The sequence below is a fragment of the Photobacterium marinum genome (assembly GCF_000331515.1).
GTDB lineage: Bacteria > Pseudomonadota > Gammaproteobacteria > Enterobacterales > Vibrionaceae > Photobacterium > Photobacterium marinum.
In genome coordinates, this window is record NZ_AMZO01000029.1 from 1 (window position 1) to 57,372 (window position 57,372).

Annotated in this window: 55 protein-coding genes and 1 pseudogene; 19 read left to right on the plus strand and 37 right to left on the minus strand. The window is 48.8% G+C overall.

Going from position 1 to position 57,372, the window contains the following annotated elements:
* Positions 1-177: 177 nt before the first annotated feature.
* Complete coding sequence (locus C942_RS17805; protein WP_036800983.1) at positions 178-513, minus strand: hypothetical protein; 336 nt, start codon at positions 511-513, stop codon at positions 178-180.
* Positions 514-849: 336 nt separating this feature from the next.
* Between C942_RS17805 and C942_RS17810 the strand changes: the two genes are divergently transcribed.
* Both C942_RS17810 and C942_RS17815 read left to right on the plus strand, forming a co-directional pair.
* Complete coding sequence (locus C942_RS17810) at positions 850-1,185, plus strand: DUF1904 domain-containing protein (RefSeq protein ID WP_007468315.1); 336 nt, start codon at positions 850-852, stop codon at positions 1,183-1,185.
* 77 nt (positions 1,186-1,262) lie between these two features.
* Complete coding sequence (locus C942_RS17815) at positions 1,263-2,108, plus strand: endonuclease/exonuclease/phosphatase family protein (RefSeq protein WP_007468317.1); 846 nt, start codon at positions 1,263-1,265, stop codon at positions 2,106-2,108.
* Here the strand turns inward: C942_RS17815 and C942_RS17820 are convergent.
* From C942_RS17820 to gloB, 3 genes are all read right to left on the minus strand, one after another.
* Entirely contained in the window at positions 2,095-2,784 is a 690-nt protein-coding gene (locus C942_RS17820) for a YIP1 family protein (RefSeq protein ID WP_007468319.1), read from the minus strand. The two genes, C942_RS17815 and C942_RS17820, sit on opposite strands and share 14 nt — an antisense overlap.
* Positions 2,781-4,361 (minus strand): lytic transglycosylase, encoded by a 1,581-nt coding sequence (locus tag C942_RS17825; protein WP_007468321.1) that lies wholly within the window; start codon positions 4,359-4,361, stop codon positions 2,781-2,783. The genes C942_RS17820 and C942_RS17825 overlap by 4 nt, the downstream gene beginning before the upstream one ends.
* A 70-nt stretch (positions 4,362-4,431) precedes the next feature.
* A complete protein-coding gene (gene gloB, locus C942_RS17830; RefSeq protein ID WP_007468323.1) occupies positions 4,432-5,190 on the minus strand; it encodes a hydroxyacylglutathione hydrolase in 759 nt (252 codons plus the stop codon).
* Positions 5,191-5,230: 40 nt separating this feature from the next.
* Here gloB and C942_RS17835 point away from each other — a divergent pair, with 40 nt between their 5' ends.
* Positions 5,231-5,974 (plus strand): methyltransferase domain-containing protein, encoded by a 744-nt coding sequence (locus tag C942_RS17835; RefSeq protein WP_007468326.1) that lies wholly within the window; start codon positions 5,231-5,233, stop codon positions 5,972-5,974.
* 39 nt (positions 5,975-6,013) lie between these two features.
* Here the strand turns inward: C942_RS17835 and rnhA are convergent, their stop codons facing one another.
* Positions 6,014-6,475 (minus strand): ribonuclease HI, encoded by a 462-nt coding sequence (rnhA, locus tag C942_RS17840; protein ID WP_036800987.1) that lies wholly within the window; start codon positions 6,473-6,475, stop codon positions 6,014-6,016.
* A gap of 51 nt (positions 6,476-6,526) precedes the next feature.
* Here rnhA and dnaQ point away from each other — a divergent pair, with 51 nt between their 5' ends.
* The 3 genes and pseudogenes from dnaQ (at position 6,527) to C942_RS24800 (ending at position 9,591) form a co-directional block, all read left to right on the plus strand.
* A complete protein-coding gene (gene dnaQ / locus C942_RS17845; RefSeq protein ID WP_007468330.1) occupies positions 6,527-7,258 on the plus strand; it encodes a DNA polymerase III subunit epsilon in 732 nt (243 codons plus the stop codon).
* 7 nt (positions 7,259-7,265) lie between these two features.
* The gene (locus C942_RS17850) at positions 7,266-8,507 is read left to right on the plus strand and encodes a TIGR03503 family protein (RefSeq protein WP_007468333.1); all 1,242 of its coding nucleotides are present in this window, start codon (positions 7,266-7,268) and stop codon (positions 8,505-8,507) included.
* 158 nt (positions 8,508-8,665) lie between these two features.
* Positions 8,666-9,591 (plus strand): annotated as a pseudogene (locus C942_RS24800) (IS4 family transposase).
* A gap of 45 nt (positions 9,592-9,636) precedes the next feature.
* Here C942_RS24800 and fadE read toward each other — a convergent pair.
* Positions 9,637-12,093, minus strand: a complete 2,457-nt coding sequence (gene fadE, locus C942_RS17865) for an acyl-CoA dehydrogenase FadE (protein ID WP_007468337.1) — start codon at positions 12,091-12,093, stop codon at positions 9,637-9,639.
* A gap of 430 nt (positions 12,094-12,523) precedes the next feature.
* Here fadE and dauA point away from each other — a divergent pair, with 430 nt between their 5' ends.
* From dauA to C942_RS17880, 3 genes are all read left to right on the plus strand, one after another.
* Positions 12,524-14,251, plus strand: coding sequence for a C4-dicarboxylic acid transporter DauA (gene dauA / locus C942_RS17870; protein ID WP_007468339.1), 1,728 nt, complete (start codon positions 12,524-12,526; stop codon positions 14,249-14,251).
* A 62-nt stretch (positions 14,252-14,313) separates the two neighbouring features.
* A complete protein-coding gene (gene lpcA, locus C942_RS17875; protein WP_007468341.1) occupies positions 14,314-14,895 on the plus strand; it encodes a D-sedoheptulose 7-phosphate isomerase in 582 nt (193 codons plus the stop codon).
* A gap of 23 nt (positions 14,896-14,918) precedes the next feature.
* A complete protein-coding gene (locus C942_RS17880) occupies positions 14,919-15,698 on the plus strand; it encodes a class II glutamine amidotransferase (protein WP_007468342.1) in 780 nt (259 codons plus the stop codon).
* Positions 15,699-15,771: 73 nt separating this feature from the next.
* Here C942_RS17880 and purN read toward each other — a convergent pair whose 3' ends face one another.
* Both purN and purM read right to left on the minus strand, forming a co-directional pair.
* Positions 15,772-16,416, minus strand: coding sequence for a phosphoribosylglycinamide formyltransferase (gene purN, locus C942_RS17885; protein ID WP_007468343.1), 645 nt, complete (start codon positions 16,414-16,416; stop codon positions 15,772-15,774).
* Positions 16,417-16,420: 4 nt separating this feature from the next.
* Complete coding sequence (gene purM / locus C942_RS17890; RefSeq protein WP_007468345.1) at positions 16,421-17,461, minus strand: phosphoribosylformylglycinamidine cyclo-ligase; 1,041 nt, start codon at positions 17,459-17,461, stop codon at positions 16,421-16,423.
* A 198-nt stretch (positions 17,462-17,659) separates the two neighbouring features.
* Here purM and upp point away from each other — a divergent pair, with 198 nt between their 5' ends.
* On the plus strand, positions 17,660-18,286 hold the full coding sequence (upp, locus tag C942_RS17895) for a uracil phosphoribosyltransferase (RefSeq protein ID WP_007468347.1): 627 nt from the start codon (positions 17,660-17,662) through the stop codon (positions 18,284-18,286).
* A gap of 238 nt (positions 18,287-18,524) precedes the next feature.
* Here the strand turns inward: upp and C942_RS17900 are convergent, their stop codons facing one another.
* Positions 18,525-19,775, minus strand: a complete 1,251-nt coding sequence (locus tag C942_RS17900; RefSeq protein WP_007468349.1) for a uracil-xanthine permease family protein — start codon at positions 19,773-19,775, stop codon at positions 18,525-18,527.
* A gap of 360 nt (positions 19,776-20,135) precedes the next feature.
* Here C942_RS17900 and C942_RS17905 point away from each other — a divergent pair, with 360 nt between their 5' ends.
* Positions 20,136-21,329, plus strand: a complete 1,194-nt coding sequence (locus tag C942_RS17905; RefSeq protein WP_036800990.1) for a DUF2066 domain-containing protein — start codon at positions 20,136-20,138, stop codon at positions 21,327-21,329.
* Between the two features lie 60 nt (positions 21,330-21,389).
* On the opposite strand, the gene C942_RS17910 is transcribed toward C942_RS17905, so the two are convergent.
* From C942_RS17910 to bepA, 4 genes are all read right to left on the minus strand, one after another.
* Positions 21,390-21,845 (minus strand): DUF2069 domain-containing protein, encoded by a 456-nt coding sequence (locus C942_RS17910; RefSeq protein ID WP_007468353.1) that lies wholly within the window; start codon positions 21,843-21,845, stop codon positions 21,390-21,392.
* Between the two features lie 10 nt (positions 21,846-21,855).
* Entirely contained in the window at positions 21,856-22,446 is a 591-nt protein-coding gene (wrbA, locus tag C942_RS17915; RefSeq protein ID WP_007468355.1) for an NAD(P)H:quinone oxidoreductase, read from the minus strand.
* Positions 22,446-22,796 carry an arsenate reductase (glutaredoxin) gene (arsC, locus tag C942_RS17920; protein WP_007468357.1) on the minus strand — a complete coding sequence of 117 codons (351 nt, stop codon included), beginning with the start codon at positions 22,794-22,796 and terminating at the stop codon, positions 22,446-22,448. Before arsC ends, wrbA begins: the two co-directional genes overlap by 1 nt.
* A gap of 132 nt (positions 22,797-22,928) precedes the next feature.
* Entirely contained in the window at positions 22,929-24,383 is a 1,455-nt protein-coding gene (bepA, locus tag C942_RS17925; protein ID WP_036800993.1) for a beta-barrel assembly-enhancing protease, read from the minus strand.
* Between the two features lie 193 nt (positions 24,384-24,576).
* On the opposite strand from bepA, the gene C942_RS17930 reads away from it, so the two are divergent.
* Both C942_RS17930 and C942_RS17935 read left to right on the plus strand, forming a co-directional pair.
* The gene (locus tag C942_RS17930; protein ID WP_036801012.1) at positions 24,577-24,804 is read left to right on the plus strand and encodes a sulfurtransferase TusA family protein; all 228 of its coding nucleotides are present in this window, start codon (positions 24,577-24,579) and stop codon (positions 24,802-24,804) included.
* Between the two features lie 7 nt (positions 24,805-24,811).
* Positions 24,812-25,891, plus strand: a complete 1,080-nt coding sequence (locus C942_RS17935) for an AI-2E family transporter (RefSeq protein ID WP_007468362.1) — start codon at positions 24,812-24,814, stop codon at positions 25,889-25,891.
* A 102-nt stretch (positions 25,892-25,993) separates the two neighbouring features.
* Here C942_RS17935 and C942_RS17940 read toward each other — a convergent pair whose 3' ends face one another.
* From C942_RS17940 to C942_RS17950, 3 genes are read right to left on the minus strand one after another with little or no spacing between them, the layout of a single operon-like run.
* Entirely contained in the window at positions 25,994-26,263 is a 270-nt protein-coding gene (locus C942_RS17940) for a FeoB-associated Cys-rich membrane protein (protein WP_007468363.1), read from the minus strand.
* Between the two features lie 2 nt (positions 26,264-26,265).
* Positions 26,266-28,800: a ferrous iron transport protein B gene (feoB, locus tag C942_RS17945; RefSeq protein WP_007468366.1), complete on the minus strand. Its 2,535-nt coding sequence runs from the start codon at positions 28,798-28,800 to the stop codon at positions 26,266-26,268.
* 22 nt (positions 28,801-28,822) lie between these two features.
* On the minus strand, positions 28,823-29,068 hold the full coding sequence (locus tag C942_RS17950; RefSeq protein ID WP_007468369.1) for a FeoA family protein: 246 nt from the start codon (positions 29,066-29,068) through the stop codon (positions 28,823-28,825).
* A 257-nt stretch (positions 29,069-29,325) separates the two neighbouring features.
* On the opposite strand from C942_RS17950, the gene C942_RS17955 reads away from it, so the two are divergent.
* Positions 29,326-29,640, plus strand: coding sequence for a hypothetical protein (locus C942_RS17955; protein ID WP_007468371.1), 315 nt, complete (start codon positions 29,326-29,328; stop codon positions 29,638-29,640).
* A gap of 47 nt (positions 29,641-29,687) precedes the next feature.
* Complete coding sequence (locus C942_RS17960; RefSeq protein WP_007468374.1) at positions 29,688-30,476, plus strand: DUF4198 domain-containing protein; 789 nt, start codon at positions 29,688-29,690, stop codon at positions 30,474-30,476.
* Between the two features lie 115 nt (positions 30,477-30,591).
* Here C942_RS17960 and bcp read toward each other — a convergent pair whose 3' ends face one another.
* Both bcp and C942_RS17970 read right to left on the minus strand, forming a co-directional pair.
* Positions 30,592-31,062: a thioredoxin-dependent thiol peroxidase gene (gene bcp / locus C942_RS17965; RefSeq protein ID WP_007468376.1), complete on the minus strand. Its 471-nt coding sequence runs from the start codon at positions 31,060-31,062 to the stop codon at positions 30,592-30,594.
* Between the two features lie 10 nt (positions 31,063-31,072).
* The gene (locus C942_RS17970) at positions 31,073-31,612 is read right to left on the minus strand and encodes an ACT domain-containing protein (RefSeq protein ID WP_036800996.1); all 540 of its coding nucleotides are present in this window, start codon (positions 31,610-31,612) and stop codon (positions 31,073-31,075) included.
* A gap of 257 nt (positions 31,613-31,869) precedes the next feature.
* Between C942_RS17970 and dapA the strand changes: the two genes are divergently transcribed.
* Together dapA and bamC are read left to right on the plus strand one after the other, a co-directional pair.
* On the plus strand, positions 31,870-32,751 hold the full coding sequence (gene dapA / locus C942_RS17975; RefSeq protein WP_007468380.1) for a 4-hydroxy-tetrahydrodipicolinate synthase: 882 nt from the start codon (positions 31,870-31,872) through the stop codon (positions 32,749-32,751).
* A 30-nt stretch (positions 32,752-32,781) separates the two neighbouring features.
* Positions 32,782-33,810: an outer membrane protein assembly factor BamC gene (gene bamC, locus C942_RS17980; protein WP_007468382.1), complete on the plus strand. Its 1,029-nt coding sequence runs from the start codon at positions 32,782-32,784 to the stop codon at positions 33,808-33,810.
* 112 nt (positions 33,811-33,922) lie between these two features.
* On the opposite strand, the gene lipA is transcribed toward bamC, so the two are convergent.
* The 12 genes from lipA to leuS form a co-directional block, all read right to left on the minus strand.
* The gene (lipA, locus tag C942_RS17985) at positions 33,923-34,891 is read right to left on the minus strand and encodes a lipoyl synthase (protein WP_007468385.1); all 969 of its coding nucleotides are present in this window, start codon (positions 34,889-34,891) and stop codon (positions 33,923-33,925) included.
* Positions 34,891-35,550, minus strand: a complete 660-nt coding sequence (gene lipB, locus C942_RS17990; RefSeq protein ID WP_007468387.1) for a lipoyl(octanoyl) transferase LipB — start codon at positions 35,548-35,550, stop codon at positions 34,891-34,893. The genes lipA and lipB overlap by 1 nt, the downstream gene beginning before the upstream one ends.
* A 106-nt stretch (positions 35,551-35,656) precedes the next feature.
* On the minus strand, positions 35,657-35,932 hold the full coding sequence (gene ybeD, locus C942_RS17995; RefSeq protein ID WP_007468389.1) for a DUF493 family protein YbeD: 276 nt from the start codon (positions 35,930-35,932) through the stop codon (positions 35,657-35,659).
* 161 nt (positions 35,933-36,093) lie between these two features.
* Complete coding sequence (locus C942_RS18000) at positions 36,094-37,269, minus strand: serine hydrolase (protein ID WP_007468391.1); 1,176 nt, start codon at positions 37,267-37,269, stop codon at positions 36,094-36,096.
* 192 nt (positions 37,270-37,461) lie between these two features.
* On the minus strand, positions 37,462-38,268 hold the full coding sequence (locus C942_RS18005; RefSeq protein ID WP_007468393.1) for a septal ring lytic transglycosylase RlpA family protein: 807 nt from the start codon (positions 38,266-38,268) through the stop codon (positions 37,462-37,464).
* Positions 38,269-38,271: 3 nt separating this feature from the next.
* On the minus strand, positions 38,272-39,393 hold the full coding sequence (gene mrdB / locus C942_RS18010) for a peptidoglycan glycosyltransferase MrdB (protein WP_007468395.1): 1,122 nt from the start codon (positions 39,391-39,393) through the stop codon (positions 38,272-38,274).
* A complete protein-coding gene (gene mrdA / locus C942_RS18015) occupies positions 39,390-41,345 on the minus strand; it encodes a penicillin-binding protein 2 (RefSeq protein ID WP_007468398.1) in 1,956 nt (651 codons plus the stop codon). Before mrdA ends, mrdB begins: the two co-directional genes overlap by 4 nt.
* A 6-nt stretch (positions 41,346-41,351) precedes the next feature.
* Entirely contained in the window at positions 41,352-41,822 is a 471-nt protein-coding gene (gene rlmH / locus C942_RS18020) for a 23S rRNA (pseudouridine(1915)-N(3))-methyltransferase RlmH (protein ID WP_007468400.1), read from the minus strand.
* Positions 41,823-41,828: 6 nt separating this feature from the next.
* Positions 41,829-42,146, minus strand: a complete 318-nt coding sequence (gene rsfS, locus C942_RS18025) for a ribosome silencing factor (protein WP_007468402.1) — start codon at positions 42,144-42,146, stop codon at positions 41,829-41,831.
* 118 nt (positions 42,147-42,264) lie between these two features.
* Positions 42,265-43,293 carry a DNA polymerase III subunit delta gene (gene holA / locus C942_RS18030; protein WP_007468404.1) on the minus strand — a complete coding sequence of 343 codons (1,029 nt, stop codon included), beginning with the start codon at positions 43,291-43,293 and terminating at the stop codon, positions 42,265-42,267.
* Complete coding sequence (locus tag C942_RS18035; RefSeq protein ID WP_036801000.1) at positions 43,290-43,946, minus strand: LPS-assembly lipoprotein LptE; 657 nt, start codon at positions 43,944-43,946, stop codon at positions 43,290-43,292. Before C942_RS18035 ends, holA begins: the two co-directional genes overlap by 4 nt.
* 153 nt (positions 43,947-44,099) lie before the next feature.
* Positions 44,100-46,673, minus strand: a complete 2,574-nt coding sequence (gene leuS, locus C942_RS18040) for a leucine--tRNA ligase (RefSeq protein WP_007468408.1) — start codon at positions 46,671-46,673, stop codon at positions 44,100-44,102.
* Positions 46,674-46,860: 187 nt separating this feature from the next.
* On the opposite strand from leuS, the gene C942_RS18045 reads away from it, so the two are divergent.
* Positions 46,861-47,343: a zinc ribbon-containing protein gene (locus C942_RS18045; RefSeq protein ID WP_036801004.1), complete on the plus strand. Its 483-nt coding sequence runs from the start codon at positions 46,861-46,863 to the stop codon at positions 47,341-47,343.
* A 91-nt stretch (positions 47,344-47,434) separates the two neighbouring features.
* Here C942_RS18045 and C942_RS18050 read toward each other — a convergent pair whose 3' ends face one another.
* The 7 genes from C942_RS18050 to miaB form a co-directional block, all read right to left on the minus strand.
* Positions 47,435-49,003 carry a S8 family serine peptidase gene (locus tag C942_RS18050; RefSeq protein ID WP_007468411.1) on the minus strand — a complete coding sequence of 523 codons (1,569 nt, stop codon included), beginning with the start codon at positions 49,001-49,003 and terminating at the stop codon, positions 47,435-47,437.
* A gap of 348 nt (positions 49,004-49,351) precedes the next feature.
* The gene (locus C942_RS18055; protein ID WP_007468413.1) at positions 49,352-49,933 is read right to left on the minus strand and encodes a lipid-binding SYLF domain-containing protein; all 582 of its coding nucleotides are present in this window, start codon (positions 49,931-49,933) and stop codon (positions 49,352-49,354) included.
* A gap of 114 nt (positions 49,934-50,047) precedes the next feature.
* Positions 50,048-51,601 (minus strand): apolipoprotein N-acyltransferase, encoded by a 1,554-nt coding sequence (gene lnt, locus C942_RS18060; RefSeq protein WP_007468415.1) that lies wholly within the window; start codon positions 51,599-51,601, stop codon positions 50,048-50,050.
* A 3-nt stretch (positions 51,602-51,604) separates the two neighbouring features.
* Positions 51,605-52,477: a CNNM family magnesium/cobalt transport protein CorC gene (corC, locus tag C942_RS18065; RefSeq protein ID WP_007468417.1), complete on the minus strand. Its 873-nt coding sequence runs from the start codon at positions 52,475-52,477 to the stop codon at positions 51,605-51,607.
* An 85-nt stretch (positions 52,478-52,562) separates the two neighbouring features.
* Positions 52,563-53,027 carry an rRNA maturation RNase YbeY gene (gene ybeY, locus C942_RS18070; protein ID WP_007468419.1) on the minus strand — a complete coding sequence of 155 codons (465 nt, stop codon included), beginning with the start codon at positions 53,025-53,027 and terminating at the stop codon, positions 52,563-52,565.
* Positions 53,027-54,097: a PhoH family protein gene (locus tag C942_RS18075; protein WP_007468422.1), complete on the minus strand. Its 1,071-nt coding sequence runs from the start codon at positions 54,095-54,097 to the stop codon at positions 53,027-53,029. Before C942_RS18075 ends, ybeY begins: the two co-directional genes overlap by 1 nt.
* A 91-nt stretch (positions 54,098-54,188) precedes the next feature.
* On the minus strand, positions 54,189-55,613 hold the full coding sequence (miaB, locus tag C942_RS18080) for a tRNA (N6-isopentenyl adenosine(37)-C2)-methylthiotransferase MiaB (protein WP_007468425.1): 1,425 nt from the start codon (positions 55,611-55,613) through the stop codon (positions 54,189-54,191).
* A 389-nt stretch (positions 55,614-56,002) separates the two neighbouring features.
* Here miaB and C942_RS18085 point away from each other — a divergent pair, with 389 nt between their 5' ends.
* On the plus strand, positions 56,003-57,163 hold the full coding sequence (locus C942_RS18085; RefSeq protein ID WP_007468427.1) for a 2-octaprenyl-3-methyl-6-methoxy-1,4-benzoquinol hydroxylase: 1,161 nt from the start codon (positions 56,003-56,005) through the stop codon (positions 57,161-57,163).
* The last annotated feature ends 209 nt before the right edge of the window (positions 57,164-57,372 follow it).

A 57,372-nucleotide genomic window follows, 5' to 3' on the forward strand; every position in this document is an offset into this window, starting at 1 on the left:
TTATAGCTCTAATTGACAGAGCAGCGGCTCCACCTGATACCAGAAATAGCCGTATTGGAGGATAGCTTCACCCTTACCGCCCTCGACGCCGCCTATAAAAACGCAGAGGTTTTTGTATTTGAAGTAATGCAGGGTAGCAGGACTGCCTACTGCTTGAAGGCTGTCCTGTCATAGTCATCAGTACTTAACGCATTTCACGCTATCCGGGCGGCAGAAAATATCGTCTTGAGCATCATTACAACCCTCAACTGCTTCGGTGACAGCTCGTCCTCGGCTTGATGACCTTCCGATATATTTGTTACCAAATGCACTTATATGGCATTGATACATATGATCACCACCTGTTTGAAATTCATCACTTTCGTCGATTTGTTGCTGTAAGTGATGTACTTGTTTTGTCAGTATACGAACTCGGTGTTCAAGTCTGGCTATTCTGTTTTCATATTGCTCTTGATTGGCGGCAAGGCTCTGTGTTGTAAACAAAAGCATGGATACTAGGACTATTTTCTTCATAATACTCAAATAAACACTGTTTTATTTGGGTGTAGGTTATCAAATCTATATCTGATAACCAATAACCAGCTTAATACGGGAAGCTTTTTCTCTCTGGTTTATTGCTGGTTAGGTTTGTTGAGTGTACTAGCGCTATTTGGCATTAAATACTGAAAGTGTGATCTTTCTCCAGAGGTCGCATTTTATATTCCCATCAAATGAATAGGGACCTAAATTGCAAATTTTGACTAAATTATTAGCCACTAGAGTCTATAAATCAGACAAAAATGGGTGGGTAATAGATAGTAACAGTGGTATCTTGTGGGCCTTGAAAATAAGTCACAATGTGGAGTAAACATGCCTCATCTTCGTTTTCGTGCTGTAGAGTTTGATACAGTAAAATCACTGTCAACAGCATTAGTGGATGATCTTCAGCCTTTAATGGCTTGTCCTCGCGAAGATTTTACTGTCGAACATATTTCTACAACCTTCATTTTTGATGGTGACGTTTCCGATGCTTACCCGTTTGTTGAAGTACTTTGGTTTGATCGCGGTCAGGAAGTTCAGGATCAGGTGGCAAGGAAGATCACAGAAGCCGTGCGTGGTGCGCTGGAAGAGCCAGAGCAGGACGTTGCTGTTATTTTCACTGCTCTAAAGCCGCACGCCTATTACGATAACGGCGAGCACTATTAATCGATCGCTTATTTAACTGTTTATTGTTTATGGCAGCTCTTGCTAGGGGCTGCCTTGTTCCAAGAAAGGTAATTAAGATGTCGCGTTATGCAAAAGTTGTTGCTGGATTGGGAGTTGTCGCAGGAGCGCTGGGAGCAGGAGCATTCAATTGGTCATTTGATGTCGCTGATGCTCCTGAAGTTAGTGCCAATGTGCTGGCACCACAATTTTCATATCGCTGTATAGACAGTGATATCGCAATGCCTTTGGATAATGAGGGGGAGTTTACTGTTTCGGTATGGAACATCTATAAGCAGCAAAAGGAAAACTGGCGCAATGCACTGGATCGGTTTACAAAAGGCAGTGAACTGGTTTTGCTTCAGGAAGCGAGCCTTAATCCGGACCTTCAGGATTATCTTGATGATTCTGAATGGAAAGTGCGAATGGCTAATGCGTTTAAGTTTATGAATACTCCGGCCGGAGTGATGAACTTATCCAGTGTGAATGCCAAAAAGACATGCGCTTATCTGGCCATGGAGCCTTGGATTCGCTTGCCGAAATCAGCGCTGATATCAGAGTTTGCTCTTTCTGATGGCAGCACTTTAGCTGTTGTAAATCTTCACGGTGTGAATTTTGTTTTTGGCCTGGAAGAGTATGAAGAACAGCTAAAAAGCCTTAAATTAGTATTGGATCGCCATAATGGCCCGATCATTTTGGCTGGTGACTTTAATACCTGGCGACAGGCTAGGATGGATGTCGTTAATCGCTTTGCGGAAAGTCTGGGATTGCGTGATGTGCAGTTGCGTGAAGATCAGCGCGTGAAGATTCTAGGTAAGCCACTGGATCATATTTATTACCGCGGGTTGGATTTAGTGATTGCCGAGGCACCGAAAACCGATGCCTCAGATCATAACCCGATTATTGCTAGCTTTAGGCTGCAATAATCATCAGCGGCCAGACAACCAAAACCAACAGCCATGGCAAGGTGGCAATAATGATCGCTTTAGCGCGGTTAAAGTCGGTCCATGCGCCAACAACGGCATATGTCAAAGCAATATACCAAGGTGCTAGTAGCGGAATTGTGCTACTAAAAGCAGCCCAAGGATTGTTTAGCGGAAGCTTAAGCAGGCCATTAAGGCTGTTCAGATCCGCTGCATTTGGCATGATGTTGCTGTCATTGAACATAACATTGATGTAGCTGGCAAAGTCACCAATCAGAGCTGGCAGCATGATAAAGCAAGCTGCGGCCAGCCATTTACCAAAACTGTGCTGGTAGGTGTTGGCTTTCGTTGCCAGGTTCAGCCACAGTGCCAGCACAAAGATACATACGGTACGACCGGTAATATCACTGAACACTTCACCGGCTAGCAGAACTTCCTTGCTTAGCCAGGATTCCTCAACCTGATGACCAATTTGCGTGAACTGGCTCATCAACTCCTGCTGCAACCAGATCATATCTACATTGTTAAAATAAGCACCCCAAAGGAAAAATGGCCCAAGGATGACAAGCAAGTAGGGCAATATTGCCCATTTAGGGCGTTCGTGTACGGCTGCAAAGCAGTCGATAGGGGAGCGGAATGCATCGAATACCGCGACGAACGGGTTTTTAGAAGGCGTCATACACTTACCTTAGTGACATCAACATACAGTTTCAGTTTCTGGCCTGGTTGAAGATATTTCCGGCCGTTGATTTGATTCCATTTCACAACATCTGACACTTTAACTTTATAGCGTTTGGCGATTGTGCTGAGGTTATCCCCCGCGCGTACTTCGTAGTAAACGGTGCGGATTACACCACCACTCTTGCTGTCTTTCCAAAGCGTCAGCTTCTGACCCTGACGAAGCGGCTTCTTCTTGCTGATGCCGTTCCATTTTGTAATTTGGTCAATTGAGACTTTCTGGCTACGGGCAATTTTCCATAGGCTGTCACCCGGCTGGACCTGATAAATAATGCGGTAGCCACCGCCATGATTCTGCTGAGTGCGGGCTGCCAGACGTGCCGAGATGGTTTCGCCGTCTTTCATCGCGACTGGGATCAGGATATGGCGGCCAACACGGATATTGGTTCCAGTCATATTGTTTGCTTGTTGGATCTGCTTGACCGTTGTCTGGTGCTTTTGAGCAAGTACTCCCAAGGTGTCGCCCGATTTCACTTTATAGCGAACAACCTTCATGCCCTGACGACCATTTTTTTCAAACTCACTGCTGAAGCGATTGGCTTTATCGACAGGCAGAAGCAAGTGGTTTGGGCCATCTGGAGCGGTTGCCCAATGGTTATAGGCAGGGTTAAGGCTTTGCAAATCTTTCAGCTTCATACCTGCATAGTTGGCAGCCATAGCCAGGTCCATCTGAGTTCCTGGCTTGATGACGGTAACAGCTGGCTTGTTAGCAATGACAGGTACCGAGATCCCGTATTTTTTCTGGTTCTTGATGACGTCGGCAACGGCCAGCAGTTTTGGCACATAACCGTCAGTTTCTTTTGGCAGGTCTAGTGACCAGAAATCGGTTGGCTTTCCGGCCTGTTTATTGTGACGGATAGCTCGGAAGACACGACCTTCACCAGTGTTATAGGCGGCAAGAGCGTGAAGCCAGTTGCCATCAAATTTACGGTTCAGGTATTCCAGTAGGTCCAATGCTGCCTGGGTGGATTCTACGACATCGCGACGGCCGTCATACCACCAGTTTTGCTCTAGTCCGAAGCGGCGGCCGGTATCTGGAATGATTTGCCATAAGCCGGCAGCACGGCCATGGGAATAGGCAAACTGGTCAAATGAACTTTCTACGATAGGCAGGAGTGCAAGCTCCAGAGGCAGGCCGCGCTTTTCAACTTCTTCAGTGATGTAATAAAGAAAAGGCTCTGCACGTTGGGCGACAGTTTTCAGGTGGCCCGGATAGCGTAGGTACCAATTTCGGTAGTGCTGTATGCGCTTGTTATCCGGAATTTCGGCAGTCAGCTGCATGCTGATACGTTGCCACAAATCTTCCTGTTCTTGTGGAGTAGGAACTTTTACCGGTTCAATAACGACAGGTTCAGCTTTTTTTACAGGTACAGCAGCTGGTGTTTCAGCCTGTACCTGAACTGGTGTGTCGTTATCGTTCGGTGTTGTGTTTGTCTGTTCTTCTACTGTTTTTGTCGTATTTGTAATTTGGCAACCGGCCAGTAATAGCGCGCCTGCTAAAAAAAATCGGGATTTCATGAAACCTGCCTAAAGCCAAAATAGTTGGTGATGATACTTTCCCAACTACCTTGGACACAAGTGACGCAGGTCAAAATTCGTCTTTCCAGCGGCGAAGTGCTGCGAAGGTTTCGATATCGCTTTCGTCAAATGCTTTATCTGCCACTGATTTTTTGATGCTGGCCTGATCGCAACGCAAGAAAGGATTTATTAACTTTTCCTGTCCCAGCGTTGAAGGAATGGTGCTGATCCCCTGAGCGCGAAGGCGACTGACTTCTTCACGATAGCGTTGTAGGTGCGGGTTGTTCTGTTCAGCTACGAGGGCAAAGGCAAGGTTGCTACTGGTATATTCGTGGGCGCAGTAGACCTCGGTCTCATCGGGTAAGGCTGCAATTTTTTGCAATGATGAATACATTTGGGCCGGTGTTCCTTCAAAAACGCGTCCGCAGCCGGCGGAAAACAGGGTATCACCACAGAACAGTTTTTCGTCGCCGACATAAGCGACATGACCCAGGGTATGGCCTGGTACACTGATTACCATGAAACGCTCGTCGAAAATTTCCACCTGATCGCCGTCATCGACTGTCTGGGTAACTCCCGGGATTGGCTCTGCTGTCGGAGCGACAACATTGATTTGCGGATATTTGCGTTTAAGCTCACTGATCCCACCAATGTGATCGTGGTGATGGTGAGTAATAAGAATAGCGTCAAGCGTCAGTTGCTCTTCTTCTAACACCTTGATTACTGGTGCTGCATCACCGGGATCGACGACCACACAGCGTTTATCGGGACTGTGAATCAACCAGATGTAATTGTCGTTAAATGCAGGTATGCTTTTTACTGTAAGCATGTAATTTGTCTCCAGCCTTTGAGGTGTTGAGCCATAACTTATGAAGCCAGCCCGCACATTAAGAGATATCGAACCGCCACATTCCTGGTCGCAAGTCGTCAATGGGGCATGGGCAGCGGAGCTGCTGCAGGCTCGGTTTGACGAATGGTGGCCTAAACTTTTTGGCTACCACATGTTAAAGCTGGGTGGCTTAAGTTGTGAGATAGCCAGCGGCCATTGTAACATCCAGCATCAGATTTGTATCGACAACTTCAATCCTCTGCATAATGTCGTTGCTGATCCATTTGCCTTGCCTTTTATAGAAAAATCGTTTGATGCCTGTGTATTGGCACACCAGCTTGATTATTGCTCTGACCCTCATCGTCTGTTGCGCGAAGTTGATCGGGTAACAGTTGATGACGGCTACATGCTGATCAGCGGGAATAATCCGGTCAGCCTTCTTGGGATGCGAGGGATGTTGCCCTGGAACCGAAAACGCTATCCGTGGAATGGGCGAATGTTTATGCCAATGCGGGTAAAGGACTGGCTTGGAGTTCTGAATTATGAAGTAGTGTTCCATGAGAACTTTGCCGTGCTACCGGCGACACGCCACCAGGCTTGTCTGGCTTGGGCTGAGAGTCTTTTGCAGGATCCCTGTTCGTCGGTTAGCAGTATGTACTTGATTGTTGCTCGCAAGCGAACTTTCCCGCTAAAACCGATAAAGCCGACCTGGAAGCTACGGCGTCAGCTTACACCGCTAGGAGTAAACTGCCGGACGAAAGCCAGCCAACGAGTAAAGAGTTAAACTGGCAATATTGTTTGCTTTTGGGGCTAGTGTGGTGAATCAGGCCTGGTAGCCGGTGTCGTCTTTGGACGGGGATTCCGCTGCGGTACGGGCAAGCTCATCACAGCGCTCGTTTTCAGGATGACCGGCGTGTCCTTTAACCCAGTGCCAAGTAATGTGGTGGCGTTGGGCCTCGTCATCCAGGCGCTGCCAGAGATCGGCATTTTTGACCGGTTTTTTATCGGCGGTTTTCCAGCCGCGTTTTTTCCAGTTATGGATCCACTGGGTGATCCCCTGACGGACATACTGGCTGTCTGTGGTGAGATCAACCTGGCAGGGCTCTTTCAAGCTTGATAGGCCGACAATGGCTGCCAGCAACTCCATTCGGTTGTTGGTGGTCATGAAAAAGCCGTCACTAAGTTCTTTTTCATGCTGCTTGTAGCGCAAAACTGTTCCATATCCGCCCGGACCCGGGTTACCGAGGCAGGAACCGTCGGTGAAAATTTCTACCTGCTTAGTCATATTTGGTAGTATTCGTTTTAGGAAAAAACTTAGTCTGACACAATCGCTACTATGAAAGCCACTAACGAACGCATAATTGTATTCGATACCGAAACAACCGGTATGAATATGACCGGTCCTCATTATGAAGGACACCGTATTATTGAAATCGGTGCGGTTGAGATCATCAACCGAAAGCTCACCGGTAACAGTTTCCACGTTTACATCAAGCCGGATCGGGAAATCGATCTGGAAGCGATTGATGTTCACGGTATTACTGACGAATTTTTGCAGGATAAGCCGACTTATGCCGACATCCATGAGGAATTCATGGAATTTATCCGCGGGGCCGAACTGGTCGCTCACAACGCGCCCTTCGATATCGGTTTTATGGATTACGAATTCAGGAAACTGGATCCGTCAATAGGTAAGACGGAAGACTTCTGCAAAGTAACCGATACCCTGGATATGGCAAAACGCCTGTTCCCGGGCAAACGTAACAACCTTGACGTACTTTGTTCCCGTTACGGTATTGATAACTCGCACCGTACACTCCACGGAGCATTGCTCGATGCCGAGATTCTGGCTGATGTTTACCTGATGATGACAGGTGGCCAGACTTCCTTAGCACTGAGTTCTGGAGACAGTGAGGGTGACAGCGGTGCAGAAAGTACGATCCGACGCCTGGCTTCAGGAAGAAAAGCGCTAAAGATCATCCGGGCATCTGCCGATGAAATACAGGCGCATGAAGCGCGTTTGGATCTTATTGAGAAAAAAGGTGACGTCACGATCTGGCGTCAATAGGTGTTATATGAAGCGGTTATTACTTCTGGTGATCTTGCTGCCAGTGCTGTCCTGGGCTCAGGACGGTACCACTATGTCGTGGCTGGATAACCGCTTTCGGGTTGATCCTACGGTCAATCAAGTCTCGTTTGTGGTCAAACGGGATAAAGACAGTCGATCTATTGTGTTGGTTCGCCCGGACGGGGTGAAGTATTACTCCTGGCGTCACCCGGAAAATGTCTCCTGGTATGACGAGCCGGGAATGGACATTATTTCGATTGAAAAGCCGATGCCCGGTCCTTGGCAGGCTGTGGGAAAGGTGACCCCAAATAATCAGGTGGCGGTGCTGTCGGATTTGAAACTGGAAGTGTCTGATTTGCCTTCACGGCTTTATCAGTCTGAGACCCTCAAGTTTACCGCTCGATTGACTCAGAGCGGTAAGCTTCTGACCATGAGAGATTTTCTCGACCGGCTTAAGCTTTCAGTGGTGTTCTACGAATATGTTGAAGATATAGAAAGCCTACCGGTAGAAGCCCGCCCCGGACCAATAGTCATCGGTGAATTTGCTGATGATGGACTGGATTTTGATGAGGTTCCGGGCGATGGGGTTTTCACTGTGGCATTGCAGATCAACATTATGCCGGGAAAATATCGCGTTAAGCTTAATTCCGGCAACGGGATTTTCCTGCGCACGGTTGAACAGCAGGTGCTGGTTTATCCGCCGCCGATGACGGCAAGTTTTATTCAGGGACGCAGCGCTAATGAAGCGCACCAGGTGGTGGTAGAAAGTGAAGACGGTGCCTTGTTGCCGGGGTCTCTGGCTGCTCATATCGAGCAGGAAGATCCTGAAGGAAAGGTGATTATCAGCCAGCAGCATGCTATGGCGGATGAAGCTGAAATGAAAGTCCGGTTGCCGAATGCTAAAGCGCCGGGGCGTTATGCCTGGTCTGGTTGGTTGTATGCAACGGACAATTTTGACAAACGTGAACTGATCTTCAAGTTACCGAAGAATCATTTTGCTGTTATGGCTGAGCTGCAGCTTGATCGAAACCTTGAAGAGTTCCGGGCTTATCAGGAAGAGAAAGAGCGGCAGGCAGAGTTAAAGCGCCTTGAAGCCGAAAAGCAGGCAGCCCGTTCTAAGACCTTAAAAATTATTATGGCGGTTAACTTGCTGGTGATTGTGCTGGTGGTTGTTGTAACCTTCTTATGGCGTAAAAGGAAGCTGAAGAAGGCATTGGAAGATAAGGCATTGGTTGTTCCGACCTCATAAAACAAGCTATGTTGCTTGCATTGTAAGAAAAATAAAAAGGGAAGCCATTGGCCTGTCTCTTATACACAAGTCCCCCGCCTCATGGAGGGGGACTTTTTTTTGAACTCTTTTTCTGTATTGCGATCCGATCTTACACAATATGAGTAAAGGTCATCATCATGATAGAGAATTCTACTTTAGAATGGGCTCAACAAACCTTTTCGCATGCCAAGCTTGGCGATTCTAGACGTACACAACGACTAGTCCAATTAGCCAGTGATATGGCATCTAATGTTGGAGCGTCTATTGTGCAATCCTGCCCTAATCCTGCTTCTGTTGAAGGGGCTTATCGCCTCATTCGTAACCCTGATGTTGAAGCCAATGCGATAGCTGAAGCCGGTTTTGCGGCAACAACTAACGAGGCTGAAGCGCATGACTTATTACTTGCCCTTGAAGACTCCACAGCTCTAACCTACACGCATAAAAGCCTCTCTAATGAACTTGGTCACGTGAACTCGGGGGATGCTAGCTCACTCTGTTCTGCTGTTCGCACCACGAGAGCAAAAGGTTGTGGGACTAATCGAACAACAGCGGTGGACGAGGGATATTGCGACTCGAGGCCGGGGGAATAAGTGCGCCAAGCGACCGTATGAAGAGAAAGAGACCTTCAAGTGTCAACAGGCATCAACCGCAATGTCTGAACGTTTAGGTAAGCTCCAAGTCCGGGTCATCTCTGTGTGCGATAGGGAGTCAGACATCTACGAATACTTGCAGTACAAGCTTACCAGTCATTCAAGCGTTTATAGCTATCCGCTTATTACAACTTAGAGCTAATAGCCGAAAGCAAGAAAACAGTAGCTGCGAGTCTGTCTTGCCCGGAATATGCTGGAAATTATTGTGGGTCAAACAAGAAAATAAGCCCTTACCATCGACAGCCCCAGACCTAAAGTGGACTCGAATTACATTAGCTAAGCTCGGCGGGTGGTATGACAGCAAGCGAACAGGGCGGCCTGGTTGGGCCGCCCTGTGGCGAGGCTGGTATAAATTAGCAGCCATTCAAGAAGGATACCTTATGGCCCAATCTTTTATCTCTGGTGAGATGTGATCAAGAGACAGGCCATTGGCTTCCCTTTATCGTTGAGTATGTTCATCAGGCGGCAATATCTTTATTTTTCTCTTCCGGTTGGTATGGCTTGGCTGCCAACTCCTGAGGATCGAAGTCATCGACATTGATGGTACGCAGGCGACCTTCTTCTGCACGGTGAAGCAGCTTGGCTTCCTCTTCGTTAATTGCGTTAAGCTCCAGTCCGGTTTCAGCCAGCTTGTCCAGCTGCATGAACGGGAACTTCTTGCCTGCCGCCTGGCAAATACGGTCATAAAGCGGCTCAGCGGCCAGAATGTCTTTCAGTGTTTTCTCAATCAGACCGACAGGGTTGTTTTCACAAGCCTCTAGGAATTGACCGCGACCGATGCGGCTGCGTGTTTCACATGGGGTTTGGATAATACGTGCCACTTTATGATCTAGCTTGTCAGATGGTTTTACACGGCCTTTGCCCAGCGGGAAGAGCATTGCATGCAGTACTGCGGCAATCGGACGGTTCGGGAAGTTACGCAGAAATTCGAGCAGTGCTTCCTGAGTTTGATATAGCGCATCCTGCATGCCCCAGTGGACAACTGGCAGATCATCTTGCTTATAGCCTTCGTCAGCGTAACGTTTCAGTGTAGCCGAAGCCAGGTACAACTGGCTCAGTACGTCACCGAGACGGGCAGACAGACGTTCTTTACGTTTCAGTGAGCCGCCGAGTACAGCCATGGAAATGTCGGCCAGCAAAGCCAGGTTAGCACTGTAGCGGTTGAGTTGCTGGTAATAGCGGGCAGTGGCATCTTTACGAGGAGCGGATGAGCCGCGACCGTCTGTCAGGCCGAACCAGAAAGAGCGGACCATATTGCTGATCACAAAGCCGACATGGCCGAACAGGGCATTGTCGAAGCCGTCAATGGCCTTCTCTGCATCGTCGTTATAAGCTGCGTTCATTTCCTCCAGTACATAAGGATGGCAGCGGATTGCACCTTGGCCGAAGATAATCATTGAACGGGTCAGGATGTTGGCCCCTTCTACGGTAACGGCAATCGGTGCGCCCTGATATCCACGGGCGAGGAAATTACTTGGTCCCATACAGATACCTTTACCGCCGACAATGTCCATGGCGTCAATGACACTGCGCTGACCGCGGTGGGTACAGTGATATTTAACAATAGCCGAGATAACCGATGGTTTTTCGCCCAGGTCGATACCTGAAACAGTTAGGCTACTGGCTGAATCAATGACATAGGCATTACCTGCAACACGGGCCAGTGGTTCTTCGATACCTTCCATCTTACCAATTGGTAATTTGAACTGGCGGCGAATTCGGGCATAAGCACCGGTTGCCATGGCTGCAGTTTTCAGACCACCAGTTGAGTTGGATGGCAGGGTAATACCACGACCGACAGACAGACATTCAACCAGCATACGCCAGCCTTGGCCAGCCATTTCCTGACCACCGATAATGAAATCAATTGGGACAAAGACCTTGTCACCACGAGTTGGACCGTTTTGGAACGGAATATTCAGCGGGAAGTGACGACGGCCAATCTCGACACCGTCGATATCAGTTGGAATCAGCGCACAGGTGATTCCCAGCTCTTCTTCATCACCCAACAAGTGATCCGGGTCGTATAGTTTGAATGCAAGACCAAGTACGGTCGCAATCGGTGCCAGGGTGATATAGCGCTTGTTCCAGGTTAGCTCCATCCCCAGTACTTCTTCTCCCTGCCACATACCTTTTTTGACAGTACCGAAATCAGGGATTGAACCGGCATCGGAACCAGCTTCTGGGCTGGTCAGGGCGAAACAAGGGATTTCCTTACCTTCCGCCAGACGAGGCAGGTAGTGAGCTTTTTGATCTTTGGTGCCATAGTGCTGTAGCAATTCGCCAGGGCCGAGTGAATTCGGTACACCAACCGTTGATGACAGAACCCCTGAAACCCCGGTCAGCTTTTGCAGTACCATAGACTGGGCATAAGCAGAAAATTCTAAACCACCGTATTCTTTTTTGATGATCATGGCGAAAAATTTATGATCTTTGAGGTACTGCCAGACTTCGGGCGGTAGGTCTGCAAGTTCGTGGGTAACCTGATAGTCACTTACCATGCGGCAGACTTCATTAACCGGGCCGTCAAGAAATGCCTTTTCTTCTGCGCTCAGCCGAGGCGCCGGAATGTCATGCAGTTTATTCCAGTCAGGTGCTCCGCGGAATAAGTCAGCTTCCCACCAGACGGTACCGGCATCAATCGCCTCTTTTTCGGTACGTGACATTTCCGGCATCACGCTCTTGAATGCCTTCAAGGCCGGTTTACTTAATAGGTTTTTACGTAACGAAATTACGTTAAGCGGAATGGCAACCAGCAGGAAAACTATCCAGCTGTACTGACCAACGATATCCAATACAGAGCCTAGAGCCAGCATAGCAACAAAGGCTGCAGTGAAGATCCGCAGGTTGGCACGGTGGTACGCGAGTACACCGGTTATACCAATTAGCCCTAGTAGGTACACAAGTGTAACCATGATGATTCTCCTTATCGGGGCGTTGATTTTGTTATTTTCTGGGTACGCTTTACTTAAGGTAAGAGGTCTTACCACTTGTTGTAAGTGTAATGGTGGTTTTAACAGAATGTAAAATAATTTTCCGTTCTGAAAGTGAGGCGTTACGCGGAAATTTCCGGCTATTCCTTGATACAAAAGGGATTGATCAAGATCAGTGAGATTAAAAAATGTACTTGCGAAAAAAAGTCACACAATTAAGATTACCCCTCAGTGTGATGCCGTTCACGTTATTCCTGAGTTTGACATCTCCGTCAAATTAAGGTGTGGATGACTCCATGAGTCATTTGTTGCCTTTCCCGAAATCCGACTGACAGTTGCCCGCCGGTTCCCTCATTCGGGATGACAGCTTTATTCATTTTGTTCTTTTGTACGTTTAGTGCAGGGGTTTGTCGTGTTGTTATTTCATGCGTTTAAGCAAGCGTGGCGTGAAGGATTCTCTTTTTCTGCGTTACGTTCAGATATTGTTGCTGGTGTTACTGTTGGTGTTGTTGCCATTCCGCTGGGTATGGCGTTGGCGATTGCTGTGGGGGTACCGCCTCAGCACGGCCTTTATACCGTTATTGTGGCAGGTTTGCTGGCGGCCCTGTTCGGTGGCTCGCGTTTTAATATTACCGGTCCGACTGCAGCCTTTGTAGTTATCCTGTTGCCGATTACTCAGCAGTATGGTTTGTCCGGCTTGATGCTGGCGACACTAATGTCCGGTGTGATCCTGCTTTTGATGGGCGTATTGCGTTTGGGCCAGTTGGTGGCTTATGTGCCGTATCCGGTGACAACCGGTTTTACTGCCGGTATTGGCCTGGTGATTGCCTTTCTTCAGCTGAAAGATCTGCTGGGCCTTTCTGTTGAAGGTAATCCTATTCATTTCCCTGAAAAAGTGATGGCTTATGCCAGTGCATTGCCTTCAGCCAGTTATGCTGATGCTGCTGTTGGCCTGGCAACAATTGCAGCTTTCATTTTGTGGGCAAGATTGAAAACCCGTTTACCTGCTCACGTTGTCGCGTTGGTGGCCGGTACGATTATGGCTTTCATGTTCAACCAGTGGGGCACCAGTCATGTAAGCCTGTTGGGTGAAAAATTCCAGTATCAGATTGGTGATTTGATTGGCCGTGGTATTCCGCAGGTATTACCACAGTTCGTTACTCCTTGGCAGGACCCAGCGTTTGGCTGGGATCTTGTCGTTGAACTGTTGCCAGCGGCTTTTACTATTGCCATGCTGGGTTGTATAGAATCCTTGCTGTGTGCTGTAGTGGCAGATGGTATGACAGGTACCAAGCACAATCCGAATGCTGAGCTGGTTGGCCAGGGCCTGGCTAATATGGTTGTTCCTTTCTTCGGTGGTATTCCGGCAACAGCTGCGATTGCCCGTACTGCGACCAACATCCGTGCAGGTGCATTTTCTCCGGTTTCTGCTGTTACGCATGCTCTGTTTGTTCTGGCTGCGATGATTGTGCTTGCACCGATGCTGTCTTATATCCCGATGAGTGCTTTGGCTGGCTTGCTGATCATGGTGGCATGGAATATGTCTGAGGCACCGCACTTTGTGCATACATTAAAGGTGGCCCCTCGTCGCGACGTAGCAGTGTTGCTGACTTGTTTTACTCTGACTGTAGTCTTCGACATGGTGGTGGCTGTAGTTGTTGGTCTGCTGCTGGCAAGCCTGTTGTTTATCCAGCGTATTGCGACTTTGACTAATGTCTCTGTGGTTAACCGTGAGCACGAGCACCTGGATTTCGGTGACGATGTCGTTGTGTATGACATCAATGGCCCGCTGTTCTTCGCGGCTAGTGAAAAAGCTTTCAATATGATTGAGCTTTCCGGGGTGGAGACCAGTGCCGTAGTTTTGGATTTCAGTGACGTGACCATGATGGATATTACCGCCATCCATGCCTTTGAAAGTGCTCTGGACCGCATTCACCAATATCCGGTGATTTTGCTAGGAGTAGCGTCGAATGTTGAGAAAAAGCTGGCTATTGCCGGTGTGCTGAATGCCGATAACATTCTACTTTACTCTTCAGCCGAGCTATTACGTGAGCATTTGGCATCAAACCGTCACAATCTGCTCTCTCAGGAGTCGACACCTTCGTCAGTTTCTTTGTACACTGCAAATGAAGGCGCTTAAATGTCTAGCCGGGTGCGCCCGGCTGAACAATAATATTGTATGAATAACCTGAGATTAGCCCTATGTACCAAGATTTGATTCGTGCAGAACTGAATGAAGCTGCAGAAGTACTGAACCGCTTTTTAAGCGATGGCAAGAACATTGCAGATATCGAAGCGGCTGCCAAGCTGCTTGCTGAGTCGTTCAAGCAAGGCGGCAAAGTGCTGTCATGCGGTAATGGTGGCTCACATTGTGATGCAATGCATTTTGCCGAGGAGCTGACTGGTCGTTACCGTGAAAACCGTCCGGGTTACCCTGGTATCGCAATTTCAGATCCTAGCCACCTGTCATGTGTAAGTAATGACTTTGGTTATGACCATGTGTTCTCTCGTTACCTGGAAGCGGTTGGTGCAACAGGTGATGTTCTGTTCGGTCTCTCTACGTCAGGTAATTCAGGTAATATTCTGAAAGCTATTGAAGCGGCGAAGGCCAAAGGTATGAAAACAATCGCTTTGACTGGTAAAGACGGCGGTAAGATGGCTGGTCTGGCAGATGTTGAAATCCGCGTACCTCATTTTGGTTTTGCCGACCGAATTCAGGAAGTGCATATCAAAATCATCCACATTTTGATCATGCTGGTTGAAAAAGAAATGGCTTCAAGCTGATTGAGTAAAGGGCATAACGGACAATGTGTGAATTGCTTGGCATGAGCGCCAATGTGCCGACGGATATCTGTTTTAGCTTTACCGGCTTGATGCAGCGGGGCGGGAATACCGGCCCCCATAGTGATGGATGGGGGATTACTTTTTATGAAGGACGAGGTTTCCGTACCTTCAAAGATCCGAACCCGAGCTCTCGTTCTCGTATTGCTGAACTGGTTCAGGAATACCCGATAAAAAGCTGTGCAGTGATCAGCCATATTCGCCAGGCGAACCGTGGCGGTGTCAGCCTTGAGAACACGCACCCTTTTACCCGTGAGCTTTGGGGGCGTTACTGGACCTTTGCTCACAATGGCCAGTTGACGGAGTATCAGTCCCTTGATACCGGCCGCTTTAATCCGGTTGGCCAGACAGACAGTGAAAAAGCATTTTGCTGGCTATTGAACCAAATGGAAGAGCGGTTTCCGGTAATGCCGCAAAAGCTGGAGCCGGTGCTTGAGTTTGTTGCTTCGTGCTGTGATCAGCTGCGTCAGCTTGGAGTTTACAATATGCTGCTCAGTGATGGTGAGTATGTACTTACCTATTGCAGTAATAACCTGCATTGGATCACGCGTCGGGCGCCTTTTGGTCAGGCATCATTGATTGATGAGGATGTAACTATCGATTTCCAGAAGGAAACGACACCGAATGACGTGGTGACCGTGATTGCAACTCAGCCGCTGACGAATGATGAAAACTGGCACAAGATGGAAGTAGGGGAGTTCAATATGTTCCATTATGGCGAACAAGTCTACAATCGGACGCTTTGACCAGCTTATCAGCAATAAAAAAACGCGACGTATAGTCGCGTTTTTTGTTTATTGCTGATGATAGCTGGAAGGTTCAGTCCTCGGCTGCGTAGCCGTGTTCCGTTAATGTTTCTCCGTCCAGTACGGCTTTACCACCTTTCATTGTCAGCCTTTGTTGCAGGAACCAATTGGCAACTAAAGGGTAAATTCGATGCTCCTGCTCTTGTACCCGGGCCGTAACCTCTTCGACAGAGTCGCCGTCAAAGATTGGCACTTTTGCCTGCAGGATCACCGGGCCGCCATCAAGCTCTTCAGTAACAAAATGAACACTGGTGCCATGCTCCTTGTCTCCAGCCTCAATCGCTCGCTGGTGGGTATGAAGCCCTGTGTATTTAGGTAGCAGGGATGGATGAACATTAAGCATTCGGCCCATGTAGTGGCGGACAAATTTGTCGCTCAAGATCCGCATAAATCCGGCCAAGATAACCAGATCCGGTTCAAAGCGGTCAATTTGCTCAGCCAGGGCCTGATCATAGCTTTCACGATCCTGATAATCACCAGCGGGCAGATGAACTGTCGCAATACCGACTTTGCGTGCACGTTCCAGACCATAAGCATCGGCTTTATTTGAAATAACAGCTGTAACCTTGGCGTTGCTGATGATGCCTTCCTGACAGGCATCAATCATCGCCTGCAAGTTTGAGCCGTTACCTGAGAGCAGGACCACGATACTTTTCATCGGCTTATTTGATCTCCACTTGCTCTTCATCGGATCCAGTGACGGCAATCTCACCCAGCAACCAGGCTTGTTCGCCTTCGGCCTGCAAGATTTCGATAGCTTCAGTGGCTTGATCTTTTGGCAGGGCAATAACTAAACCGACACCACAGTTGAATGTACGATACATTTCATAAGTATCGACATTACCTGCTTCTTGCAGCCAGTTGAAAACAACAGGCCATTGCCAACTATTACCGTCGATCACAGCTTTTGTTCCTGCCGGTAACACGCGAGGGATATTTTCCCAAAAACCACCACCAGTAATGTGGGAGATGGCGTGTACATCGCAGCTTTCCATCATCTTCAGAGTTGATTTAACGTAGATTTTGGTCGGTTCAAGCAGGTGTTCAGACAGAGCCTTACCTTCAAGTTGTTGGTTAAGATCTGCTTGTGAAACTTCAATGATCTTGCGGACCAGTGAGAAGCCGTTGGAGTGCGGGCCGCTGGAAGCAATAGCAATCAGCGCGTCACCAGCAGTAACTTTGCTGCCATCGATAATGTCAGCTTTTTCGACAACACCGACACAGAAACCAGCTACGTCGTAGTCTTCACCATGATACATTCCCGGCATTTCAGCAGTCTCACCGCCGATCAGGGCACAGCCGGACTGGATACAACCTTCACCAATACCAGCTACAACATCAGCTGCAGTATCAACATCCAGTTTGCCGGTTGCGTAGTAGTCAAGGAAGAATAGAGGCTCAGCTCCCTGAACAATTAGGTCGTTCACACACATAGCAACAAGATCGATGCCGATTGTATCGTGCTTATTCAGATCCATCGCAAGGCGCAGCTTTGTGCCAACGCCATCTGTTCCGGATACCAGTACTGGTTCCTTGTACTTGGTTGGTAGCGAGCAAAGTGCTCCGAAACCACCAATACCGCCCATCACTTCAGGGCGGTGGGTGCGTTTAACCACCCCTTTAATACGATCAACTAATGCGTTGCCTGCATCAATATCCACACCAGCATCTTTGTAACTAAGAGAAGAGTTATTGCCGCTCACCAGAGATCCCTCATCGCATTAAAGAAAATAAAAGCGGGGGTATGATAACAGCAGTCATAGCGGAAAGGAAAACGTTTGCGTCAATAAATCTCGTTGGATAAAACCTGAGCAATCAAAACGGTTACCCCTACCAGACTGCTAATGGTCTAGTGTATAATAGTGCGATTTTTTGAAATTTTGTTTGCTTAGGAGTCAGAAATGAAAGTCGTTGAGGTTAAACACCCACTTGTAAAACATAAGATTGGTCTTATGCGCGAAGGTGACATCAGCACTAAGCGATTCCGTGAGTTGGCTACGGAAGTTGGCAGCTTGCTGACATATGAAGCGACTTCAGACTTCGAAACAGAGAAGGTTACTATTGAAGGTTGGAATGGTCAAGTAGAAATTGACCAAATCAAAGGTAAAAAAGTAACCGTTGTGCCAATCCTGCGTGCTGGCCTGGGGATGATGGACGGTGTACTTGAGCACATGCCAAGCGCCCGTATCTCAACAGTTGGTATCTACCGTGATGAAGAAACACTGGAGCCGGTACCATACTTCCATAAACTGGCATCAAACATCGATGAGCGTATGGCGCTGGTTGTTGACCCAATGCTGGCAACCGGTGGTTCGATGATCGCAACTATCGACCTGCTGAAAGAGAATGGTTGTCGCTCTATTAAGGTGCTGGTACTGGTTGCTGCTCCTGAAGGTATTGCTGCGCTTGAGAAAGCTCACCCAGATGTTGAGCTTTACACTGCTGCAATCGATGAGAAGTTGAACGACAAAGGCTACATTGTTCCTGGTCTGGGCGATGCGGGTGATAAGATCTTCGGTACGAAGTAATTCTTCTTCTGAAACAATAAAAAGAAAGCCGGGCATTTGCCCGGCTTTTTGTTTGATTTTTTACAGTGGAATTTTATCCAGTCAATAAGCTTTTTGCTTATTCTTACTTATTAAGTTCACTGGTGATAGATTAGTTTATTAGTTGTATGAGTTAGCCAAAGGTTTTCCTTTTCATACAAAAGCAAAAAGCGCAGAAGCGATCTTCTGCGCTGAAATTTGAAGAGTTTTGGGTGCTCAGTTAAAGCGCGCTGTCTTCGATCTGAGCGTTATCGACGACATGGTTTTCACCCAGGTCATCCGGTAGGACAAGGTTTAGTACGATTGCTACGATACCGCACAAGCTGACACCTTGAAGGCTAAATTCACCAATACCGAAAGCCATACCGCCGATACCGAATACCAGTGTGACAGCAACAATCACCAGGTTGCGGGCTTTGTGCAGGTCGACCTGGTTCTTGATCAGAGTGTTCAGGCCAACTGTCGCAATTGAGCCGAACAGCAGGATCATGATACCGCCCATAACAGGGATCGGGATTGTCTGAAGAACTGCACCCAGCTTGCCGACAAATGCCAGTACCAAAGCGGTTACCGCTGCCCAGGTCATGATCACAGGGTTGAAAGCTTTAGTTAGCATAACGGCACCAGTAACTTCAGAGTAAGTAGTATTTGGTGGCGCGCCGAACATAGAAGCTGCAATGGTCGCAATACCGTCACCAGCCATAGTGCGGTGTAGACCTGGTTTTTTCAGGTAATCTTTACCTGTAACGTTGGAGATAGCCAGCATGTCACCGACGTGCTCTACTGCCGGGGCAATCGCAACCGGGATCATGAACAGCATGGCGTTAATGTTGAATTCTGGGAAGGTAAAGTTTGGCATTGCCAGCCAGCTTGCTTGCGTTACCGGTGTAAAGTCAACGACACCGAAGCCTAGGCTCAGGCCGTAGCCTGCCAGGATACCGGCCATAATCGGAACCAGTTTGAAGAACCCTTTGGCAAATACGCTGACAATAATGGTTGTCAGCAATGAAACTGTTGAAATCCACAGTGCTGTATCACCATCGATAAGCTGAACCGCTCCATCACCTGTTTTACCCAGTGCCATGTTGACGGCTGCTGGAGCCAGGCCAAGGCCGATCACCATAATAACCGGGCCGACAACGACTGGTGGCAGCAGTTTATGGATAAAAGCGACGCCACGAACTTTGATCAGTGCGCCCATACAAACATAAACTACACCGGCCATCATCAGACCGCCCATAGTAGCGGCAACGCCCCAGGCCTGGACGCCATACATAATAGGAGCAATAAAAGCAAAAGAGGAAGCGAGGAAGATAGGAACGGAACGTTTAGTGATGACTTGGAAAAGGAGAGTACCGATACCGGCACCAAAGAGGGCAACATTAGGATCAAGTCCGGTTAAAAGCGGCACCAGAACCAATGCTCCAAATGCGACAAAGAGCATTTGGGCACCCTGTAATAACTGCATCATTGTAGTATTCCACCCTGTCTGTAAAAAAATCGCGCAATCCTAGCATGGATGTAATCGTTTGCCTAACTGTTGATGGTGATAACTGTTTTAAATAGTTATAAGCATTTAAAAGTGAGCTATCGATCACGGTTTTTTGAAAGCGTTACATTTAAGGCGTGCGTTTTCTCAGCCTGTTTTTGTGACCTAGTCCATAAAAAAGGGTGACTCTTAAATACGAATGAGAGAGATGTTTACTTTTTATGTGGACTGGATGCATAAAGAAATACTAAGAATAGAGAGGATTTTGTGTCAGTAGTTGTTGCTGTTTCCGGTTCGATCATTTTATGATCAGGTCTTAACTAAGTGATGAATGAGTTTTCTATGTTGCGTTTTGCTCTAATACTGTTTGCTTTATTCGCTTTGCCGCTTAAAGCTGCAAACGTCACCAACCTGTATGAGGCGCAGGTCGTACTGCCCGACACTGATAAAGAGTCGGAACAAAAAGCCCGTGAACAAGCGCTGGAGCAGGTTCTGATTAAGGTATCAGGCCAGAGCGCAATAATACAAAATGAAGTGATCCGTAAGGCGGTAGAAAACAATACCCCTTATGTAAGCCAGTTTGGTTATGGTAACCACCAAGGGCGGCAGACTCTTGAGCTGACTTTTGACCGCCGTCAGATCCGTAATTTGCTGACGCAAGCTAATGCGACGCTGTGGGATGCGCAGCGTCCGTCAGTGTTGGTGTGGGTAGTCGAAGAGGCTAACCGTGATCGCAGCATTATCTGGGATCAGTCAGGCAATGTTATCCAGCCACAGTTGAAACAGGCTGCCGATATGCGCGGCGTGCCTGTGATGATGCCGATTGGTGATTTTGAGGATATTACGGCAATTAATATTCCTGATTTATGGGGAGGCTTTGTTCAGCCGATTGCTGATGCCAGTATGCGATATCAGCCTGATGCAGTATTAGTTGTGCGTGTGCGTCAGCAGCAAGGGGAAACGGTCCAGCTTGCGTGGCACTTGTTTACCGATAAGCCGGAAAATCTGGTTTCATCGCAGGTAGCGCCTGATGAAGGGCGTACATCCGGTAGCTCTGAGCTGGCCGTGACAGAAATGATGAATCAGGTAGCTGATCTGTTGGCGGCAAAATACGCTGTACAGCTTGGCGGGGCTAGTGATGGTAAGTTCGCTATCCGTGTCGATAATATTCAGACCACAGAAGATTTCTTCATTCTGGAGCGTTTGCTGACTGATATGACTTCGGTAGCTACTGTTAATGCAAGCAAGGTGCACGGTAACAAGGTCGTTTTTGATGTGAACCTGCTGAGCTCTGAGGCTGCGTTTAAACGTGAGCTGAGCCGTGATAATCGTCTGGTTCCATTAGACAGGATGAAAAAAGTGGCCATGGTAACTCCTGAAACGGAAACTCTGTTAACCGAAGAGAAAGTCTTCCCGGTTGCAGAGCCTGAAACGTTGCCGCAGAACCCTCAGGCTATTGATGTCACGGCAACCGTTGACCCGTCACAGAGTAGAAGCAACCAGTATTACTGGAACCCGAACCGAATTGAGTTATAAAAAAAGCGGTGGCAGAAGCCACCGCTTTTTTATTACGGGTTAGAACCGCCTGTAATGGAGCTACCTATTTGGTTTTTCAGTTTTGCTCGTTGTTTTTTCTTCGTGAGCAGCCCGCTCTTCTTTTTCTACCTGTGACAGCTTTTTCAGTTTATTTCCCAGTTCCCGGCCCCGGTTGCGGGCAAAGAGGATATTGGCAACAAAAGCGCTGCTGGCCAGCCCTAACTCAACCATCGCCAGTAAACGTTCGCCGTCATCGACCCATAAAATGGTCAGCGCATGGAGAAAATACAGCATCAGGATAAAGTTAGCCCAGGCATGGGTGTAGGGCTTCCCCTGCAGGATCCCTTTGAGTGGTAACAGCATCGGCAAGACCCATACCCCGGCCAGAATAAAGTTATTGAGGTGGGGATGAGGTGATATCGTACTTTGCCACAGGCCAACCCAAAGGATTAGCGACAGGTTGGCCGTCAGGGCGAAGTATCGCAAGTTCTGCGTTGACTTACTCATTGGTTTCATCACGTTATCCTTAACTGTTATCGGTAAGCTTGCTTGCCGTTTCAGCCAGTCGTCGTCCTAATGCCTGCGCCAGTGCAGTTTCATCGCTCTGTAGTTGTTTCTGTTGCCCCTGGTTGAGGTGAGATGCGCCGTATGGTGTGCCTCCTGCGCGAGTGGTATGCAGATCCGGCTCCGAGTATGGTAGCCCGACGATAAGCATGCCGTGGTGCAGAAGTGGCAGCATCATAGATTGCAGTGTGGTTTCCTGACCACCATGCATTGAGGAGGATGAAGTAAATACACAGGCTGGCTTGCCTATCAGGGTTCCGGCCAGCCACTGGGCACTGGTACTGTCGATAAAGTGTTTCAGGGGGGCGGCCATATTACCGAATCTCACCGGACTTCCCATGGCCAGGCCGCTACAGGCTTTCAGATCATCATGGGTGACAAGAGGGTCGCCATCAGACGGTGGTTCACCTAATTTTCCCATGCAGTCAATTTCAGCGACGGTGCGTAGCACTGCTTCGCAATCGTTAACCTGCTCAATGCCACGGGCAATATGCCGGGCTAGCTGGCGGGTGTTGCCATGGCGACTGTAATAAAGCACCAGTATTTTGCGCATTACAGGATGTCCAGTACCTGCTCTGGCGGACGGCCCAGGGCTGCTTTGCTGCCGTTAACCACAATTGGTCGCTCAATGAGTTTAGGATTACTGGCCATCGCTTCGAACAGTTGTTCTTCGCTGACGCTCTCGTCACCTAAAGCCAGTTCTTTATAAAGTGCTTCTTTGGTGCGCATCATCTGGCGGGCAGAGTCAAAACCTAGTTTGTTGAGCAGGGCTTTCAGCTGGTCGGCATCCGGTGTTTGCTCCAGATATTTTACAATGTCTGGGGTAATGCCTTTTTCTTCCAGCAAGGCAAGGGTCTGACGGCTCTTTGAGCAGCGCGGATTATGATAGATAGTAACTGACATGATCTCTCCTGATAGTTATACCCATTTGCCGATACCTATTGAGCAGTAAGGTTAGCAAAATGGAGAATAATTGTTGCAGTTCCATTGTAGAGGAACTGCAACCGGTAAGAAAAGGAAAGATCGGCTATTGGATCAAAGATTTGCGAATCGGGCGCGGGCTGTGCGGAGTTGGTCAATCCGGGCATCGTAGCGAGCCTGGTCAAGAGAGTTAACATCCACAAGCTGGCTGGCTTCGATGTAATGCTGGATTGCTTTGTCCCATTGTCCTCTCAGCGCCATCAGTTCACCACGGGCAGCCAGCTCGGCATCACGACGACCGATGTTGGCATAGCCTTGAGAGAGCAGATACCAGCCATTGCTATCATCGCTGTTGTCGTAGGTGTATCGGGTCAGGACTGGAATACTTTCTGCACTACGCCCGGCTTTTTGCAGGGCATTGGCCAGATTCAGGCGAAGCACACTGTGATTTGGGTTGGCTTTGAGTGCGTTTTCAAGGCGAGTGATAGCCTGATCAAACTTATTCTCATAGATATCCAGATCAGTCGCAGCATCAATATAGAACCGGTTGTCCGGCTCAGCCTTCAGCAATGGTGTCAGTATTTCGCGGGCCTGCTGATATTTGCCTGAATCGATATAAACCAGAGCTTTACCGTAATTGAGGGCGGCTTTCTGTTTACCGTTGGCTTTTTTCAATTGGCGGTTAAACCAGTCCAGAGCGGCTTCACTGTCGATGCTGGCAAAACGGGCGACAATCCGCGCTCGTGCCAGCTGATAGCGTTCAGATGTTTCTACTCGGCGAGCTGGGTACTGGTTCGCACGGTTGCGGGTATCGGAAATACGAGATTCCGGCAGCGGGTGAGTCAGCAACATGGCTGGTGGCGTACTGGCATAGCGGTACTGATCGGCCAGGCGACCAAAGAAGCGGGGCATAGCCTGAACATCAAAACCAGACTTAGCAAGGGTATTGATACCGATGCGGTCGGCTTCTTTTTCGTTACTGCGGGTGTAGTTGATCCGGCCCTGTGCTGAGGCTGCTGTGGTGGCGTGGATAGCCGCAATTCCTGCTTCTGGAGAGGCTATCGCCAGCATGAGTGAGCCAATCATCGCTGCCATTGTAGCCGGTGATTTCTTCGCCTGATCTTCCATGCTGCGGGCCAGGTGGCGCTGAGTTACGTGAGCAATTTCGTGGGCAATAACCGAGGCTAGTTCGCTCTCGTTTTTGGCATATAGGAATAGACCTGAGTGAATAGCGACATGGCCGCCAAAGAATGCGAAGGCATTAATTTCACGGTTGCGGATCAGGAAAAAATTGAACGGTGTCCGGACATCATCGGCATTGGCAACCAGACGGTGCCCGAGATCCTGAACATATTCCGATAGCAAGGGATCCCCGATGACAGGCATGCTGGCACGTAACATACGCATATACGCATCACCGTACTCCATTTCCTTTTCAATCGTCAGCGTTGACGCTGCTGTCGTCCCTATTTCCGGCAGGTTGTTAAAATTCTCTGCCTGAGCAGTCACACCAGACCCCAATAAGGCACTGAGTAAGAGATAAATTGGGGCCTTGGTAAATCGAAACATGTTAATAATAAAACCGCCTTTACTGGTATTCGCCTTGTCCGCAAGGAGCGTAAGCGCCTTATTTTAGCTAAATCCTTGCTGAACAGTGATAACTTACATAGTCTGAGACAACGAAACCTTTCTCTGGTTTCTTTTTTGTCGCATCGATGTCAATTACAATACTTCGATGGATAATAACTGTCAGCCTGCCGGAATGGAAACCTTATCGCTAGATTTGACTGCAGAACGTTGCCCTATGGCATTGTTACTGGCCAAGCGCGCGACCAGAGAACTACATTGCGGCCAGCGTCTTGAAATTTATATTTCTGATGCAGGAGCCCGACAAGATATACCCCGTTACCTGTTAAACCATGGGTTTAATGTTGAAGAGCTCACTGCAACCTCGCAACAGCTTGTAATAATCGTGAACAAAAGGCAGTAAACATTTTATGCTGGACATGCTAACTCGCTGGTATCAGCGACGATTCTCAGATCCTCATGCCGTCAGTCTGGTTGCCATTCTGTTATTTGGCTTTCTGACAATTTATTTCTTCGGCAACCTGATCGCTCCATTGTTGGTGGCGATTGTTTTGGCGTACCTGCTGGAATGGCCTGTGATGAGGCTTACCCGGCTAGGTTTGCCGCGCTCAATTTCTGTCGTGCTGGTCTTGCTCCTTTTTGCCGGACTGATGGTAATGGCTGTATTTGGTTTGGTACCAACTATCTGGCATCAGGTAAGTAATCTGGTCGCTGATGTGCCGAATATGTTTAACGGTCTGCAGCATTTCGTATCCAGTCTGCCGGAGCGCTATCCTGATTTTGTTCAACCGCATCAGGTTGCCACCTTTATGGATACCCTGCGTGAGAAAGTCTTGGGCATGGGCGAGAGTGTGGTTAAAGGTTCATTAGCTTCACTGGTGAGCCTGGCTACTCTGGCTGTTTATCTGATTTTGGTGCCTTTGCTGGTTTTCTTCCTGCTTAAAGACAAAGAAGAAATGTTAGCAACCCTGAGTGGCCTGCTGCCTAAGAATCGCCGCCTGACCAGTAAGGTTGGTGCTGAGATGAATGAGCAGATCACCAACTATATTCGCGGCAAGGTAACAGAAATCCTGATTGTCGGGATTGTCAGCTACATTACGTTTGCGGTAATGGATCTGCGCTATGCGGTATTGTTGGGCGTACTGGTTGGTTTTTCTGTCCTGATTCCTTATATCGGTGCGGCGGCAGTAACCCTGCCAGTAGCTATGGTTGGTTTGTTTCAGTGGGGAATTAGCCCTGATTTCTGGTGGCTGCTGGTGGCTTACGGCATTATTCAGGCGTTGGACGGCAATGTGTTGGTGCCAATTCTGTTCTCGGAAGCGGTGAACCTTCATCCAGTCGCGATTATCATCGCGGTTTTGGTTTTTGGTGGTTTGTGGGGCTTCTGGGGCGTGTTCTTTGCTATCCCGCTGGCGACACTGGTGAAAGCCGTGTGGAATGCGCTGCCGTCTAATGAACCCGGTGAAGACGAAGAGCAGACGGCGGAATAAGCTGGTTTAATCTTATCGAATCAAAATTAAAAAAATGCCCGCAGGTGATGCGGGCATTTTTGTATTGGTTTTGGGTAAATGAGGTTATTTACCTGTTCTTTGTCACCGATTCGCTGATGATGGTGGTGTGGTGTCATTATCGATAGGGCGTAGGGTGGCAATTGTCCCCATTGTCTGGCAATGAGACTTACGAGGAGCGGCTTTGCCGCAGCCGTTGCACCCGGCGCAGCGCCCTTGCTTCTTCCACCATTTGAAATAGAGATAAACCAGCGCAGTAAAGACGACCAGACTGACAACGACGATATCTGTCCAGTCAGTATTTGCGGTCAGGTCCGGCATAACAGGTAAAGTCTGTGCAGTCTTGGTTGTCATAATTATACTCCGTGGTTACTCAGTGCTGAGGGTGTTGAGCCGGGCATAAGCTTGTGCTTCAGAGCCGGGTAAAAACCGACTATCAACAGTAATGCCAGCCCACTGAAGTAAGCGCCGCTCATCATGGTGATACCGGATACACCCAGAGCCATTCCCAAGGTATAGGTGGTACTGGCGACACCCAGGCCAAGGGCTGTCGGGAAGATCAGTGCTAGCAGCATCCAGCGATATTGACCGGTCTGAACCTTTACCATGATGGTGGTTGCCAGACATGGTGGATATAGTGCAAAGAACAGGATCATTGCAACAGCAGTTAGTGATGTAATGTTGTTGCTCTGATCACCCATACGTTTTTCCAGCGTATTGTTCTGGTCATCTTCCTGTTGGAACAGAACGCCAAGGGTGGCAACGCTGCTTTCTCGTGCGGCGAAGGAAGACAGCAGAGCGACGTTGATCTTCCAGTCGAAGCCGGCAAATTGGGTGGCAGGCTCCAGTGAACGACCGATTGAGCCAAGTACCGAGTTGGTCAGGCGTTCTTCTTTAATCTCCCGACGAATCGATTTGCGTGCGCTGACCAATTTGCGAAGAGCACGGTTGGCTTTCTTGGCATTTTTGTCGCCTTTCGGTGCTTTCACAAACGGGTAGAACTCAGGATTTCGTTCTTCGAATGTAGCATTGACCGCTCTGGAGGCTTCAGCACCGCTGGCATTGAGCTTGGCGCGTTTGTAATCGTTATAGAAATTCACCAGTGAAACCAACCGTTCGCCTTGAGCAATTTCAAGGTACGGGTTGTTTTTCATCTTCTTGTTGAATGTGTTAACTGCTTGCTCTGCGCGTTGCTGATAGAAGGTTTCGCGTTCCTGAGGCAAACCCGGATATTGCAGTAGGGTGAAAATTACGACAGATACTGCGACAACGATGGTGCCTACCTTCTTGATATAAATCCAGGTACGCTCGAACGCACGGGTTAGTACGGCTCTGACTGTCGGCAGGTTGTAACGTGGTAGCTCAATGACAAACGGTGCACTCTCTTCACCGCGCAGAACAGTGACAGACAGCAGTTTGGCAACCAGCAGAGCTGCAATGATGGTCATCGTTGAGATGTAGAACATCATCAATGCTTTGTCCTGTTCGAAGAAGATGCCGACCAGTAGCGTATAAAGCGGAACTTTAGCCAGACAGTTCATGAAAGGAACCGTCAGGATAGTCGCCATGCGGGCACGGTGATCCGGGATCCCCTTGGTTGCCATGATACCCGGTACGGCACAGCCTCCGGCAAAGACACCACTAAGGATCATAGGCAAAGTGCTTTGCCCGTGCAGGCCGAAGCGGTTCAGGATCTTGTCGACCACAAAAGCAATACGGGCCATGTAACCTGAATCTTCCAGTATTGCGATCAGGGCGAACAGGATCAGGAAGATTGGCACATAGTTCAACAGTGTGTTGGCTGAATCGACAATCCACAGTCCCAGTGAGCGGGTGTATGGGTCAAACAGGAAGCCGGCTTCCGGCAGCAGTCCGGCAACCAGTTCACGCATGCTGGCAAGGTAAGGCCAGGTATAGTTAGTCAGCTCATAGCCCTGAACAATCGCCAACTGATAAATCATAAAGACGGTCAGTACCAGGAAAATAGGTGCCAGTACGCGGTTCAGTACCAGTTTATCAATGCGTTGTGACAACGTCGGACCTTTACTGGGCGCAACGCTGACAGCGGCCTTCAGCATTGCCTGAATAAAGGCTTCACGTTCGGCTGCGATATAGTCATTGATGCTGGTGTCATGTTGCTGTTCAAACTGAGAGCGTTGCTTAGTAACAATATCGCGCAGTATTGACAGCTCTGATTCGGATAGTATTTCCGCCAGTTTGGTGTAGATCTGGCTGTCGTTTTCCAGCATTTTGAGTTTAAGCCAGCGGTAAGGCTGTTCCGCAATTCGCGCTTCCAGCGGAGCAAGGGCGGTATCCAAAACGGCCATGGCTTCGTTCAAAGCAGGGTATTCGGGAAGCTTATCCTGCGTTGTTTGTGGATCATTTGAATCTTTGATTGTGTTGGCTTCAATAACGTTACAGAGTTCTTCGCGTCCTTCCCCTTTGCGACCTACAGTCGTTACTACCGGTATGGCTAGGTATTGGTTGAGCGCTTCAGTATCAATCGCAATTCCCTGCTTTTTTGCCACGTCCATCATGTTCAGAGCTAGTACGGTTGGGCACTCCATTTCAAGTAACTGCACCGTCAGGTGTAGGGAACGCTTCAGGTTGGCAGCATCGACAACGTTGATGACCAGGTCAGGTTTTTCGGCGCAGAGGAAGTCTCGTGCTACCCGCTCTTCCAGTGAAAAGGAAGACAGGCTGTACGTACCTGGAAGATCAACGGCTTGGTAGGACTGACCTTGATGGCGGAAATAACCGTATTTCTTGTCAACGGTGACGCCGGGGTAATTGGCGATATGCTGTCGCGCCCCGGTAAGCAAATTAAACAGTGTGGATTTACCGGCATTCTGTTGACCTGACAGGGCAACCAGCGGCGTGCGATTGGTCATTATTGCGTTCCTTACTTAGGCATTAACAACATGCTTCAGAATGAGCAGTGGTTGTCACTTCAATACCTGCGGCTTCTGAACGACGCAGTGAAACATGGGTGTTATCAATTTTAATTTCGATGGGATCACCAAGTGGTGCACTTCTGATCATGGTTACAACCGCCTGAGGCATGATGCCCAGATCCATCAGGCGTTGCCTGATCATGCCGGTAGCAAGATGACGGTGAACAACAACAGTTTGGTTTGGAAGGGTATCGTTCAGTGTCATAAATACTGCTCACAAGTTGTTAAATTGGAATAAAAGTCAGTGGTGACGTCATAGACATTATTTATAAAAATCAACGACTTTCAAGCTAGGTGATAATCGTTATCAGTTTTATTGATCTATCTCAATAAAACTGTAAATAAGAGAGATTCTCATTCAGTATGTTGTTATCTTGTGTCGCGATATTCAGGAGGCTGCTTACAGGGCTCTTTTTAATTGAGCTAGGTAAGCTCCGCTAATAACTAAAATCAGGTCACGACATGAATAAAAAACAACTTTCATTTGCGCTCATGTTCTCCATGATGCCGCTTGCCGCTATGGCTCATACCCCTCTGTGCTCCTGTTACGACAACGGTGACGGCACTGTGTTGTGTGAGGGGGGCTTCTCTGACGGTTCATCGGCGGCAGGTGTGGAACTGACCGTGGTTGATGCCAATGGAAAGGCTTTGATTAACGGCAAAATGAGCGAGGACAGTGAGTTCGAATTTAATAAGCCGGAAGGTGATTACAAGGTTCAGTTCAATGCTGGTCCGGGTCACCTGGTTGAAATTTCAAGTGAAGATATCACCGAGTAATACGCAGTCATGAGGTTAAGCCTCTAAGTATAAAGGAATAATATAAAATGAAAAAAACGCTTCTTACCACCCTTGGTGCTGCCGCTTTGGCTGTTTCTGGTGCTGCTAATGCACACTTCCAGCTGGCTTACACGCCGGATGTGCTGCTAGAAAAACCAACTGAAATGAACATGAAACTGGTATTTGGCCACCCAATGGAAAATGGCCATGTTATGGATATGGATAAGCCAGAGCAGTTCTTTGTTCAGTTCAAAGATAAGCGCATCGACCTGATGAGCAAGCTAAAGCAAATTAGCTGGGAAGGCCCAGAGAACACTGCAAAAGCTTACCAGGCTGATTACAAAGTGAAGCGTAACGGTGACTACGTATTTGCGGTTGTTCCGGCTCCGTATTACGAGAAAGGCGAAGATATCTACATTCAACAAATCACTAAGTCTTACGTGAACAAAGGTGGCCTGCCTACTGGTTGGGAACAGCCTCTTGGTTTGCCAACCGAGATTGTTCCTCTGAACAAACCTTACCAGGTATTTGCTGGTGGCACTTTCTCTGGTCAGGTTCTGTCTGAAGGCAAACCTGCTGCAGGTGTTGAGTGTGAGATCGAATACATCAATACAGATATTGATATGAAAGGTAACGCATTCGGTAAAACTACACACCGTGAAGCGCCTGAAACTGCTATCGTAGCGATTACTGATCAGGATGGTGAATTTACATTCGGTATCCCTAAAGCGGGCGTTTGGGGCTTTGCATGTCTGGGTTCAGGCCCAGCAACAGAGCACAAAGGCAAAGAACTGTCTCAGGATGCAGTTATCTGGGTTAACGCAACAGAGCTGTAATTACCTTAGCTTGCATTCAAAAGTCGCTCATAAAAAATCCCTCGGTAAAGACCGGGGGATTTTTTTGAACATCTACTTAAATAGATTTTTAAACCGACGTTTAAATAAACCGGTATCAGGCGTTGTCGTTCAGGTAGTTCAGTACGACGTCATGGTGATCCTTGGTCTTGAATTTATTGAAGACGTGTTCAATAACACCTTCCTCATTGATCAGGAAGCTGATGCGGTGCAGGCCGTCATAGATTTTACCCATGAACTTTTTCTCACCCCAGACTCCGAATTGGTCAGCAACCACGTGGTCTTCATCAGACAACAGAGTAAAGTTCAGGTTATCGCGTTCAATAAATTTAGGCAGGCGCTTGACTGGGTCAATACTGATTCCCAGAACCACAATATTATGTGCGTCCAGCTCTGCTTTGCTGTCACGCAGGCCACATGCTTGAACGGTGCAGCCTGGCGTCATGGCTTTTGGGTAGAAATAGGCCAGTACTTTTTTACCTTTAAAGTCAGTCAGGCTAACTGGTTGGTTGTCCTGGTTCATGAGCGTGAAGTTTGGCGCCGGAGTACCGGCGGTCAATGTCTTCATAGTTTTTTCCTTATTGATTATGGCCGATGAAGGTCACTGTGCCGCTGGCAAGCAGATCCTGGCAGAGTGCTTCATATTCTTCTTGTATAGTTGTTAAGTTACAGTCTTCAGGCAGGTTGGCACTGATTTGTAACTGAAAACGGTTCGGATCACCCTCTTGACCTGCTTCATGGGTATGCGCACTGAGTGAGGCAATGTCAATTTGCCGGCTGGCAAAGAAACGGGTGAACTGTTCGATAATTCCCGGTGCATCGTCAGCTTCGATATGGAAGTCGGCGGTATAGGGGAATAAGCGATACTCGTGCTTGGTGGTACGCTTCATCACGGTCAGCAGATCATGCTGTTGCGCCTTTAATGGTAATGTCGATTCCACACGGGAAATGGCATTAGCATTACCGGAAAGTAGCATAATGAGGGTGAATTCCCTGCCGAAGATAGCAAGTCTACTGTCGACGATATTACAATCGCATTGGCTGATTAGTCGGGTGACTTCATCTGATATGCCCGGGCGGTCCGTTCCTACGGCTGTGACAACTAAGTAATGTTCCATATCTATACACATCTGATTGTTATTATCACAGGCATGGTAGCACAGTCATTGTAAATCTAGCTATTGGAGCCAGAAGCTCCGTAGATCGAATCAAAGAAGTTGTGATGGAAGGAATGAAATTCTGAGAACTCGACGAAAAATAACACATTATTGCCAACTATTGGACGGGTTTTACTTAACTGATTTACATACTTCTGTCTTGAGTTTACTGTAACTGAAAAGTACCATGACAACTTACATATACAGGGGAGATGGACATGTTTTCAGGAAGCATGGTTGCGTTGGTGACGCCACTGGATGAAGCCGGTGAAGTTGACTATGCCAGTTTGGCATCATTAGTTGAATATCACATTGCAGCTGGCACAGATGCAATTGTGGCAGTAGGAACGACAGGGGAGTCAGCAACTTTAACTGTTGATGAGCATGTAAAAGTGGTCATGAAGACTTTGGAATATGCCAAAGGTCGAATTCCTGTTGTTGCTGGTACCGGCGCGAATGCTACTCATGAAGCCATCACCTTCAGTAAACTTTTCAACGGCTCTGGTGTTGCCGGTTGCCTGACTGTCACGCCTTATTATAATAAGCCGACTCAGGAAGGTTTGTACCAGCATTTCAAAGCGATTGCCGAATCCTCAGAACTGCCTCAGATTCTTTACAATGTACCTTCTCGTACCGGCGTTGACCTGCTGCCGGAGACTGTCGCTCGCCTTGCTGAAATTGAGAATATCGTTGCGATTAAAGATGCCACGGCAGATCTGTCTCGAGTACAAAAAACTCGGGAACTTTGTGGGGAAGACTTCATCCAACTTAGCGGTGATGATGCTACAGGGTTAGATTTTGTTGCAGCAGGCGGACATGGGGTTATTTCGGTGACGGCTAATGTGGCCGCAGCAGAAATGGCAACCATGTACAAGCTGGCACTGTCTGGTCAGTTTGATGCTGCAAAAGAAATCAACGAACGCTTGATGCCTTTGCATAAAGAGCTATTTGTTGAATCTAATCCAATCCCGGTGAAATGGGCAGCATATCAACTGGGTTTAATTGAGCACGGAACCTTGCGCCTGCCACTGACTGAGCTGAGTGAACCTGCACAGCAAGTGGTGACTGAAGCGCTGAAAGATGCCAATGTGCTGCTGTAATTTGCGAGAGCGTAGGAGCGCGAAAGCTTAATGAATAATAAATACAGGCTGGCGGTAACCGCAGTAATGGTTGCTGTTTTAGCGGGGTGTTCTGGTGGTGCGGAACGCCGTCGCCAGGCGAACCAGGATTTCAATTACCTTGAAACTAAACCTTTGGGTGCATGGAATCTACCTGCTGAAGCTCAAGCTTCACAGGTTTATGATTATGCGATCCCTGCCCAGAATTTTCAGGGAGAGTTGGGTGCAGGTGTTGATATCCGTCCACCACAGCAGGTGCTGGCTTTGATCCCGGGCGCCCGGGCAGTGAAAGATGCGGATGGTGTTAGCCTGTTATTACTCAAACCCGAAGAGCTGACCAAAGTCTGGCAGCTGACTCAACGTCTGATTAGTGAGCGGAACATTAAGTTGCGCAGCCAGTCTGCAAATGCGATGGAAACTGATTGGGTCAACTGGACTAATGAGGATGAAGAAAGCGAGATTGGCAGCCGTTATCTGATTGAGAAGTCATCAGAGGTAAATCGTTATAGCTACAAAATATCTTTGATTGACTGGCGAGAAGGCGGCAAAACGACTCCGGTTTCTGCGATTAACAAAGAACGTTACAGCATTCTGATGACCAACCTGGTTATGTCTCGCTATGATGAGCAGGAGCGCGAACTGGCCCGCTTGCGTGCTCAAGAGCTGGTTAAGCAGATCCCTATTTCAATGGGTCAGGACCGTAGTGGTTTGCCAGTCATCATTGCCCGCGCTCCGTATAATGTGTTCTGGGAACGCTTACCGAATATGTTGGGGCAGTTGGGCTTTACTGTGGAAGGCCGAAATCGCTCGCAGGGTATTGTTGAAGTTAAGTTCCGTTCACCGGATGATGAATTCTGGACTGAACTGGGAACTCAGCCAATTGAGCTTGATAATCGTTCATACCGACTGCAGTTAGGTGATTTGGGTAACCGTACGTCAGTTAATGTAACAGATACGGATGGTAAGCCCGTCACAGAAGAAGCACTGAAGAGTATGGCTCCTGTATTTGCCGCGGCAATTGAACGCGCTAATAAGAGCTAATCATTTTTCAGTATGATTAAAAAACCGCTCCGGCAATGCCGCAGCGGTTTTTTTGTATTTGCTGAACAAGAAGCGAAGAGCATGTTTTTCCTTGCTCCTCGCTTTGAAGTGATTATTTCACTTCTTCGCCTTGCGCCTGAAGGTCGGCGTGGTAAGAAGAACGAACAAACGGACCACAGGCGGCATGGGTAAAGCCTAGCTCCAGTGCGATCTCTTTCAGTTCGTCAAATTCTGAAGGTGGTACATAACGCTCAACCGGCAGGTGGTGACGGCTCGGAGCCAGGTACTGGCCCAGCGTCAGCATTGTCACACCGTGAGCGCGCAGATCCTTCAGCACTTCAACGATTTCTTCTTTGGTTTCACCTAAACCCATCATCAGGCCAGACTTGGTCGGGATCTCTGGGTGCATTTCTTTGAATTTCTGTAGCAGTTCCAGCGACCATTTATAGTTCGCGCCCGGGCGAGCTTTTCGGTAGAGGCGTGGCGCTGTTTCAAGGTTATGGTTGAACACATCCGGCGGGTTATCACGCAGGATTTCCAGTGCGCGGTCCATACGGCCACGGAAGTCCGGCACCAGTGTTTCAATCTTAATGTCCGGGCTTTTAGCTCGGATTTCACGGGTACAGTCAGCGAAGTGCTGAGCACCGCCATCGCGCAGGTCATCACGGTCTACAGAGGTGACTACAACATAGCGCAGCTTCATATCTGCGATGGTCTGTGCCAGCTGAGTCGGCTCTTCGGCATTCGGTGGCAGCGGACGGCCGTGGGCTACATCACAGAACGGGCAACGGCGTGTACAGATGGCACCCAGGATCATAAAGGTGGCAGTACCGTGGTTAAAACATTCCGCCAGGTTAGGGCAAGAGGCTTCTTCACACACTGAGTGAAGCTTGTTCTTGCGCATCGCTGACTTAATGTCTTGAATTCGTTGGCTGTCAGCCGGCAGTTTGATTTTCATCCACTCCGGCTTACGTAAAACTTCCTTTGGGGCTTCTTCCGCGACATTGCGAACCGGGATAAGCGCCATTTTATCGGCGTCACGGTATTTGACACCTTTCTCTATTTTAATTGGTTTGCTCATTATGAATTGCTTTCCGTTATCCACTCAATGCTCTGATAATCGAGCAGTTTGACTAGCTCATCGATAAGTACAGGTTGAACTTCGGCAAGTTCAGACGGGCCATTAAGGACTGCCACCTGGGTCATTTCCATCCCCTGGTAGCCGCACGGGTTAATGCGCAAAAATGGCTCCAGATCCATATTTATATTGAGTGCCAGACCATGAAAAGAGCAACCACGCCTGATTCTCAGTCCGAGCGAGCATATCTTTTTATTGTCGACATACACACCGGGAGCGTCCGGGCGGGCATAGGACTCTATCCCGAAGCGGGAAAGAGTATTTATTATCGTATTTTCAATGTGCGTAACTAAATCGCGCACACCGAGTTTACGACGTCGCAGGTCAACGAGAATATAAGCAATCTGTTGGCCGGGGCCATGATAGGTTACCTGACCGCCGCGATCACTTTGAACCACTGGGATATCACCGATGTTGAGCAGGTGTTCGGCTTTCCCTGCCTGACCTTGGGTGAACACAGGGTTGTGCTCAACCAGCCAGACTTCATCTGTGGTGTCGGTATTACGTTGATCTGTGAATTCGTGCATGGCTTGCCAGGTTGTTTGGTAATCCTGGCGGCCAAGGTCTCGAACGATAATGTTATTATTCAATTTAATACCCATTTTGTTGGCTGGTAATACCTTAAAACGGCATCACTTATAGGGGCATTATAAAACTCGGCGGCTGTTTTTACAGCCGCCAATTTGTAGGGTTATATACCGTATTGTTTTAAAGAACTACGCGAACAATTTCAATGTCACCCAGCTCTTTATAAAGCGTTTCAACCTGCTCGATAGAGGTTGCGGTAATTGTGACAGAAACAGCACTGTAAGTGCCTTTGCCGCTAGGTTTCACTGTTGGTGAGTAGTCGCCAGGGGCATGACGCTGGATAACTTCAACAACCAGATCCGGCAGTTCAGGTTTATTAAAACCCATTACCTTGTAAGTGAATTTACAAGGGAACTCTAACAGATCTTTAAGTTTTGGCTGTTCTTGCTGCTGCATTCTGAACTCCAGGATTATGCATTGGTATAACTGTATGTAGCCGAGCATATTAATGGGTCGACTACTATAAAACAAGCATCAGGGACCGGGCTGTCCGGAGCCCTGAAAGCAAAAGAGGTAACCGAAGTTACCTCTTTTTATTGATTAATCAGGCAGCTGAATTAGCTCAACCAGCCTTTGAAAAGCAGCATAATGTAATCAATCAGACGACTGAAAAGACCACCTTCGTTGACATCGTTAAGAGCCAGCAGCGGGTATTCTGCAATGTCTTCATCACCGACGCGGTAGTAAAGCTTACCCACAACATCACCTTTTGAAATCGGAGCTTTTAGCTCTTTTTCCAGAACAAAGCTGGCTTTCAGGTCTTTAGTCTGGCCGCGAGGCAGGGTAACGAAGGTATTTTCACTTACACCCAGAGATACTTCGTCAGTATCCCCCATCCATACTTTCTCGGTAACGAAAGTTTCGTTCGCTTTGTGTGGAGACACAGTTTCGAAGAAGCGGAAGCCGTAGTTCAGAAGCTTTTTACTTTCTGCTTTACGGGCATTCGGGCTGTCTGTACCCATTACTACAGCGATCAGGCGCATCTTGCCTTCTGTTGCCGTACTTACCAAGCTGTAACCGGCATTGTTGGTGTGACCGGTTTTCAGGCCGTCTACATTCAGGCTTTTGTCCCACAGCAGGCTGTTACGATTGTACTGAGTAATGCCGTTGTAGGTAAACGACTTCTCTTTGTAGATCGCAAACTCTTCCGGTACGTCGCGGATCAGGCCTTGTGCCAGCAGAGCCATATCATATGGCGTAGTTAACAGGCGCGGGTTGTCCAGGCCGTGAACGTTGGCAAAGTGAGTAGAATCCATCCCCAAGGTTTTGGCCCAGGCATTCATTAAATCGACAAAAGAGTCTTCTGAGCCGGCAACATGTTCAGCCATGGCAACACATGCATCGTTACCAGACTGGATGATGATACCGCGGTTCAGATCAGAAACTTTAACTTCGCTGCCAACTTCGATGAACATCTTGGACGAACCCGGGAAGTTCTTCGCCCATGCATTCTTGCTGATCACGACAGTATCGTTCATCGAGATGTTGCCACGCTTAACTTCCTGACCGATAACATAGCTGGTCATCATTTTAGTCAGGCTGGCTGGCGGGATTTGGTTATATTCTTTGTTTCCGGCCAGGATTTTGCCGGAATGGTAGTCCATTAGTACGTAGCCTTTCGCAGCGATCTGCGGAGCTTCAGGAACGACAGCTGGTGCGGCTGCGACAGACACTGAAGCCAGCATGGCTGCTGATACAGCTACAGAACGAAAAAGTGCAGCAGATTTCTTCATGATAGTTGTAACTTTATTTGTCGATTGCAAAAAAACTGCACACACTATATCAGATTGTAAAACGAGAACCCACGATTGCCGTTACTGAAACAGGCCATGTTTGGGATTCTTGATATTCTTTGACATTAATCTGTGTGTATCAGTTGTCGATACCCCCAAGCGTGTTGGGGACGCTTGGGTATAGAGTCTGAATTATTGCTTTTGTTCCAGTTCTCGCTGAGATGTGATGATAAAAGCACCCGGATAGCTGCCTGCTTGGGCTTTATCACGCTGAGCGATGGCCTCGTCGCGGTCAATATAAGGGCCAAGGCGAAGGCGGTACACTTCAGCTGCGTCGGATTTTTTCATATCAACAGTGGTTGCGTAGTCATGTTCTAACTGTTGGGCCATCTGCTTTGCTTTAGCTGCATCGGTGACGGCTGCCAGCTGGACAAAATAGAAGTTCGGGTTGGCACTTTGCCACTCATCGGTGGATTCGGGTTTTTGTACCCGGATCAGTTCAATTTTGACCGGCGCGGTGCCGTTTTTGATTATGTCCAGTTTCGCCGCTGCTGCCATGCTGAGGTCAATGATCCGCCCATCATGAAACGGACCGCGGTCATTAACGCGAACAATGACCGTTTTGCCGTTGCTGGTATTGGTGACTCTGACATAACTCGGTAGCGGCAGGGTTTTATGGGCTGCTGTCATCGAGTACATATCATAAATTTCACCGTTAGAGGTTTTGTGACCGTGGAATTTCTGGCCATACCAGGAAGCATAACCTTCCTCAGTGAATTCACTGCTACTGTTAACGATTTTGTAGTCTTTTCCGCGTAGGGAGTAGTCTTTGTTGCCTGCCAGGCTTTGAGGCTCATAGCGCGGCTGTGCATCTTCGATATGATCCAGTGTCGGTGATGATTCCGGAGCCACATCGTCAGCAAGGTCGTAACGTTGATTGTCTGGTGTCGAGCTACAGCCTGCCAGTAACAACAAAAATAAAACAAAGTATGCGCGCATTTATCAGGTCGCCTTAGACAACATTTTTCTATGGGTGTGAATTGACATCAGGATCCCGAAGCCGGCCATCAGGGTCACCATGGAGGTGCCGCCATAACTGACCAGCGGCAGGGGAACCCCGACCACAGGTAACAGGCCGCTTACCATCCCGATATTAACGAAGATATAGACAAAGAAACTCAGTACGATACTGCCAGCCATCATACGGCCAAAGGCGGTCTGGGCCCGACTTGCCAGTAATAAGCCGCGCCCAATGATAAACAGGTAGATACCGAGCAGGCAAAGCACGCCGAATAGACCCCATTCTTCAGCTATGACGGCGAAGATAAAGTCGGTGTGACGTTCAGGCAGGAACTCCAGCTGGGACTGGGTGCCGTGCAGCCAACCTTTGCCTGTTAGGCCTCCTGAGCCTATGGCGATTTTTGACTGGATAATGTGATAGCCTGCTCCGAGTGGATCAGACTCCGGATTAAACAGAGTGAGTACCCGCTGACGCTGGTAATCTCGCATCAGAAACAGCCACAGAACCGGGATGAATGCGCCGAGCATGACAGCCGCAGCCCCAATGAGTCGCCAACTGATCCCGGACAGAAACAGCACAAAGATCCCTGAAGCTGCGATCAGAATGGATGTACCGAGGTCCGGCTGTTTGGCAATCAGGATCGTCGGAACAAAAACCATGACAAGGGCTATGACAATGTTTCGCAGAGTCGGTGGCAGCGGTTGCTTGCCGATAAAACGTGCCACCATTAGCGGTACGGCCAGCTTGATTAGCTCAGAAGGCTGAAAACGAACAAATCCCAGGTTCAGCCAACGCTGTGCTCCTTTGGAGGCTTCACCGAACAGTAATACCCCGAGCAACAGTAACAGCCCGACACCGAAGAGGTAGGGAGCCCATGTCTCATAATGCCGGGGAGCAATTTGTGCCAGGATAAACATAACCCCTAATGACAGGAACATGCGCATAGCTTGGCGTTCCATCATCGCAAGGTTTTGCCCGCTGGCACTGTACATTACCATCAGGGCAAAACCCATCAGAGTCAGGATGCCCAGCAATAGCGGGATATCCAGATGTAGGCGGTCGCCGAGTGTTTTTTTCTTTCCTGTCGCGTCCATGATACTCATTGGTCCACCTCGGCTAACTTAGCATCCCTTACTGCCTGTTGTGACTGTTCGTCTACGGGCTTTAGCAGCATATGGTCGAAGATTTTACGGGCGACCGGACCACCGTTGGATGAGCCGCCACCGGCATTTTCCAATACCATGGATACGACGATTTCAGGTTTATCAAACGGAGCAAAAGCGGTAAACAGGGCATGGTCTCGCAGGTGCTCTTCCAGCTCTTCGGCGTTGTATTTCTGGTTTTCTGCCAGGCCAAATACCTGGGCTGAACCGGATTTACCTCCGGCTTTGTATGTTGCGCCGTGGAATGCTCGCCTTGCTGTCCCTTTCTTGCCGAACAGCACCTGATACATACCCTCTTTAGCGACGTCCCAGAACTTTGGATCGACATTCACGATAGGCGGATAGTCATCAAACTTAGCCGGCTTTTCGCCATTCTCACCGATAATATCCTTGAGCAGGTGCGGTGCCCTTACAATACCGTTATTTACCAGTACTGTTGTTGCTTTGGCAATCTGGAGCGGGGTAGCCGTCCAGTAACCCTGGCCGATACCGACCGGGATGGTGTCACCCTGATACCAAGGCTTACGGAAACGAGCCTGCTTCCATTCACGGGTCGGCATATTGGCCTGACTTTCTTCGTGGATATCTATACCTGTGTATTCACCGAAACCGAAACGCCTCATCCAGTCTGATAGGCGGTCAATACCGAGATCATAGGCGATCTGGTAGTAGAAGGTATCGACAGATTCTTCGATTGCCTTGTAGATATTGACTTTGCCATGGCCCCAACGGCGCCAGTCACGAAAGGCTCGGCTTTTGGAGTTTGGTATTTTCCAGTAACCCGGATCATTTCGGGTGGTTCGGGTGGTGATCACCCCTTCACTCAGCGCAGCTACGGCAATCATCGGCTTAATGGTGGATGCCGGCGGATAGATCCCTAAAGTTATGCGGTTAACCAGAGGACGGTTTTTATCGTGCAGCAGCTCGCGGTATTTCTTACCGGAAATGCCATGAACGAACAGGTTCGGATCATAACTCGGGCTGGATACCATGGCCAGCACCGAGGAGTCTCGCGGGTCAAGCACCACAACTGAACCACGTTTACGTTTGATAATTTCTTCGCCGGTATCCGGATCCAATTTTCGTTCGGTTAGCAGCTCCTGGACATACAGTTGCAGCTCTATATCCAGATTCAGACGGATGTCTTCGCCCGGAACAGGGGGAACATATTTTAGTGTACGGATGATCCGGCCACGGCTGTTGACTTCGACTTCTTGATAGCCGGAAGTGCCGTGTAACAAATCTTCATAATATTTTTCGATACCAATCTTGCCGATATCACGGGTGGCTTTGTAGTTGTTGATCTTTTCATCGCGTTCCAGCTTCTGTAAATCGCGATCGTTGATCTTGGCGACATAACCCAGAACATGGGTCAGGGCTTCACCATAAGGGTAATAGCGTTTGAGATAGGCTTTAACCTCAACGCCGGGAAATTTGTGTTGATTGACGGAAAATAGCGCGACCTGCTCTTCTGTCAGCTGGTTAAGCATTGGGACAGATTTAAAGCGACGGGTACGGCGGCGCTCTTTTTGAAATCGCTGGATGTCTTCGTCAGTGATCCCCATCAGCTCTTTCAGGCCGAGAAAGGCTTCCTCAAGATCCGGGACTTTTTCCGTGGTGATTTCCAGGGAGTAAACGGGGCGATTTTCTGCCAGTAATATGCCGTTGCGGTCGTAGATTAGTCCGCGGTTAGGAGCAACCGGAACAACTTTGATCCGGTTGTCATTAGAACGTGTCTGGTAGTCTTCATGCTGGCGAACCTGAATGTTATACAGGTTTACCAGCAGCACACTTACCAGCACGATGATGCCGATAAATGAGACAAGAGCACGGCGGAAAAAGAGTGCCGACTCAGCGCGGTGGTCGCGGATCTGGGTTCGCTTTTGTCTCATTGGCAATTATTCTCTGTGGTAAGGGTGGTTGGCGGTAATACTCCACGCGCGGTAAAGGCTTTCAGCCATCACCACTCGAACCAGAGGATGAGGTAAAGTCAGGGGAGACAATGACCAACTTTGATCTGCTGCGGCTTTACAGGCTGGTGCCAGCCCTTCCGGTCCGCCGATCAGGATTGATACATCGCGCCCGTCCAGCTTCCAGCTTTCCAGTTGATCAGCCAGTTGCTCAGTGTCCCAGCGCTTACCTGGAATATCCAGAGTAACAATGCGGTTACCTTTGGGAACCGCTGCTAGCATTGCTTCGCCTTCTTTTTGCAGAATACGGGCGATGTCGGCATTTTTGCCTCGTTTTCCTGCCGGGATCTCAATCAGTTCCAGCGGCATGTCTTTCGGGAAGCGTCGGCTGTATTCTTTATAGCCTTCTTCAACCCATTTCGGCATCTTGGTGCCGACAGCAATCAATTGAAGCTTCATCGTCAGTTAGCCCCAAAGCTTCTCCAGTTGGTACAGGTTACGTGCATCTTCCTGCATAATGTGCAGCATCACGTTTCCCATATCAACAATTACCCATTCGCCGTCTTCTTCACCGCTGATACCGAAAGGAGGGATGTCGATCAGCTTGGATTCTTTGTTAACGTGATCGGCAATAGAAGCAACGTGGCGGTTTGATGTACCGGTACAAACGACCATGAAGTCGGTAATGCTTGACTTACCGCGTACGTCGATAGTCACAATGTCTTTAGCTTTGATATCGTCAACTTTATCTACGATGAAATCGTGTAGTTCTTGAACCTGCAAAGGGATCCCCTCATTTGAGTGAATTGGTGTTAATTATTGGCCTCAGCCCAGGCTGAGTCACAATTTAGCGGCGCAGTATACCATGCACAACCTTGTACAATACAAGTTGGCTGTAATTTTACAATTTTGCCATTGTGTGTGTTTGTATTCCGCACATTTCGGCACATAAGGCAGACAATGCTGGCCACGGCTGGTAATCGAAATTCGTTTTTACCTGCACTTCCAAATGAGCCAGTTGTTGCAACAGGCGTATCAGAGTTACAAGCGGTAGACGGTGCAGAGCGCCTATATATACCTCGCGACGACTTTGCCAAATCCTGAACTGTTCAAAAATGATGTTCAGTGGCGTACCTTTACTGCCCATTTCCTGCATTTTGTACAGCTGAGTAAGTTCTCGTTGCAGGGTGCGTAGCAGAATAACAGGCTCAATGCCTTCACCTTCCAACTGGCGGAGTACGCGCTGACTTCGTTTGCTCTGGCCTGCCAGTAGGGCATCTAATAGCTGGAACGGAGTGTAGTGGTTATGGCGGCTGAGAGCTTCTTCAAGGCGGATAACTGTCAGCTCTCCGTTCGGATAGAGCAGAGTGAGTTTTTGCAGGCTCTGTGCCAGCGCCAGCAAGTTACCTTCGTGCCATTGTGCCAGCATGAGTACGGACTCATGATCCGGTTTCAGCCCCAGTTGTTGACAGCGTCCCTGAATAAAGCGAGGCAGGTGACGGGCATCCGGGGTGTTGCATGGGATATACAGGCCCAATTCTGCCACAGATTTAAACCACTTGGCGTTTTCCTGCTTCTTGTTGAGGCGCGGGCCGTGCATCAGCAGCAGAATGTCATTGTGCAGGGTTGCAATCACTTCTTGCAGGGCTTTGGCCTGGTTGGCGTTGAGGCCGGATTCCGGAACTTCCAGTTCAATGATCTGCCGGGCTGAAAACAGGCTCATGGCCTGAGTGCAGTCGAGGATTTGGTTCCAGTCGAGCTGGGCATCAATGGTAAAGGCGTGGCGTTCGTCAAATCCGGTCTGTTGTGCTGCCAGCTTGATTTGATCGCCGCATTCCTGTTTCAGGAGTGGTTCGTTACCAAACAGGAGATAGGCCTGACGCAGCCCTTTTCCAAGTTGCTGCGTCAGTTGTTCCGGGTAGATTCTCATTCTGCTTTGTTGCTCGGGCTGTTGTCATTGGTAAACAGGGCATTGGCTGCCTGGGTATCCTGCACAGCTTCCGTTGTGACGCTGGTATTTGATGCGGTGTTGTCGTCCATCATAGCTTCCAGCTCTTCTTCTTCCATTTTATTGAAAACGGCGGTTAAGCGAGCCAGCTGGCGCATGATCTGACGAGCGGCTTGTTCGCGCATTTCGTCTTTAATCATGTCTCGTTCGACAGATTTTGCCAGTGCAGTCAGTGGGTTATCAAGGAAAGTACGGTTAACCTTGGTACTATAAGTCTGGCTGCCTTTTTCCGGAACCACAATACGGTAACTGACGGTATAAGTCAGTTCGTATTCGGCTGCGCGGCTGTTCTGGTATAGCGACAGGGTACGTTCGCCGTTTGATTCACTGATCAGGTGCAGGTTGGGTACTGTCGGTGATGGCGGAACGGATTCTATGCCGTGCAGCTTGAACTGGGATTTAACCTCACGGGTCAATGGACCGTAACGGTCAAAGCTGGTCAGGGATAGTTTGGCGATATCATCAGGTAGCATGTAGTTGCCGCGAAGGTGGAAACCACAGGATGCCGTGGCCAGGGCCAAGACGACTACCAAGAGGGTTCGGATTGTGCTTTTTAGGGATAAGAAAGCTTTCACCGAGTCTGCTCCATGAAAAAGTTAGTGATAACTGACCGGTCAACACGGTTGAGCCGGGTAAGGGATAGGGTGGACCGGCAGGAGCCAGCCATGGTCCCCAACAGGCGGGGACCATGGTTTAGGCACAAATAAATTGTTTTAGTTCGCAACTTTTTAGTTTGCAACAATGTTCAGCAATTTACCTGGTACGTAGATCACTTTACGAACAGTTTTGTCGTCTGTGAACTTAGTAACGTTCTCGTCGTTCAGAGCTAGCTCTTCAACCTGCTCTTTGGTTGCATCTGCAGCCACAGTCAGCTTGGCACGCAGCTTACCGTTAACCTGAACGATGATTAGCTTCTCGTCTTCAACCAGTGCTTTCTCGTCAGCAGCAGGCCACTCTGCGTGGTCGATGTCTGACTCGCCCAGCGCTTTCCACATTTCAAAACTGATGTGCGGAGTCATTGGGTAAAGCATGCGAACAACAGCTTTCAGTGCTTCGTCCAGCAGGGCTCGGTCTTGTGCGCTTTCCTGAGATGCTTTAGCCAGCTTGTTCATCAGCTCCATGATTGCAGCAATCGCGGTGTTGAATGTCTGACGGCGGCCGATGTCGTCGCTTACTTTAGCGATGGTCTTGTGAACGTCGCGGCGTAGTGCTTTCTGATCAGAAGTCAGAGCGGCAACATCCAGAGCTTCAACCTCATCTTTAGCTGTGTGGTCGTGAACCAGTTTCCATACACGTTTCAGGAAGCGGTTTGCACCTTCAACGCCTGATTCCTGCCATTCCAGTGTCATGTCAGCCGGTGACGCAAACATCATGAACAGACGAACGGTGTCAGCACCGTATTTGTCGACCATTTCCTGCGGGTCGATACCGTTGTTCTTAGACTTAGACATCTTAGTCATGCCTGAGTGCATAACTTCGTTGCCTTCGTTGTCTACAGCCTTAGTGATGCGGCCTTTTTCGTCACGCTCAACGGTTACATCAGTTGGAGCAACCCATATTTTCGCACCTTTGTCGTTGTTGTAGTAGTACGCATCAGCCAGCACCATGCCCTGACACAGTAGCTGCTTGAACGGCTCGTCGCTGTTTACCATGCCACAGTCGCGAAGCAGTTTGTGGAAGAAGCGAGAGTACAGCAGGTGCATACATGCGTGTTCGATACCACCGATGTACTGGTCAACAGGCAGCCAGTAGTTTGCTGCATCAGAGTCCAGCATTTCGTTAGCTTGTGGTGAGCAGTAACGCGCGTAGTACCAAGACGATTCCATGAAGGTATCGAAGGTATCTGTTTCACGCAGCGCAGGTTGGCCGTTGATTGTGGTTTCAGCCCACGACTTGTCAGCTTTGATTGGGCTGGTAACGCCGTCCATTACCACGTCTTCAGGCAGGATCACAGGCAACTGGTCAGCCGGTACCGGATGAACTTCACCATCTTCAGTAGTTACCATCGGGATTGGTGCACCCCAGTAACGCTGACGAGATACACCCCAGTCGCGCAGACGGAAGTTAACAGTTTTCTTGCCTTTGCCTTCAGATTCCAGTTTCGCCGCAATCGCATCGAATGCTTCCTGGAAGCCCAGGCCGTCGAATTCACCCGAATCGAACAGAACACCTTTCTCGGTGTATGCCGCTTCAGAGATGTCCAGCTCACTGCCGTCAGCAGGCTTGATAACCGGGATGATATCCAGGCCGTACTTAGTTGCGAATTCAAAGTCACGCTGGTCGTGTGCAGGCACAGCCATTACAGCGCCTGTACCGTAGTCCATCAGAACGAAGTTAGCGACGTAAACCGGTACTTCACGGCCGTTAAGCGGGTGAATCGCAGTCAGGCCGGTCGCCATGCCTTTTTTCTCCATCGTTGCCAGCTCTGCTTCAGCAACTTTGGTGTTACGGCATTCTTCGATAAATGCTGCCAGCTCAGGGTTGTTTTCTGCCGCTGCTGCTGCCAGTGGGTGACCGGCTGCGATACCAACGTAAGTTACACCCATCAGGGTATCCGGACGAGTGGTGTACACTTCCAGATCCTCGTGGCCCTTAACGGCAAACTTCAGTTCTACACCTTCAGAACGGCCAATCCAGTTGCGCTGCATGGTCTTAACCATTTCAGGCCAGCCTTCCAGTTGATCCAGATCGTCCAGAAGTTCCTGAGCATATTCAGTGATTTTGATAAACCACTGTGGGATTTCTTTCTGCTCTACCGGAGTGTCACAGCGCCAGCAGCAGCCGTCTTCAACCTGCTCGTTTGCCAGTACTGTCTGGTCGTTCGGACACCAGTTAACAGAAGAGGTTTTCTTGTAAACCAAGCCTTTGTTGTACAGCTTAGTGAAGAACTCTTGTTCCCAGCGGTAGTATTCAGGCGTACAGGTTGCGAATTCACGCTTCCAGTCGTAACCGAAGCCCAGCAGTTTCAGCTGGTTCTTCATGTATTCAATGTTTTCGTAAGTCCAAGGAGCAGGTGCTGTCTTGTTCTTCACCGCTGCGTTTTCTGCAGGCAGGCCGAATGCGTCCCAGCCGATTGGCTGCATAACGTTCTTGCCCTGAAGGCGCTGGTAACGAGAAATCACATCACCGATGGTGTAGTTACGAACGTGACCCATGTGCAGTCGACCGCTTGGGTACGGGAACATGGAGAGACAGTAGAATTTTTCTTTGTTTGGGTCTTCACTTACAACAAAGGTTTTGTTGTTGTCCCAGTGCTCTTGAACCTTCTGTTCAATGTCCTGTGGGCGATATTGTTCTTGCATCGATGACATCCAGGATTTTGTGAGTTAAGTACATACACTTTCAATATAATCGACATAGAATAACTAAAGGTAGAGGTGTCAACAATAGCTGAGGCCAATTCGGAGAGTAATTGTTAGTTCTTATCCAGATTGCAGGAGTTTATTCCTCAAATAGCCAGAATTGAGCCACAGAACTAGGAGGTGACCTATGGCTAAGCAAAAAAAGGAATACGAAGCTCTGCTTGAGCAGGTGACAGAAACTTTGAAGCACAGTCCGGATGAGCTAAAGCATTGGGGGGAGCTCACTGCTAAGTATCGTCAGGCTGCCAGCGACATGACCAAAGATGAGTTGGCTTTGATTTCAGCTTACCTCAAGCGCGATATGCAGGAATTTGCTCAGAGTGTGAAGGAAAGCCCTGAGCCATTTTCTGAAAGTCCGTTCTATAAACTAGTGTCAGAAACCATCTGGAGTGGTCTGGCGGAAGCAACCGATAAGACTCAGCTCGAATGGCACGAAGTGATGGATGACCTACAGCACCAGGGCGTCTATCAGGCCGGTGAGATTGTCGGGCTTGGCAATCTGGTGTGCGAAAAATGTGGTTACCACGAACAGTTCACTCATGTAAAACGGCTTGAACCTTGTCCACATTGTGGTCATACCCAATTTACCCGTCGACCGTTGTCTCCTTGAATATCACCAGTATTAATTGAAAAATTGTATTGTCATCAAACATAAAAATACAGCGGGCCAATCGGCCCGCTGTTGGTTTTACTTTCTCTGGTTATTTACATTGACCCAGTTCAGTCCATACGCCCCAATCAGAGCTGTTGTCTGCAGGGGATTGATTTTGGCTCCACCATTTTGCCTCGTAAGCGACACCATTTAGCTGAATTTGATCGCCGGCCTGATAAACGTTATTCGGAGACCATAATGTCATGTTGCTGCAATCAACAGTGCCAGGTTGTGGATTTGGTTTTGGTGTAGGTTGAATACCTTTCACGCGTTCCAGAACTGCGAGAGTATCAATAATACCAGTACCGCAGATCGCAGTGTTACAGGTACTGCCTGCCGGGAACGGACGAGCGGTCTCTTTGATGTATTGCTCGACCTGATCCGGAGTCAGGCTTGCATCCAGTGAGTACATTAGAGCTGCGACACCGGCAACGTGTGGAGTTGCCATACTGGTACCCATTGAGTAGTTGTAGCTGTTCTTCTCGGCCTGACGCTTACCTGTGTTGTAAGTCGACAGAATGCCTTCAGAGCGACCACCGCCTGGTGCAGTAATATCAATCATGTCACCAAAGTTTGAGTAGAAAGCGCGGTTACCTTCTTTGTTGTTGGCGGCTACTGAGATTACACCCTGGCAGTTACCCGGATTGAAGTCACGGACGTTAAGGTTGTCGTTACCGGCGGCAACAACAACTGTTGCACCTGCGGCACGTACTTCATTGACTGTTTGCTGGTAGGTATAACCACATGCCCCCTGGCCACCTAAGCTGAGGTTCAGTACTTGGGCTGGATATGAGTTTGCTGGCGCACCCGGAACAGATAGGCCTGCTGCCCAGCGCATACCATCAGTGATGTCTGATGTGTAGCCACCACAAGCGCCTAGTACCCTTACAGGCAGGATTCTGGTATTCCAGGATACACCTGTGACACCTTGACCGTTGTTACCTTCAGCTGCGATGGTTCCTGCTACATGGGTACCGTGCCATGATGAGTTTCTGTCACGAGGCGGGTAGTTTCTTCCGCACTGACCGGCAACCAGCCAGTCACCTTCGTCTGTGGCGTCAGCATCGCGGCCGTCGCCATCGCGGGCTCCGGCGGCGTTCTTAATAAAGTCATAACCCGGAAGTAAGTTATTCATCAGGTCCGGGTGATCAAAGCGAACACCGGTATCTATGACCGCAACAACAACATCAGGGCTGCCTGTGGTGATGTCCCAGGCTTTTGGCATATTAATGCCACTTACCGCAGAAGAATAATGCCATTGCAGAGAGTAGCCGGGATCATCAGGAATTGCTGTCGGCCACATAATGCGGTCAGGCTCGGCGTATTCAATGTTAGGATCCTGGCGAAGCTGCTCAATCACTGTATCCAGATTCTGCTGATCCGGTACTCTTAGTACATGGGTGTTGTTAGAACTTGGACGAACATACAGCACTTCACTGTCCGTAATTTGCTGTAAATGAGCAACACTGTTATCAGTGGCTGATTCCGTGAGCATAACAGGGCTGTGGCTGCGGTATTTAACGATGATCTGATCGGTTATAAGTTCGTTATTTTGAGCAAGGGCTGGACAGCTAGCAATGAGCACAGCCAGTGCTGTTGCAGTAGGTATGGTTCTCATTTTTCTTCCTTGTTTATATCTTTGTTGTTATGAGGTAGTAATGGTTCCTCAGCCCCAAGTGTTGACAAAGATATTGTTTTTTTCAGGAAGAATGATAATAAACTAGATGCATATCAAAAAAAGAATTGGTGTTTTCAGGGTGTTAATTTGAAATAGTGATATTCAGCCAAACTATCATTTATCATAGCAGCATAAGCCTAGATGCATTCTCTGTTTATGTGTCGAAAGTGCCATATTTAATGCTGTTATTATAATCGAGAGGAATGTGATCGTAACGCTGTTTTGGTATATGTAGTACTTATCGGCTTCGCTCTTTATAGTTTTAACAACAGGCTGACCGTCTTTTCGTCAATTGGATTTTCCCAGTGGCTCATAACTGAACTTTTGTCCCGCCAAAGAAGCCTCAATCATCATGCCGCCTTTGGCATAAGTAAAGACTGCCAGTCCGTTGGTATAGTTGGCATCGACATATTGTTGACCGGAGCTCGCACTCAGTCCGGCGGTTCCAGCTTTAGCCTGAGCGCCTTCTGTCAGGGCAACTGCTGACGCCTGGGCGTCCAGTTCGATGCTGCCGCTGGTGAAACGCTCATAAGCCCTTTTATCCTGGAAAAAGATGATTTCACTGTAAGATTGGCCGCCAAACTGAAGGCCGAATGAGACCTGGTAGAGTTTGGCGGTGCCGGTGAGCTGGTGGTTCTGATAGACGCTACCGCTGCCATAAGCCCCTCCAACCCAGAAACCACCTTTGCCGACAGACGGAAATACAGCGTAGCCGTAGGCAGAATTGAAAAAAGGCTGAGTTTGTGGCGCTGTCTGGAATTTTACCAGTGTCGCCTGAGTATCAAGATCTTCGTTGGCTACAGAGCCGGAGGCAACACATAGCAGGGCCAGTGAGCCCAGCATAGTAATGAGTCGGTTGATGGCTTTCATTGTGTTTCCGTATGAGGCGAGTTCTGGTTTTATCTTAGCAATACGGAAAAAAAGGCGAAGAATTAATCTTCGCCTTTTCAGTTTATATTCAGCTATTTTTGAGTCTTTTTGCTGTTAATCACTGGCCTGTGGGCGGTGATCTCGCAAATGGCTGCTCTTGCGGCGGATCAGAGCCGCTGACAGCATAAGTGAGCACAATACATAGAAGTAGAGAGGCCAACTGCCCAGCGTGGTGTATGGTGTCAGGCCTTCTGTTGGTACAACTGTTGTCCGTAACACAGCGGTTTCAAACTGCGGGATTTGCTGAACGATACGGCCGGTATGATCGACAACGCCAGTGACGCCGTTGTTGGTGGCGCGAAGCAACGGCTTGCCGAGTTCCAGAGAACGCATCTGAGCAATTTCCATGTGCTGGAATGGGCCGATAGATTTACCGAACCAGGCATCGTTTGACAGGGTCAGCAATAGCTCTGTGTCCTGGCTGACATTTTGCCGAACCTGTTCGCTAAAGGCGATTTCATAGCAAAGTGCTGGCGCGAGGGAATAGCCGCTGGCTTCCAGGTTGGGCTGGATAAATTCCCCCCGGCTGAAAGATGACATCGGCAGATTGAAGAAAGGAGCCAGTGGACGCAGCAATTCACCGAACGGGACAAATTCGCCGAACGGCAGCAGATGGTGTTTGCTGTAGCGGTTGGCTGTTTCGTACTTGTAAGAGCTTGCTTCATTCATACCCAACGTCAGGATGTTATTGAAGTACTCTCCGTTAGGCTTTTGATCCAACACTCCGGTGATCACTGTGGTCTTATTGTAGCGAGCTGCACTGTCCAGATTCTGGAGAAAACTTGGTACCTGGGTCTCCAGTGCCGGGATTGCCGCTTCTGGCCAGATGATAATATCTGCATCCCAGTTCTCACGGGTCAGATCGGTATATTTCATCAGGGTTGGCCAGCGCTGGCTTGGCAGCCATTTCATGGCCTGTGAGATATTGCCCTGGATCAGGGCAACGTCGACACTTTTTTCCGGAGCCGGGGTTACCCATTTAATCGCACCGGTAAAGGTGCTGATTATCATTATTGCAACCGGGATCAGCAGAGGCTTCCAATTTCGGTAGCTCAAGGCTGCAACAAGCGCGGCACTGCACAGAATCAATGCCAGTGTGATCCCTTCAACCCCAAGAATTGGTGCTATGGATGCTAGTGGGCTGTCAATTTGGCTGTAGCCCATCCAAAGCCAGGGGAAGCCGGTCAGGAACCAACCGCGGAACCAGTCGAGCAGCAGCCATAGTACCGGACCGCTCAGAAGCAACTGGTGGAACGGGCGACCGCGGTTAAAACGATTGAAAAGGGCACCAAAGGCTGCCGGGAAAAGTGCCAGGTAGCCTATCAGCATGCTCATCAAAAATAGGCTGGCAATCTTTGGCATGCCGCCAAAAGTATCAATACTGACATGTACCCAACTGATCCCGGTACCGAACAGGCCCAGCCCCCACAGGAAGCCGATCAGGGCTGAACGTTTGACTGTTTGATTTTGGAGTAGGTAAAAGAAGGCAAAAAGAGAAACCGGTGCGAGATACCAGTGGTTATAAGGTGCAAACGAAAGGGTGGTGAGAGCACCCGCCGGAGCGGCTGGCAAAAGCCGCCCCAGCGTTTGTAATGAAGTTTTTTTCATTATTTATGATGTCGTTGTCGGTTGATGTGCTTCATGCGGCACTGTCACTTGCAACTGAATAACCCGACGATTATCGGCCGACGTCACTTTAAACGAATAGCCGTCGAGCTCAACGATTTCACCCCGGTTTGGCAGGTGACCGAAACTGGTCATAACCAGGCCGCCAACCGTATCGACCTCTTCATCACTGAAGCGGGTCTGGAACATTTCGTTGAAGTCTTCAATGGTCGTCAGTGCTTTAACCGAGAAAGTATGCTTACTTAACTGACGGATATCCTGTTCTTCTTCGTCGTCGAATTCGTCTTCGATTTCGCCGACAATTTGCTCCAGGATGTCTTCAATGGTGATAACACCGGATACCCCACCAAATTCATCGACCACGATTGCCATGTGGTAGCGCTCCTCGCGGAACTCTTTCAGCAGGCGGTCAACGCGTTTGCTTTCCGGCACGACAACGGCCGGGCGAAGCACTTTGTCCATATCAAATGGTTCGCTGTTCGGGAGCAGGTAACGCAGCAGATCTTTTGCCAGCAAAATGCCTTCAACATGATCTTTATCGTCACTGATCACCGGATAGCGGGAGTGTTGGGCATCAACAATTAAATCAATCAGGTCTTCCAGCTTCTGAGAACGCTCGATTGTGACCATCTGGGAGCGCGGGATCATGATGTCACGAACACGCATTTCCGAGATTTCCATTACACCTTCCAGCATGTCGCGGGTGTCATGGTCGATCAAATCGTTTTCTTCCGAATCACGGAAAACTTCGACCAGCTCTTCACGGTTTTGGGGTTCACCCTGGAATAGTTGGCCAATACGTTCAAAGAAGGACTTTCTACTCGGACCTTCAGAATTTTGCGAGTTATCTTCGTTCATTGCTTGTAAGAAATAATTCTCTGTCAGTTGAGTGGCGGTGCCACGGGATTGTATTTAAATCTTCGACAACGGCTTTCGGAAAAGGTTACAGCTTTTCTTCGGCGTACGGATCGGTAAAGCCCATCTTTACCATGATCTCCGTTTCCAAGCCTTCCATTTCTTCAGCTTCATCATCTTCAATATGGTCATAACCTAGCAGATGGAGACTGCCATGTACAACCATATGCGCCCAGTGGGCATTTAACGGTTTATTCTGCTCTCGAGCTTCTTTTTCAACCACCTGACGGCAGATAATTAAGTCACCCAGTAGATCCATCTCAATGCCCGGAGGGGCTTCAAACGGAAATGACAAAACGTTGGTTGGTTTGTCCTTACCGCGGTACTCATGGTTCAGTGTGTGGCTTTCTTCTTCATCAACCAGGCGGATTGTGACTTCAGCATCAGGTTGGAATGGCGTAATTGCTGCATCCAGCCATTGGTGAAACTCGGCTTCGCCCGGCATGCCTTCCTGGTTTTCAGTGGCGTATTGTAGATCTAGGTAAATTGCCATTAATTGTTACTTTCTGTTGCGGCAAGGGGAGCTGTAGCCTGTTGTTGTTCACGGCGGCGTTGCTCGGCAAGCTTGCGTTGTTTCTGATCTTCAGTTTCCCATTTGTCATAGGCCTGAACGATACGTGCGACGACCGGATGGCGGACAACGTCATCGGCTTGGAAGAAGTTGAAGCTGATTTCGTCTACATCCGACAGTACTTCGATTGCATGGCGCAGGCCGGAACGGGCACCGCGAGGTAAGTCGATCTGAGTAACATCACCGGTGATCACGGCACGAGAGTTGAAACCGATACGGGTCAGGAACATTTTCATTTGTTCGACCGTGGTGTTCTGGCTCTCGTCCAGAATGATGAAGGCATCATTCAGAGTACGGCCACGCATGTAAGCCAGCGGGGCAACTTCAATTACGTTACGCTCAATCAGCTTTTCTACGCGCTCAAAGCCCAGCATTTCAAACAGGGCGTCATACAGTGGGCGCAGGTAAGGGTCGACTTTCTGGCTTAAATCACCTGGCAGGAAGCCCAGTTTTTCACCAGCTTCAACCGCTGGGCGGGTCAGCAGGATACGGCGGATTTCCTGGCGCTCAAGTGCATCAACAGCGGCAGCTACCGCAAGGTAAGTTTTACCTGTACCGGCAGGTCCAACACCAAAGGTAATATCATGGGTAACCATGTTGCTGATGTACTGAGCCTGATTCGGTGTACGCGGCTTGATCACACCCTTTTTGGTTTTGATGTTAACTTCTTTACCGTAAGGGATTGAGCTTTCTGTATGTTGTTCCAGGACACCGGATTCTTTAATGGCAAGGTGAATCTGTTCAGGCTCAATGTCAGGAATGTTATTGCGAATCGGGGCAGTGTCAACGTACAGGGTTTTGATGATGTGCACTGCTGCCTGGGCGGTGTGTGGTTTACCTACCACGCTGAAGCTGTTGCCGCGATGGTTGATTTCTACACCTAAACGGCGTTCAAGTTGTTTGATGTTATCGTCGAAAGGGCCACAAAGGCTGGAAAGACGCTGGTTATCGGCGGGTTCCAGATTGAATTCTTCAGTGATAATTTTGCTCAAGATTTGCCTCTCATTGCGGTCGCCCGGATTGCCGGGCGACCATGTGTTCAGGGCGCGTCCTACTTGTGTTCAGACTGGCGTCTCATTCTTACTATGGAGTATATACGCCTACACCCAATTCATCTTCTTTACGTGTTTTTTCCATCACCTCGGACGGTGACATCGCCACACGCAGATCCATTTCTGCTTCGGTACGTACCAGCTCACCACGTAGTGAGTTAGTGAATACGTCGGTGATTTTCACGTCAACGAACTGGCCAATCAGCTCTGCTGAGCCTTCAAAGTTAACCACGCGGTTGTTTTCAGTACGGCCGCGAAGTTCCATGATGTTTTTCTTCGAAGGACCTTCAACCAGGATACGCTGCTCGGTACCCAGCATCTGGCGAGAGTAACGCATTGCCTGAGTATTGATCTGTTGCTGCAGTTCATACAAGCGCTGCTTCTTCACTTCTTCAGACAGATCACAAGGATAGTCTGCCGCAGGTGTGCCTGGACGAGGAGAATAGATAAAGCTGAAGCTGATATCGAAGTCAATATCACGGATCAGCTTCATGGTGTCCTGGAAGTCCTGATCAGTCTCACCCGGGAAACCAACGATGAAGTCTGAACTGATTGTGATGTCAGGACGTGCTTTACGCAGCTTACGGATTTTTGATTTGTACTCAATCGCAGTGTGAGGACGTTTCATCATCGTCAGGATACGGTCAGAACCGCTCTGTACTGGCAGATGTAGGAAGCTGACTACCTCAGGGGTATCTTCGTACACTTCGATAATGTCGTCAGTAAACTCGATTGGGTGGCTGGTGGTGTAACGGATACGGTCGATACCGTCGATAGCAGCAACCAGGCGCAGCAGCTCAGCAAAGCTTGCGATATTGTCATCGTGAGTTGCACCACGGTATGCGTTAACGTTCTGTCCCAGCAGGTTAACTTCACGTACACCCTGATCTGCAAGCTGGGCAACTTCGAATAGTACGTCGTCAAGCGGACGGCTTACTTCCTCACCACGGGTGTATGGTACTACGCAGTAAGTACAGTACTTAGAACAGCCTTCCATGATGGATACGAATGCGGTCGGGCCTTCTGCACGCGGTTCTGGCAGACGGTCGAACTTCTCGATTTCCGGGAAAGAGATATCCATTACAGGTGCATCGTCAGATTGAGACTGTTTGATCATCTCTGGCAGGCGGTGCAGGGTTTGCGGGCCAAAGATTACGTCAACATAAGGAGCACGCTGGCGAATGGAGTCACCTTCCTGAGTTGCTACACAACCACCAACACCGATCACCAGGCTTGGTTTTTTATCTTTCAGTGTTTTCCAGCGGCCAAGCTGGTGGAAAACTTTTTCCTGAGCCTTTTCACGGATTGAACAGGTGTTTAGTAGCAGAACGTCTGCTTCTTCTGGTTCTTCCGTTAACTCGAAGCCATTGGCTGCATTTAGAAGATCGGCCATTTTTGATGAATCGTATTCGTTCATCTGGCAACCCCAGGTTTTAATAAGCAGTTTCTTAGCCATGTCTAACTCTTCGCTCGTAGTGTTTTATTCATTGCATTCAACATTGCATCATTCGGCTAACAGCGGCGAAAGAGCAGCAGTTAGCTGTAGCAAGCGGCGTATTGTACTGCTTTAAGCTCTGCCTGACCAGATCATCACCACCCCGAATAAAATGTGGATTTAGCCCGGCAAGCTGATTTCTGTCTATAGTCTAGTTGGCATTTGGCTTCCAAAGCGGACGTGAGTTAGCACCGTTGTCTCGGAGTGAGGTGTATTATCTTTTATTGTCAGCTAATTATCGCTGTCCGGTGAAAGGGAATCAGGTAACATATTGAGAATGATTCTGTTTAGTTTGTCCGGTTCGAAACAACGGTTGCCGGATTCTGTATAGCATTGAGATGAGAGCAGATATGGAACAATATGATGTAGTGGTTGCAGGCGGCGGTATGGTCGGTGCTGCGACTGCATTAGGATTGGCACAGCAGGGACTGAGCGTTGCCGTGATAGAAGGAAAGGAGCCTCAGTCTTATCACCCGGAACAGCCGATGGACTTGCGGGTGTCTGCGATTTCTCCCAATTCTGTTGCCCTCCTGACAAGGTTGGGAGCCTGGGACAACATCCTGAAAATGCGCCTTTGCCCGTTTAAGCGCCTGGAAACATGGGAGCATCCTGAATGCCGGACACGCTTTAGTGCGGATGAAATGAATCTGGATCGGCTGGGGTTCATTGTCGAAAACCGAATAATTCAGTTAGGTTTATGGCAGCAGTTCAGTGATTATCCGACACTGACTTTGCTTTGCCCGGCTCGGATGGAGCAGGCCGAAGCAGTAGAAGGCGGATATCGGGTTGTACTCAGTGATGGCCGTCTGCTCCAGACCCGATTACTGGTTGGTGCTGACGGGGCTAATTCGCAGGTTCGCCAACAGGCGGGAATCGGTATTACAGCCTGGGACTATCGTCAGCATTGCATGTTGATCAATGTTGAAACTGCATTGCCGCAACAGGATATAACCTGGCAGATGTTTACGCCTAATGGTCCCCGTTCCTTTTTGCCGTTGCCTGGTCATCAGGCTTCGCTGGTATGGTATGACAGTCCGCAGCGAATCCACCAATTAAGTGGAATGACACCTGCGCAGCTGCATGAGCAGATCAAAGCACATTTCCCGGAAGAGCTAGGTGAGTTCAAGGTACTTAACCACGGTAGCTTCCCGCTGACTCGTCGTCATGCGCAGGATTACTCTAAACCGGGCGTGGTGTTGCTGGGCGATGCTGCCCATACGATCAACCCGCTTGCAGGGCAGGGCGTTAATTTGGGCTTCAAGGATGTTGATGTGTTACTGCATGAAATTGAGAAGGCCGGCAAAGAGTGGGCGGTGCCTTCGGTACTCAAAGCTTATGAACGTCGTCGTCGCCCTGATAACCTGTTGATGCAAACTGGAATGGATGTTTTCTATACCACGTTCAGTAATTCACTGCTGCCCATAAAGCTGATGCGTAATGCCGGACTTAAGTTAGCAGAACACGCAGGACCGTTGAAAAAGCAGGTTTTGAAATACGCGATGGGGATGTGATACCTGTTTTGCTTATCCTGAGATAGGTATAAGAAATCAAAGTGTTGGGTAGAGATAAAGAAAAAGCCGAGTGTTATCAAAACATTCGGCTTCACAACCAGAGAGATACGATCATTTGGTAGGTTGTAAAAACTGTAATCTACCATTTACTGTAGACAAAAGAAAACCCACCAAAAGGTGGGTTTCTAAATAATGGTGCGGAAGGAGAG

Coding starts and splice junctions, on each gene's coding strand:
- C942_RS17955 (WP_007468371.1), top strand. CDS start 29,326: ATGAATAAAAAACAACTTTCATTTGCGCTCATGTTCTCCATGATGCCG.
- bcp (WP_007468376.1), bottom strand. CDS start 31,062: ATGAAGACATTGACCGCCGGTACTCCGGCGCCAAACTTCACGCTCATG.
- C942_RS18005 (WP_007468393.1), bottom strand. CDS start 38,268: ATGCGCGCATACTTTGTTTTATTTTTGTTGTTACTGGCAGGCTGTAGC.
- C942_RS18050 (WP_007468411.1), bottom strand. CDS start 49,003: ATGAGAACCATACCTACTGCAACAGCACTGGCTGTGCTCATTGCTAGC.
- corC (WP_007468417.1), bottom strand. CDS start 52,477: ATGAACGAAGATAACTCGCAAAATTCTGAAGGTCCGAGTAGAAAGTCC.
- C942_RS17960 (WP_007468374.1), top strand. CDS start 29,688: ATGAAAAAAACGCTTCTTACCACCCTTGGTGCTGCCGCTTTGGCTGTT.
- feoB (WP_007468366.1), bottom strand. CDS start 28,800: ATGACCAATCGCACGCCGCTGGTTGCCCTGTCAGGTCAACAGAATGCC.
- bamC (WP_007468382.1), top strand. CDS start 32,782: ATGAATAATAAATACAGGCTGGCGGTAACCGCAGTAATGGTTGCTGTT.
- holA (WP_007468404.1), bottom strand. CDS start 43,293: ATGAGAATCTACCCGGAACAACTGACGCAGCAACTTGGAAAAGGGCTG.
- C942_RS17940 (WP_007468363.1), bottom strand. CDS start 26,263: ATGACAACCAAGACTGCACAGACTTTACCTGTTATGCCGGACCTGACC.
- C942_RS17930 (WP_036801012.1), top strand. CDS start 24,577: ATGGAAACCTTATCGCTAGATTTGACTGCAGAACGTTGCCCTATGGCA.
- dnaQ (WP_007468330.1), top strand. CDS start 6,527: ATGAAAGCCACTAACGAACGCATAATTGTATTCGATACCGAAACAACC.
- C942_RS17950 (WP_007468369.1), bottom strand. CDS start 29,068: ATGACACTGAACGATACCCTTCCAAACCAAACTGTTGTTGTTCACCGT.
- arsC (WP_007468357.1), bottom strand. CDS start 22,796: ATGTCAGTTACTATCTATCATAATCCGCGCTGCTCAAAGAGCCGTCAG.
- ybeD (WP_007468389.1), bottom strand. CDS start 35,932: ATGCAGCAGCAAGAACAGCCAAAACTTAAAGATCTGTTAGAGTTCCCT.
- rlmH (WP_007468400.1), bottom strand. CDS start 41,822: ATGAAGCTTCAATTGATTGCTGTCGGCACCAAGATGCCGAAATGGGTT.
- wrbA (WP_007468355.1), bottom strand. CDS start 22,446: ATGCGCAAAATACTGGTGCTTTATTACAGTCGCCATGGCAACACCCGC.
- C942_RS18045 (WP_036801004.1), top strand. CDS start 46,861: ATGGCTAAGCAAAAAAAGGAATACGAAGCTCTGCTTGAGCAGGTGACA.
- C942_RS18055 (WP_007468413.1), bottom strand. CDS start 49,933: ATGAAAGCCATCAACCGACTCATTACTATGCTGGGCTCACTGGCCCTG.
- C942_RS17970 (WP_036800996.1), bottom strand. CDS start 31,612: ATGGAACATTACTTAGTTGTCACAGCCGTAGGAACGGACCGCCCGGGC.
- lipB (WP_007468387.1), bottom strand. CDS start 35,550: ATGGGTATTAAATTGAATAATAACATTATCGTTCGAGACCTTGGCCGC.
- C942_RS17815 (WP_007468317.1), top strand. CDS start 1,263: ATGTCGCGTTATGCAAAAGTTGTTGCTGGATTGGGAGTTGTCGCAGGA.
- dapA (WP_007468380.1), top strand. CDS start 31,870: ATGTTTTCAGGAAGCATGGTTGCGTTGGTGACGCCACTGGATGAAGCC.
- purN (WP_007468343.1), bottom strand. CDS start 16,416: ATGAAAAGTATCGTGGTCCTGCTCTCAGGTAACGGCTCAAACTTGCAG.
- C942_RS17805 (WP_036800983.1), bottom strand. CDS start 513: ATGAAGAAAATAGTCCTAGTATCCATGCTTTTGTTTACAACACAGAGC.
- upp (WP_007468347.1), top strand. CDS start 17,660: ATGAAAGTCGTTGAGGTTAAACACCCACTTGTAAAACATAAGATTGGT.
- mrdB (WP_007468395.1), bottom strand. CDS start 39,393: ATGAGTATCATGGACGCGACAGGAAAGAAAAAAACACTCGGCGACCGC.
- lnt (WP_007468415.1), bottom strand. CDS start 51,601: ATGAAAAAAACTTCATTACAAACGCTGGGGCGGCTTTTGCCAGCCGCT.
- lpcA (WP_007468341.1), top strand. CDS start 14,314: ATGTACCAAGATTTGATTCGTGCAGAACTGAATGAAGCTGCAGAAGTA.
- lipA (WP_007468385.1), bottom strand. CDS start 34,891: ATGAGCAAACCAATTAAAATAGAGAAAGGTGTCAAATACCGTGACGCC.
- C942_RS17825 (WP_007468321.1), bottom strand. CDS start 4,361: ATGAAATCCCGATTTTTTTTAGCAGGCGCGCTATTACTGGCCGGTTGC.
- C942_RS17910 (WP_007468353.1), bottom strand. CDS start 21,845: ATGAAACCAATGAGTAAGTCAACGCAGAACTTGCGATACTTCGCCCTG.
- C942_RS17900 (WP_007468349.1), bottom strand. CDS start 19,775: ATGATGCAGTTATTACAGGGTGCCCAAATGCTCTTTGTCGCATTTGGA.
- fadE (WP_007468337.1), bottom strand. CDS start 12,093: ATGGTTACACTTGTGTACCTACTAGGGCTAATTGGTATAACCGGTGTA.
- C942_RS17905 (WP_036800990.1), top strand. CDS start 20,136: ATGTTGCGTTTTGCTCTAATACTGTTTGCTTTATTCGCTTTGCCGCTT.
- C942_RS17935 (WP_007468362.1), top strand. CDS start 24,812: ATGCTGGACATGCTAACTCGCTGGTATCAGCGACGATTCTCAGATCCT.
- C942_RS17810 (WP_007468315.1), top strand. CDS start 850: ATGCCTCATCTTCGTTTTCGTGCTGTAGAGTTTGATACAGTAAAATCA.
- C942_RS17835 (WP_007468326.1), top strand. CDS start 5,231: ATGAAGCCAGCCCGCACATTAAGAGATATCGAACCGCCACATTCCTGG.
- mrdA (WP_007468398.1), bottom strand. CDS start 41,345: ATGAGACAAAAGCGAACCCAGATCCGCGACCACCGCGCTGAGTCGGCA.
- C942_RS18000 (WP_007468391.1), bottom strand. CDS start 37,269: ATGAAGAAATCTGCTGCACTTTTTCGTTCTGTAGCTGTATCAGCAGCC.
- rnhA (WP_036800987.1), bottom strand. CDS start 6,475: ATGACTAAGCAGGTAGAAATTTTCACCGACGGTTCCTGCCTCGGTAAC.
- C942_RS18085 (WP_007468427.1), top strand. CDS start 56,003: ATGGAACAATATGATGTAGTGGTTGCAGGCGGCGGTATGGTCGGTGCT.
- miaB (WP_007468425.1), bottom strand. CDS start 55,613: ATGGCTAAGAAACTGCTTATTAAAACCTGGGGTTGCCAGATGAACGAA.
- C942_RS17850 (WP_007468333.1), top strand. CDS start 7,266: ATGAAGCGGTTATTACTTCTGGTGATCTTGCTGCCAGTGCTGTCCTGG.
- ybeY (WP_007468419.1), bottom strand. CDS start 53,027: ATGGCAATTTACCTAGATCTACAATACGCCACTGAAAACCAGGAAGGC.
- C942_RS17820 (WP_007468319.1), bottom strand. CDS start 2,784: ATGACGCCTTCTAAAAACCCGTTCGTCGCGGTATTCGATGCATTCCGC.
- gloB (WP_007468323.1), bottom strand. CDS start 5,190: ATGCTTACAGTAAAAAGCATACCTGCATTTAACGACAATTACATCTGG.
- C942_RS17880 (WP_007468342.1), top strand. CDS start 14,919: ATGTGTGAATTGCTTGGCATGAGCGCCAATGTGCCGACGGATATCTGT.
- bepA (WP_036800993.1), bottom strand. CDS start 24,383: ATGTTTCGATTTACCAAGGCCCCAATTTATCTCTTACTCAGTGCCTTA.
- leuS (WP_007468408.1), bottom strand. CDS start 46,673: ATGCAAGAACAATATCGCCCACAGGACATTGAACAGAAGGTTCAAGAG.